We start from the raw sequence: 54,948 nt of genomic DNA on the forward strand, positions 1-54,948 counted from the left end.
GGGCCCGGGCGTCGCGGGCGGCCGTGCGCAGTCCGGCGTCGTCGCCGGGCTCGGCGTCCTGGCCGGCCCGCCGGGCCAGGAGGCGGGCCTCCTGCGCGGAGGGCGTGCACAGCCGTACGCCGGGGACCGGGGGGCCGCCGCGCACGTGCGGGTCCCACACCACGGGTGCGCGCGCGGCCGCCTGCGCCAGGGCCTCGCCGAGGACGTCGGCGGCGCCGCGGCCGTAGTCGGCGACCAGCACGGCGTCCGCCCCGGCGACCGCCGTGCGGGCCCGCGGGGTGGCCTCGCGGGCGCGTCCGTCGCCGTCGTCGAGCCGCAGCAGCGGCCGGTCCCCCGCGAGCACGCGGGTCTTGCTGCTCAGTTCGCCGTCCAGGGGCAGCTCGATCAGGTCGACGCGGCCGGCCAGCAGGTCGCGCAGGGCGCCGCTGGCCTCGTCGTCGCCGAGGGCGGTGACGAGGGTGACCGGGCGGCCGTCGGCGGCGGCCAGGCAGGCGGCGAGGGCCGCGCCGCCCGGGCGTGAGCTGCGCCGGGTGCCGTGCACCACCGGCACGGGCGCGTCGGGCGCCAGCCGGTCGGCGCGGCCGCACAGATCGTGGTCGAGCAGGGCGTCGCCGACGACGAGCAAGGGGGTGCGGGGGGCGGTCATGCGGCTCCTTCCCCGTGGGCGTCCGGGGCGCCGGCCGAGGTTCGGCCGGGCCGGCCCCGGCCGTCGAGGCGTCCCTTCACGCCGCCGCGGCCGTCCACCCGGCCGTTCCCCCCAGCCCGGCCGTCCTCGGCGCGCCCGTCGGCCTCGCCGCGCCCGAGCGCCTCGTCGAAGGCCTCGCAGAGCATGTGCACGGCGACCAGGTGCAGTTCCTGGACGGTGGCCGCCACCGGGGCGTCCACGCACAGGGCCTCGTCGGCGGCGCGGTGCAGCGGGTTGGGGGCCCGGCCGGTCATCGCCCAGACCGTCATGCCGAGGTCGTGCGCGCGGTCGGCCGCGGCCAGCAGGTTGGCGCTGGCGCCGCTGGTGGACAGCAGCATCAGCACGTCGCCCGGGCGGCCGTGGGCGGCGGTCTGGCGGGCGAACACCTCCTGCACGCCGTAGTCGTTGGCGATGGCGGTGGTGGAGGAGGTGTCGGCGTGCAGGGCGAGCGCGGAGAACGGCGCCCGGTCGTCCCGGTAGCGGCCGACGAGTTCGGCGGTGAGGTGCTGCGCCTGCGCGGCGCTGCCGCCGTTGCCGGCGACGAGCAGCCGGGCGCCGGAGCCCAGCCGGCGGGCCAGTCCGGTGCCCCAGCGCTCGATGAGGGCGCCGCAGTCGCGGAACGTCTCCAAAGCCTTCATCAGGTCGTCGCAGTGCGCGGTGTCGGTGGCGGTCTTCATCGGACGACTCCCTGGAGTGAGGGGATCGTGGACACGGCGCCGTACGCCCCGGCCACGCCGTCGGCCACGCGGTCCCAGGTGTAGTGGGCCAGCACGCGGTCCCGTCCGGCGGCCCCGTAGGCGGTGAGCCGGCCGGGGTCGTCGAGGAGCGCGCGGATGACGCCGCTGAGGTCGTGGTGGTCGTCGTCGGCCGGGACCCGTACGCCGGTGACGCCGTCCACGACGGTGTCGAGCTGGCCGCCGACGGCGGTGGCGACGACCGGGGTGGCGCAGGCCATGGCCTCCAGCGGGACGATCCCGAAGGGTTCGTAGCGGGGCAGGGACAGGACGAGGTCGGCGCTGGACATCAGGCGGGGCATCCGGTCCCGGCCGACCCCGCCGAGCAGGGTCACGCGGTCGCCGACGCCGTACTCCCCGGCGATGGTGAGCAGGCGCTCGGCCTCCGGCTCGGTGCCGAGCAGGTCGGCCTCCGGGCCGCCCGCGATGAGGAGTTCGGCGTCCGGCACGCCGGCGAGGGCGCGGATCGCCCGGTCGAAGCCCTTGCGGGGCACGAGCCGGCCGACGGCCAGCAGCCGACGGACGCCGGGTGCCGTCCGGGGCCGGCCGACCGGGCTGAACTGGTCCGGGTCCACCCCGCAGGGGACGACCGTGACGCGGTCCTCGGACAGGCCCATGGCGCGCAGTTCGGCCACCTCGTCGGAGCAGGTGGCGATGATGCGGGCGCACTCGTGGCCGACCGCCTCCTCGATCGCGAGGCGCTCGGGCGGGCTGGTGTCGTCGGCGCCCTGGTAGCGCTTCTTGACGGTGCCGAGGGCGTGGTAGGTGTGCACGACGGGGATGCCGAGGCCACGGGTGCCGGTCAGGGCCGCGAGACCGGACATCCAGAAGTGGGAGTGCACCACGTCGGGCGGATCAGCGGACCACTGCCTGCCGAGAAAGGCCCCGAACTCGGCCATGTGCGGGAGGAGTTCGTCCTTGGGGACGGGGGCGGGCGGCCCGACGGGCACGTGCACCACCTGGACCCCGTCGATGAGGGTCACCCGGTCGGGCAGGCCCAGGGAGTCGCGCCGGGTGTAGACCGTGACCCGGTACCCCTTCCTGGCCAGCTGGCGGGCGACCTGTGCCACGTACACGTTCTGGCCGCCCGCGTCCGGTCCGCCGAGCGCGGCCAGGGGGCTGGCGTGCTCGGAGACCATGGCGACGCGGCCGGCCGTGGGCAGAATGCGGCTCATCGGGTGACCTCCTTGATCAGGCGCTCCCAGTCGTCCAGGAAGCGCCGCTCTCCGTAGCGGGCCCGGGCCGCGGCCCGGGCCGCCGCTCCGGTCCTGCGCGCGTGCTCCGCGTCGGCGAGGAACGTCCGTACGGCGTCCTCCAGGACGTCGAGGCGGTTGGAGACCACCCCGGCGTCCCCGGGCACCGCCTCGCGGACCTCGGTGGTGTCCAGGGCGACCACGGGCATGCCCAGGAACATGGCCTCCAGCAGGGAGAGGCCGAGGGAGGTCCAGCGGACGGGGTGCAGATAGAGCCGGCAGCGGGCCATCGCGCGGTGGAGTTCGCGCTGGGGCAGGTCCCGGGCGCGGCAGCGCTCGGGGGGCAGGTCCAGGTGTCCGGCGAGTCCCTCGGTGCGCATGCCGAAGACGTCGAGGGGCGCGGAGCGGGCGAACCGGGGCAGCAGGTCGGTCCCGGTGGTTCGGCCCCTGCGCACGGGCTCGTTGACGACGACGGCGGCCCGCCGCTCGGTGCCGGTCCACAGCGGGCCCGGGTCGATGATGCCGTGCTCGACGACCTCGGTCGGGGCCCTGCCGTTGTCCCACATCAGCCGGTTGAAGTGGGTGACGTGGACGACGGGGACGCTCGACTGCCCGGCGAGCGGGTGCCGTTGGCGTTCCGGGGACTCGTCGGGGCTGTTGTGCTCGACGTACACGGCGGGTACGTCCACGCCGGGCCGGCGGCCGGTCCAGCGGCGGGCGAGCTCGGGTTCGTGCGGGCGCTGGAGCACCATCAGGTCGATGGCGCAGTCGCGCAGTTCGGCGGGGGTCAGTTCCCGGACCGTGGCGGGCCAGTCCCAGGTCCGTGCCCGGCCGAGGCCGTCGGGGCCGCGGTCCTCGGTGACCGGGACGAGGTAGGTGTGCGGGCCCTGTACGAAGGCGGTGAGCCAGGATCCGTGCACGTGCCAGACGAGGATGTTCATGAGTGCCGCTCCTGGATGAGCTTGTGCACCGCGCGCACCACGTCCTGTCCGGTGACCTCGTCCAGGCAGGGGTGGCCGGGCACCGGGCAGACCAGGGCCCTGGTGTCCGCGCAGGGCGCCGACCGGTCGCCGAGGATGATGGTGGGGACGCCGTACGGTGCCCAGCGGTCGGCCGGGACCACCGGCGCGAACAGCGACACCACGGGGGTGCCGACGGCGGCGGCCAGGTGGGCCGGTCCGGTGTTGGCGCTGACCACGACGTCGGCCATGCGCAGCACGCCGGCGAGGGTGCGGGGGCCGGTGCGGCCGCCGAGGTCCACGGCGACGTCCCCGCTCACCCGGCGGGTGAGCGCGGTCTCGTCCGGGCCGCCGGTGACGACGACGCGGTGTCCGGCGTCGGCGAGCAGTGCGACGGCCTCCTCGCAGCGGTGGGCGCTCCAGGCGCGGGCCGGGGCGGTGGCGCCGGGGTGCAGCACGACGTAGGGGCCGTGGCCGGTCATGCCGCTGGTGTCCGGGGGCGGCAGGACGCGCAGCCGACCGTCGTCGCCCTCGGCCGGCGTGAACCCCATGGCGGCCGCGGTGTCGAGCGCGGCCTCGGCCTCGTGCCGGCCCTCGCGGCGCCGGTGGCGTACGTCCAGCAGCCGGCCGGGGTGGTCGACGCTCTCGGCGCCGATCCGCCCGACTCCGGCGAGCCGCAGCAGCAGCGCGGTCGGCAGCGGGCTCTGGTGGAAGGAAGTGAGAACCAGCGCGGTGTCGAAGGCGGCCGCGCGCAGGCGGTACAGCAGCCGGTCGACGTCGGCCACGTCGACCGCGGGCGGGTCGAAGCCCTCCCAGGGCGCCTCCCACTCCAGCACCTCGTCCACGCCGGGCAGCAGCCGGGCGGCGTCGGCTCCCCGCGGCCCGCACAGCATGGTCACGTGCGAGCAGTGACCGGCGACCGCCCGCACGGCGGGCCCGGCGAGCAGCACGTCCCCGAAACTGTCGAGCCTGACGACCAGGGCTCTCACGACGACCGCCTCCCGGACCGGGTCCGCTCAGCGGCGGGGCTCTCGCCCGCCGCTCGGGCCGCGTTCTTCACACCCGGCGCCTCGCGCAGGGCTCGGCGCACCGCCGTCAGCACATCGGGGGCACTCTCGGAGGCGAAGAGCCGGGCCTCGTCGGGGGCCGTGGCCGTGTTCGGTACGAGTACGCCGTGGGCGCCGGCCGCGCGGGCGGCGAGGACGTCCGCCGCTATGTCGCCGATCACCAGGCACCGGGCGGGCGGGACGCCGAGTTGGGCGGCGGCCTCCAGGATCAGGCCCGGGCGTGGTTTGCGGCAGGGGCAGCCGGCGTCCGGGGCGTGCGGGCAGAAGAGCCAGCTGCCGAGGCCGCCGAGCAGGTGGTCCGCCCGCTCGTTGACGACCCGCACCTGCTCGGTGGTGAGCAGGCCGCGGCCGATGCCCGACTGGTTGCTGACCACGGCGGTGCCCAGGCCGGCCCGGCGGGCCAGCCGGACCGCCGCCGCGGCGCCGGGCAGCAGCCGTACGCGGGCGGGATCGCCGTTGTAGGGCACGTCCGCGAGGAGGGTGCCGTCGCGGTCGAACAGCACGGCCGCGACGGGCGGCCGGTCGGTGTTCACCGGGCACCTCCGAGAGGTTCGGCGTTGCGGTGGCGCAGGACCCCGCGCGTCCAGTGCCGGACGGCGAGCGGCGGGATGAGCACGCTGGTGCCGAGCATCCCGGCGATCTCGCGGGCAGTACGGGGGCCGGGCAGGATGCGCGCCAGGGCGAACTCCGCCGTGCCCAGGGTCCACAGGGCGGCGCAGACGGTTGCGGCGCGGCGACGGCCCGCCAGGGCGCACCCGGCCGCCGCGAGGGCGGCGCCGGTCACCACCAGGTGCCGGGGCAGCCGGCCGCGGGGCGCCTGGGCGCGGCGCCACCAGTCGCGCCCGTGCAGCCGGCTCATCAGGGCGTCGTCGGCGTTGCCGCGCTGGGCCGGCAGCGAGGCCCACCAGTGGGCCGCGCGCACGGGGTGCCGGGTGACCCGCGTGCCCCGGCACAGGGTCCAGCCGGCGCGCTCGATGCGCAGGGCCAGGTCGGCGTCCTCGCGGAAGGCGCGCGGGAAGCGTTCGTCGAAGCCGTCGACCAGGGTGAGCGCGGCGGTCCGGTACGCCATGTCGGCGGTGGCCCAGGCCGCGTTCTCCAGGCCCTTGGTGTTGCGTTCCCAGTCGGTGGGCCGGCGGTCCGGGGGCAGCGGGACGCTGAGCCGCCCCTGGATGCCGCCGACCTCCTCGCCGGCCCCCCGCAGGTCGTCGGCGAGCCTGTGGGACCAGTCGGGGAGCACCTGGACGTCGTCGTCGAGGAACACGGTCCAGGGCGTGCGTACGGTCCGCCACCCGGCGTTGCGGGCCGCGGCCGGGCCCTTGCCGCCGGTGCGCAGGGTCCGGACCCGGTCGAGCAGCGGCCCGGCGGCCTCCAGGGGCAGGTCGCCCTCGGTGCCGGGCCGGTCGTCGACCACGATCACCTCGTGCGGCGGGTGTCCCTGCGCCCCGGCCAGCGCGCGCAGGCACTCGGCGAGGCAGGGGCGGCCGATCGTCGGGACGACGACGGTGTAGGCGGGCGCGGGTGTCATGCGAAGGCCTTTCGTCGCCGGATCGCGAAGGGGCCGAGGACGAGCAGGTCGACGGGGGCGGAGCCGAAGCACTCCAGGGCGTCGCGGGGGTCGTCCACCATGGGCCGCCCGGCTGTGTTCAGGCTGGTGTTGACCACCACCGGCAGCCCGGTGCGCCGTTCGAACCCGTCGATCACCCGGGCCACCAGCGGCTCCTCGGCGCGGTCCACGGTCTGGATGCGGGCGGTGCCGTCGACGTGCACGACGGCCGGGATGCGGGCCCGCCAGTCGGCGGCCACGTCGTGCACGAAGAGCATGTGCGGGCTGGGCAGCGGGCCGTCGAACATCTCGGCCGCGCGTTCCGCGAGGACCATGGGGGCCACGGGCCTGAACTCCTCGCGTCCTTTGACCGCGTTGAGGCGCTCGACGTTCGCCGCGTGGCCCGGGTGGGCCAGCAGCGAGCGGTGGCCGAGGGCGCGCGGTCCGTACTCGGCGCGGCCCTGGAACCAGGCCACGATGCCGTCGGCCGCCAGGGCCTCGGCGGCGGTCTCGGCGATGTCGGCGGGCTCCTCGTAGGGGACGGCCGCCCGTTCCAGCCACGCGCGCAGTTCGCCGTCGCTCCAGCCGCGGCCGAGGGCGGCGGTCGGCATCGGCTCCAGGGTGTCCTTCTGGCCGGCCACGTGGGCGGCCGCGCCCAGGGCGGTGCCGGCGTCCCCGGCGGCGGGCTGCACCCACACGTGCCGGAAGCCGCTCTCCCGCCACAGCCGGGTGTTGGCGACGCAGTTGAGCGCGACGCCGCCGGCCAGGGCCAGGGCGTCCTCGCCGGTGCGTTCGCGCAGTCGGCGGGCGAGGGCGAGCACGGTCTCCTCCAGGCAGAGCTGGGCGCTGGCCGCGAGATCGGCGTGGTCCTGACTCCAGTCGCCGCCCGGCGGGCGGGGCGGGACGAGTTCGGCCCAGGGCACGGGGCGGGCCCGGAAGCCGTGGGGTCCGCCGGTGCGGTCGGTACCGTCAGTGTCGTCGGCGTGCACGTACGCGCGCAGGCGGTCGGCGAACCGCGGGGTGCCGTACGACGCGAGGGCCATCACCTTGAACTCGTCGCTGCTGCGCAGGAATCCGAGGTGCTGGGTGAGGTCCTCGTAGAACAGGCCCAGGGAGTCGGGCAGTTGCTGGGTGCCGAGGACGGTCAGCTCCCGGTTGGTGTAGCGGCCGGCCAGGTGCGAGCCGCACTCGCCGCGCCCGTCGAGGACGAGGACGGCGCAGTCGGGGTACGGCGACATGGGCCCGGCGGAGGCCGCGTGGGCGACATGGTGGGCGACGAAGCGGACCTTGGCCGGGTCGAGGCCCGGCAGCGCCTCGGCGAGGAAGCCGGGGGCCCGGCGGGCGTACTCCTGGCGCAGGTGGTCCCACGGGTCGTCGAGGCCCAGGCGTTCGGCGGGGCGGGCGAGCGCGGGGTCGTAGGAGTAGGCGACGGCGTCCAGGTCGGAAGGGGTGAGCCCGGCGTGCTCAAGGCACCAGCGGGCGGACCGCTCGGGCAGTTCCCAGGCGGAGAAGGGGACGGGCCGCTTGCCGTGCTTACGACGGGAGAAACGTTCTTCCTCCGCGGCCGCCACCACCTTGCCGTCCGAGACCAGGGCCGCGGCGGGGTCGTGGAAGAGGGCGTTGATACCGAGGACGTGCATGCGTCGTCTCCAGGGCTGCGGACGGGCGGGGGGTCAGGACCGGACGGCCGGCTCCCCGTCCGGCGGCAGGCCGGCGAAGTAGGCGATGGTCTGCTTCAGGCCCTCCTCCCAGGGCACCTGCGGCGACCAGCCGAGCAGCTCGCGCGCCAGGCTGGTGTCGGGGCGGCGCCGGCCGGGGTCGTCGACGGGCCGGTCGATGAAGACGATCGGGGAGGGCGAACCGGTCAGGGCCACCACGCGGCGGGCCAGGTCGGCCATGGTGATCTCGTCGGCGCCGCCGATGTTCACGGGCCGCACGGACCGGCTGGCGGCCACCCGCAGCACCCCGTCGACGGTGTCGTCCGCGTAGCACAGCGAACGGGTCTGGCTGCCGTCGCCCGTGACGGTGAGCGGCTCGCCGGCGAGTGCCTGGCTGATGAAGGTGGGCACGGCGCGCCCGTCGTGCGCGCGCATCCGTGGTCCGTAGGTGTTGAACAGCCGGACGATGCCCGCGTTGGTGCCGTGCGCCCCGGCGTGCGCGGTGACGAGCGCCTCGGCGAACCGCTTCGACTCGTCGTACACGCTGCGCGGTCCCACCGGGTTCACGTTGCCCCAGTAGCCCTCGTGCTGGGGGTGCACGAGCGGATCGCCGTACACCTCGGAGGTGGAGGCGAGCAGGAACCGGGCCCCGTCACGCTCCGCGACCGCCAGGGTGTTGCGGGTGCCGAGGCTGCCCGCGTCCAGGGTCTCCAGCGGCAGGCGCAGGTAGTCGGCGGGCGAGGCCGGGCAGGCGAAGTGCAGGACCAGGTCGTACGGTCCCGGCAGCCGCCGCGCGCAGTCCGGGGCGGAGACGTCGCAGTCGACGAAGCGGAAGCCGGTCCTGCCGTCCAGATGAGCCACGTTCTCGCGCCGCCCGCACACCAGGTTGTCCGCGCAGTCGACTTCGGCACCCGAATCCAGCAGCCGCTCACACAGATGGGAACCCAGGAAGCCGGCGCCGCCGGTCACGAGGGCACGCTGCCAGGGAACCGCAGGGGTCTCACCAGTCATGACTCTTCCTCCGTCCGCGCGCTCGCGGTTCTCGCGGCTCTCGCGGTCTTCGCGCGCGGACTCCTGCGGTCTGCGCGGACTTCACGGTGGTCGCGGTCGCGGTCGTCGCGTGCCGCGCGTCCTCGAGGCGCTTCCGCGCGGGTGGCGCGGCGCGTGCGGGGCGGTCCGGCCGACGTCGTCGTCGGCTCCCCGGGGACGGACGATGCTGGGATGACGGCAGGGCCCGGGTCCCCCGCTGGTCGGACGACCGCCCTGGTCGGCCGCCACTGGCTGGACGGCACTGGCACTGTGTTCCCGTGCCAGTCGGCTTCACACGACGATTCCGATTGTGTTCGCGGCCGGGCACTCTCGCGACTCAGACGGTCGCGCCGCGGGGTCGACAATCCGTCCGAGCACACCTCTGACCTGGGCTTTCGTGAGCCATGGACGAGCTGCCGCCGCGCCCGCCCGACCCCCCGGATCCGGCGTCCGCAGCGGCGAGGGCGGGCAGGCGGCTCGCGTGACAGGTTCGGAACCTGTCGGCGACTGGCTGTCGCGCGCGCCGCACCGGCCGTACGAACGGCTCGAGCGCGCGGGGACCGGGCGGGGGCGCGGGACCGGGGCGAGGGCGCGGGACCGGGCCGGGTTGCGAGGCAGGGCCGGGGCACGGACGCGAGGCAGGGCCGGGGCACGGACGCGAGGCAGGGCCGGGGCACGGACGCGAGGCAGGGCCGGGGCGGTAGGCGGGTCACGGGCCAGTGGCGGGTCACAGGCCCGGGGCGCGGGCGGAGCAGGGGCCGGCGGAAGAGCCTGGGGCGCCGCTGAGGGGCCCGCAGCGCGGGGTGGGCCGTACGGCGGGAGACCGTCACCCGAAGCGCTGACGGGCGGAAACGGGCCGTGTAGCGCGCCGGGGACAGGGCACTCGGCGCAGCGACCGGCCGGCCGGCGACGGCCGCCGCGCACATGAGGAGGTAACGACATGGGTCACGGCGGGAACGTCATCCACGAACTGACGACCGATCACCGTGAGGTCGAGGAGATCTTCGGCCGCTTCGAGGCGCTGCCGCCCGGTGCCAAGGACCGCAAGCTGCTCGCCGACCAGGCCACCATCGAACTGGTCCGGCACTCGGTGGCCGAGGAGGCCTACCTGTACCCGGCGGTGCGCGAGCACGTGAAGGGCGGGGACGCGCTGGCCGACAAGGAGCTCGAGGACCACGCCGAGGCCGAGCAGATCATGAAGGACATCGAGGGCCTGGACGCGGACGACCCGCAGTTCGACAACCTCATGACCCGGTTGATGAGCGAGATCCGGTCCCATGTGGAGGACGAGGAGCAGAACCTCTTCCCGATGCTCCAGGCGGCCTGCTCGCCGGAGGCACTGGACGAGCTCGGCGACAAGGTGCGCCGGGCGAAGAAGACCGCGCCGACCCGCCCGCACCCCACGGCACCGGACAAGCCCCCGGCCAACAAGATGCTGGCACCGGGCGCCGGTCTGGTCGACCGGCTGCGGGACGCGATGTCCGGGCGGGGCAAGGAAGGCTGAGTAGCACCCGAAAAAGGCGGAGCACCACCCGAGGAGCCCCGGCGCCGGTCGAGCACATGAGCATGTGCTCGACCGGCGCCGGGGCGTCTTCGTCCACTGAGCACAAACTACGAATGAGCAAGAGCCACGAGCCGGAGGCGTCGGCTCAGAGCCACGGGGTCACCCCGCCGCCGGACGGGGACCGCCGGCGAGTGGCGCGGCAGAGCAGGCGCAAGCCCTGCAACAGGGTCAGGGGCCACAGGAGGGCGAAGCACCACAGCAGCGAGGGGTCCGAGGTGCGGATGCCCACGACGGCGGTGAACACGGACGCGCACACGAGCAGCAGGAAGGCCAGCGGCAGCCACGCGCCCCGGTGGCGGCGGGACCGGCCGGGCGTCGCCCGCATCCGGTGCACGAGCCGCCGGTCCTGCCGCAGCTCGGCCTCGATGATCAGCAGCGCGACGCGCTCGCGCGGCGAGAGCCGTACGTCGTCGGGGGTCTCCCAGTCGTTCACGGAAACGGCACCTCCTCCGGCCGCCCGGCGGCCTCCGTGCTCGCCCCTCCGGGACCCGGGTTCCCCGCCGGGGCCCGGTCCAAGCGGCCGTGCCCGTCCCGGCGCCGGCGTCCGGGCCGGTCAGGACCCCGGCAACTTCCCCCGACCGGGGGGCCGCTCTCCGCCGGACGGGCGGTCCGGCCGCCGCGGCCGTTCCGGATCCGCGGCTGCAGTGCACATGACCTTGACTGCCGCAAGGCCGATACTGAGGAGCAGGACTCCCCTTCCGTCCGTCGCCGAGCGGATGAGGCTTCTTAGGAGGCACAGATGAGGATGCTGATCAACGTCCCGGAGACCGTCGTGGCGGACGCGCTGCGGGGGATCGCGGCAGCGCATCCGGAGTTGACCGTCGACGTGGAGAACCGGGTGATCGTCCGCCGGGACGCGCCCGTCGCCGGGCAGGTCGCGCTCGTCTCGGGCGGCGGGTCCGGGCACGAGCCGCTGCACGGCGGGTTCGTCGGTCCCGGCATGCTCTCGGCCGCCTGTCCGGGAGAGGTGTTCACCTCGCCGGTGCCGGACCAGATGGCCCGCGCCGCCGCCGCGGTCGACAGCGGGGCCGGCGTCCTGTTCATCGTGAAGAACTACACCGGCGACGTGCTCAACTTCGACATGGCGGCCGAACTCGCCGAGGACGAGGGCATCCAGGTCGCCAAGGTGCTGGTCAACGACGACGTGGCGGTCACCGACAGCCTGTACACGGCCGGGCGGCGCGGCACCGGCGCCACCCTGTTCGTGGAGAAGATCGCGGGCGCCGCGGCGGCGGAGGGGCAGCCGCTGGAGCGGGTGGAGTCCGTCGGGCGCCAGGTGAACGAGAACTCCCGCAGCTTCGGCGTCGCGCTGAGCGCCGTCACCACCCCGGCCAAGGGCAGTCCGACCTTCGACCTGCCCTCCGGGGAGCTGGAGTTGGGCATCGGCATCCACGGCGAACCGGGCCGGGAGCGGCGGGCCATGATGACCTCCCGGGAGATCGCCGACTTCGCGGTGCACGCCGTCCTGGACGACATGACCCCGCGCAGCCCCGTGCTGGTCCTGGTCAACGGCATGGGCGCCACCCCGCTGCTGGAGCTGTACGGCTTCAACGCCGAGGTGCAGCGGGTGCTCGGGGAACGCGGTGTGGCCGTGGCCCGCACCCTGGTCGGCAACTACGTCACCTCCCTCGACATGGCGGGCGCCTCGGTCACCCTGTGCCAGGTCGACGAGGAATTGCTGCGGCTGTGGGACGCGCCGGTGAACACCCCGGCACTGCGCTGGGGGATGTGATACGGCGGACGAAGCGGTCAACACCCCTACCACGCAAGGAGATCCAGTGCTCGACGCCGATTTCTTCCGCCGTTGGATGACGGTGGCCGCCGCGTCCATCGACCGGGAGGCGGAACGGCTCACCGCCCTCGACTCGGCCATCGGGGACGCCGATCACGGCAGCAATCTGCAGCGCGGATTCACGGCCGTCAGGGCGACCCTGGAGAAGGAGTCACCGGAGACCCCGGGCCAGGTGCTCACTCTGGCCGGACGCCAGTTGATCTCGACGGTCGGCGGGGCGTCCGGGCCGCTGTACGGCACCCTGCTGCGCCGCGCCGGGAAGGCGCTCGGGGATTCCGCCGAGGTCGACGAGGCCCAACTGGCCGAGGCGCTGCGGGCGGGCGTGGACGGCGTGATGGCGCTCGGCGGCGCGGCACCCGGCGACAAGACCATGATCGACGCCCTGGCGCCGGCCGTGGACGCGCTCCCCGACGGCTTCGCCGCTGCCCGCGCGGCCGCCGAGGAGGGCGCGGTGGCCACCACACCGTTGCAGGCGCGCAAGGGCCGGGCGAGTTATCTGGGCGAGCGCAGCATCGGCCACCAGGATCCGGGCGCCACGTCCTCCGCGCTGCTGATCGCGGCGCTCGAAGAAGCCGCGTCGGGAGCCTGAGGTGAGCGACGACGGCAGCCGTGCGACGAGCGACGGGAAGAACGGGACGGGCGGGCAGCGGGGCGAGAAGGTGGTCGGGATCGTCCTGGTGTCCCACAGCGCGCAGGTCGCCGCCTCCGTCGTGGAGCTCGCGAAGGGCCTGGCGGGCGGGGCGGGCGGTGTCCCCGTCGCCCCGGCGGGCGGCACGGAGGGCGGCGGACTGGGCACCAGCGCCGAGCTGATCTCCGCCGCGGCGGCGTCCGTGGACCGGGGCGCGGGCGTGGCCCTGCTCACCGACCTCGGCAGTGCGGTGCTCACGGTGAAGGCGCTGATCGCCGAGGGCGACGAACTCCCGGACGGCGCCCGCCTGGTGGACGCGCCGTTCGTCGAGGGCGCGGTGGCGGCCGTGGTCACGGCGGCCACGGGCGCGGACCTCGACGCGGTGGAGGCGGCGGCCGCGGAGGCGTACGGCTACCGGAAGGTGTGAGCCGCGGGCGCCGGGCGGCGTGACCCACAGCCACCGGAAGGCGTGAACCTCGGCCACCGGGGTGTGAACCTCGGCGTCGGTAGGCGTGAGCCGTCCGCCGGGAGGCGTCCGAGCCCTCCGGACGGCACCGTCGGGAGGCGTCCGAGCCCTCCGACGGACGCCGCCGGCCGGCGCCGGCACCCACCCGCCGGCCGGCCGGCCGCCCCGCGGCACTGTCTCACTTGGCCCCGACGAACCTCCGGGCCAGCCGCTCCCCCTCCGCCACCGCTGCGCGGTGGTCCTCGATGGGCGAGATCCGGGAGCCTTTGAAGACGATGTAGGTGACGCCGGAGTCGGCACCGCCGCTGCGCGGGTCGGCCTTGATGCCGAGGCCGCGGGCGGTGGCGTAGGAGGCCTCGCCGATGAGTTCGCGCGGGCCGGTGTCGCCGACCACCGCGTACTGCACGCGGCCGCGGTAGACGACGGCCACCACGGAGCCGCCGCGCACGCCCTGCGCCCGGGGGTTCCAGACGCGGCTGGCGGCGGGGATCACGATGTAGGGCAGGGCAGCGGCGTTCAGGTGGCGACCGTCGGACTGCTGGAAGGCGGTGGCGGCGGAGAACAGCGGATCGGTGCGGCGGTTGCAGCGGGCGGTCGGGCGTCCGTCGCAGTCGACGTCCAGGTCCGCCTTCCAGAACACCGCCTTACGGGTGGCGCAGACGGGGACCTTGCGCCGGGTGTCGTCGTCGGTGCGGTACCGGCCCCGGGAGACCTGGGCGCACGTGCGCACCCGGTCCAGCAGGTCGGCCGCCGTCACGGAGCCCTCCCCGCGGCCGACGGGCCCCTGCCGGGGTGGCGCGGCGGCGGCGGCCGGAAGCGTCGTCGGGGCGAGCAGGGCGGCGCCGGCCATGGCCAGCGTCAGCGACTGGACACGCACTCTGAGGGACCTCTCCTCGTGGGACATTCCGGACACCATGCCCAATACCGGCACCAATGGGCGAGCACCTGCCACCCCTATGGGGCCGGATGGAGCAGTCGGCCGACGCCCCCGTGAGAGGTGAACCAGGGGCCGGGGGGCCGGGGGACAACGACCCGAGCCCCCCGGCCGCCCGGGCCGGCGCGGGTCCGGCGACGACAGCGTTTTCCGCGCCTGAGCGTGAACTCCCCTGCGATCACGGGGAGTTCGTCCCGTTGGGAGACCTCAGCATACGTAACTCCCCCGCACGGCGGGCAACACCACCTCTTGCTACGGCCGCCCCGCCCGGGCCATATTGGTCCGGACCTTTGCCGTGATGCCGTCCGCAGGAAGGCGGAGCCGTGCGACACGTCCCCCCGCGGTCCGTGCTGGCCTTCGGCGTCGTGCTGCTGGTCGCGTCCTGCGGCTGGAGCGGTGCGGCCGACGACGAGGGCGGTCGCGCGCCCGGCGCCCCGACCGGTGTCACCGCCACGGCAGGGAGCGCGTCCAGCGTGCACGTCATGTGGAACGCGCTGCCCGACGGTCCGGGGATCCGCTCCTACGAGGTGTACCGGGGCGCGACGAGGGTCGCCGACGTACCGGGTTCCCAGCACATGGTGGACGTCGTCAGGCTCAGGCCGTCCACCGGGTACGCCTTCACCGTGCGGGCGCGCGACACCGGCGGCCGGCTCGGGCCGCCGAGCCGCGCGGTGCGGGCACGGACGCCCGCGGTCACGGTGGCGGACCGCTCGGCTCCCGGCCGCCCGTCGCGGCCGGCCGGGCGGGTGGTCGGCAGCCGGGCGGTCCAGCTCTCCTGGGGTGCCGCCCGGGACGACCGGGGCGTGGTGTCGTACGACGTCCTGCAGGGCGGCGTGAAGATCCACAGTGTCGGCGGCGGCCAGACCGCGACCGTGCTCACCGGACTGCGTCCCGGCACCCGCTACGTCTTCACCGTGCGGGCGCGGGACGCGGCCGGCAACCTGTCGCCCGAGAGCGCCCGGGTGCGGCTCGGCACACCGGGCACCGACGACGGCCGGGCCACCGCGCCGGCCGCCTTCACCGCCACGACCCACCGGTCGGCGGGGGCCTATTACATCGACCTGACGTGGGATCCCCCGCGGGTGGACGGCGTGATCACCGAGTACCAGATCCTGCTCGACGGCACCACGGCCACCTCCCTCGTCTGGGGCGGCGACCCGCCGCGCGGACGCGCGCGCTACAGCTTCTACGCCGGCCGGGACGCGGGGGCCGGGCATCGGGTGCGGCTGCGCGCGCGGCTGCCCGACGGCACCTGGAGCGGCTTCTCGGCGGAGCGGACGGTGACCACCGGCGCGGCCCGCTGAACGGAGGCCCGCACGGGTCCGGAACGGGTTCCGAACGGCCCCGGAGCGGCGCGCCGTCGTCACCCGACCGGGTGCGGTCCGCATGCGGCGGGATCTCGGAGGACGTTTGCTGCCGTTGAGGCAGCACGGACGTTTCCCGACCCTCGGCGGCGCATGGGACGTACCGCCAACCGTGCCGCCGGAGGGCCAGCCAATGCGTAATTCCCGCCTTCTCATCCGCTCCGGCCTGACCCTGGCGGCCGCCGCCGCGCTCCCGGCCACACTGGCCGGGCCGTCGGCCGCGGCCTCGGGAATCTCGGTGAGCACCACCGGGTCCACGGTCTCGGTCGTCACCAGCGCCTGCACGCAGACCAACGGCAGTTGGGGCAACGCCTCGCTCCTCGGCAGCCGCGAGGCGAACTTCGCGCAGGGCCGGCAGGTGGCCCTGTCGGGCACCACCGTCAGCCAGTCCGCGGCCTGGTCCGGGGTGAGCCCGGGGACGTACACCGTCGTCGTGCTCTGCTCCAACGGCCTGAGCGCCGGGACCCAGTCCGTCATCGTCTCCGCCCCGGCCGCCCCGGCCGCCCCCACGATCTCCTCGACGTCCAAGCCCGCGCCCGCGCGCGGTGTCATGGGCGGTCTCGGTGGCGCGGCCCGTGACTACGGCCCGCTCACCGTGGGCGTCGGCGCGGCGCTGGTGGGCTCCGGGGTCATCGCCGCGGCCTGGTTCCTGCGCCGCCGCTCGAAGCCCTACCGGCTCTGAGACGGCGCCGCCCCTCTGAGCCCCGACCCGGTGGGCGCCCCTCCTTCTCCCCCGACCCGATGGGCGCCCCTCCTTCTCCCCCGACCCGGCGGCGCCCCTGGACTCCCGGCCTGGGGGACGCCCGTGAACCCCCGACCCGTCCGGCGCCCCTCGAAACCCCCCGGCCCGATGGGCGACCGGGGACTCCCGGCCCGGCGGCGCCCCTGGGCTCCCGGCCTGGGGGACGCCCCCTCGAAACCCTGCGGCCCGATGGGCGCCCCTCCTTCTCCCCCGACCCGGTGGCGCCCCTAGGCTCCCGGCCTGGGGGACGCCCGTGAACCCCCGACCCGTCCGGCGCCCCTCGAAACCCTGCGTCCCCGGTGGGCGACCGGGGACTCCCGACCCGGCGGCGCCCCCTGAGCCCCCGCCCCGTGGGCGCCCCTCTGCCCCCGGCCCGGCGGCGCCCCCTGAACCCCCGGCCCAGCGGGCGCCCTTCAAGCGAGCGGCCCGGTGAGCCCCGGTCCCGGGGCCCGGGCGGCTGACGGCGGCCCGGGCCGCGGTCAGCCGGGCGTGCCGTCCGCCGTTCGCGGCTCGGGCGCCGGTCCCTCGCCGGGGAGGTCGGCGAGTTCCGTCAGGGCGTGGGTGAGCCACCGGGTCCAGAAGGTCTCCAGATCGATGCCGGCGCGCAGGACCAGGTGGCGCAGGCGGTCCTGCGGGGCGTCCCGGTCCGGCGGGAAGTCGCGCCGCTCGATCTCCTCGTACTCCGCCAACTGCCGCCGGTGCAGCTCCAGATGGCGGCTCAGGTCGGCCTCCAGGCCCCCCGTGCCGACCACCGCGGCGGCCCGCAGCCGCAGCAGGAGGACGTCCCGCTGCGGCTTGGGGTCCTGGGCCGCGGCGGTCCAGCGGGCCAGCTCGGCGCGGCCCGCGGGCAGCACCTCGTACCTCTTCTTCTGCCCACGGGCCGGCTGTTCGGCCGGCAGCGTGCGGATGAAGCCCTCGCCCTCCAGCTTCCCCAGCTCGCGGTAGATCTGCTGGTGCGTGGCCGACCAGAAGTAGCCGATCGACTTGTCGAACCTGCGGGTCAGTTCGAGGCCCGACGACGGCTTCTCCAGCAGGGCGGTGAGGATGGCGTGCGGGAGTGACATGGCCTCATCCTAGGGACGCGCCACGGCCGCTACAGGGCCGCCGCCAGCTCGGTGCCCTGCTTGATGGCCCGCTTGGCGTCCAGTTCGGCCGCGACGTCGGCGCCGCCGATGAGGTGGGCGCTGCGCCCGGCCGCGACCAGTTCCTCGTAGAGGTCCCGGCGCGGCTCCTGGCCGGTGCACAGCACGACGGTGTCGACCTCCAGGACCGTGCTCTCGTCACCGACGGTGATGTGCAGGCCGGCGTCGTCGATCCGGTCGTAGCGCACGCCCGGGACCATGGTCACGCCGCGGTGCTTGAGTTCGGTCCGGTGGATCCAGCCGGTGGTCTTGCCGAGCCCGGCGCCGACCTTGGTGCTCTTGCGCTGGAGCAGGTGGACCGTACGCGGCGGGGCGGGCCGCTCGGGCGCGGCGAGGCCGCCGGGGGCCGTGTAGTCCATGTCGACGCCCCAGTGGCGGAAGTAGGTCGCGGGGTCCTCGTGCGCCTTGTCGCCACCGTCGGTGAGGTACTCGGCGACGTCGAAGCCGATGCCGCCGGCGCCGAGCACGGCGACCCGGTCGCCGACGGGGGCGCCGTCGCGCAGGACGTCGAGGTAGCCGAGGACGCGGGGGTGGTCGGCGCCGGGGATGTCGGGGGTGCGCGGGGTGACGCCGGTGGCGACGACGACCTCGTCGAAGCCGTCGAGGTCCGCGGCGCCGACCCAGGTGTCGAGGCGTACGTCCACGCCGTGCGCGTCGAGCTGGTGGCGGAAGTAGCGCAGCGTCTCGTCGAACTCCTGCTTGCCGGGGACCTTGCGGGCCACGTTCAGCTGGCCGCCGATCTCGCTCGCGGCGTCGAACAGGGTGACGTCGTGACCGCGCTCCGCGGCGCTCACCGCGCAGGCGAGGCCGGCCGGGCCCGCGCCCACGACGGCGACGCGCTTGCGCAGCCGGGTCGGGGAGAGCACGAGTTCGGTCTCGTGACAGGCGCGCGGGTTGACCAGGCAGGAGGTGATCTGCCCGCTGAAGGTGTGGTCGAGGCAGGCCTGGTTGCAGCCGATGCAGGTGTTGATGGCCTCCGGCCGGCCGGCCGCGGCCTTGTTGACGAACTCGGGGTCGGCGAGCATAGGGCGGGCCATGGAGACCATGTCGGCGTGCCCGTCGGCGAGCAACTGCTCGGCGACTTCCGGGGTGTTGATGCGGTTGGTGGTCACCAGCGGGACGTTCACCGCGCCCATGAGCTTCCTGGTGACCCAGGTGTAGGCACCGCGCGGCACGGAGGTGGCGATGGTGGGGATGCGGGCCTCGTGCCACCCGATGCCGGTGTTGATGATGGTCGCCCCGGCGGCCTCGACGGCCTTGGCGAGGCTGACGACCTCCTCCAGCGAGGAGCCGCCCGGGACCAGGTCGAGCATGGACAGCCGGTAGACGATGATGAAGTCCTCGCCGACGGCCTCGCGCACCCGGCGGACGATCTCGACGGGGAAGCGCGTCCGGTTCTCGTACGAGCCGCCCCAGCGGTCCTCGCGCCGGTTGGTCTGCGCGGCGATGAACTCGTTGATGAGGTAGCCCTCGGAGCCCATGATCTCCACGCCGTCGTAGCCGGCCTGCCGGGCGAGGCGGGCGGCGCGGGCGTAGTCGTCGATGGTCCGCTCGACCTCGGCGTCGGTGAGTTCGCGGGGCACGAAGGGGCTGATCGGGGCCTGCAGCGCGCTCGGGGCGACCAGGTCCCGGTGGTAGGCGTACCGGCCGAAGTGCAGGATCTGCATCGCGATCCGGCCGCCCTCGCGGTGCACGGCGTCGGTGACGGCCCGGTGCCGCTCGGCCTCGGCCTCGGTGGTGAGCTTGGCGCCGCCCTCGTAGGGGCGTCCCTCGTCGTTGGGTGCGATGCCGCCGGTGACGATCAGGCCGACTCCCCCGCGGGCGCGGGCGGCGTAGAAGGCCGCCATCCGCTCGAAGCCGCGCTCGGCCTCCTCGAGGCCGACGTGCATGGAGCCCATGAGCACGCGGTTGGGGAGCGTGGTGAATCCCAGGTCGAGCGGGGACATCAGGTGGGGGTAACGGCTCATCGGGCCCTCCGTGCAGGGTGCGGTCGCCTCTTGTTGTAGAGGACGCCCGACCCATTGTGCAACTAGTTGCATAACCGGTGGGGCGTGAGCCCGGCCACTCCGGGACCGCAGGGCCCGTACACGACGACGCCCCGCCCGGCGGGGTGCCGGGCGGGGCGTCGCGAGGGTGGAGGTCCGCTCAGCGGCTTTCCAGGCGCAGGTGCAGGTCGCGCTCCTGGTCCCCGGAGGCCGCGCAGGTCTCCTCGACCTCGAACATCGAGTCCAGGGTGGTGCGGAACCGGTTCACCGCCCAGTAGCCGCCCTGGACGTCCGCCGTGACGGACGCGCCGAGGTGGACCGGCTGACAGCCGGACCCCCGGGCGTCCGCGACGTCATAGGTGCCGAGCCACACCATCGGACGGGTCTCGTGGAGCTGCTGGGGCACCTCTTCGGGGGCCCGGTCCGAGGCGAAGCAGGTGTTCAGCGCGTCGAAGACGAGGCGCGCGTCCTCCTTCGAGCCGCTGATCTCCACCGAGACGGTCTCCTGGTGCGACCGGTCCTCGTTCCTCATGATCGCTCCTTTCGTGGCCGCGCTGCGGTGGAACGGGGGTACCCCGCCGAACCGCGTCCATCCTCAGGAAAGCACCGCGGCCCGATGAGCACACCTCAGCCGCGGGAGAACTTGTACGTCTTGCTGTCCGTGAGGACGCAGAACCCCGGTGACACCACGATCACGCGCAGCACGCCGGTGCGGCGGTCGTAGTCGGTGCCCTCCACCTCGAAGGAGCCCGAGCAGGAGCTGCGCAGCGGGAGCTGCCGCAGGGCCGTGACATGGCCGGTGACGTCCGCCGTGCCGTTCGGGGCGGCCGACAGGTCCACGCGGAGCAGCGGCTTGGTCATGCCGAACAGGGAGCCGTCCGGGTCGTCCGAGGAGCACAGCAGGGTCGTCGGGCCGGAGAAGTCGCAGCCCTGGACGTCGCGCACGGGGTGGTCGAGGTGGACCGTGGAGGCCTGCGGGAGGTTCGCCGAGGGCGAGGTGGCCGGATTGACACCGGGGGTCGGGAAGACCAGCAGGCGGTCCATCGTGCCCCACTCGCCCGAGAGCATCCACTGGCCGTCGGGCGAGATCGCGTCCCACGAGTTGTTCAGGGCCTCGCCGGGGCTCAGCGTGTGCACGTACTCCGACCAGCCGCCGCCCGGCGCCTGCACGCGGTACATCTTCGTGTTCCCGGAGTCCCGCTGGTAGGGCTCGATGTAGTGGCCGTCGTAGGAGGCGTCCGGGTCGCCGACGTGGTTCCAGCCGCGGACGGACAGGCCGATCGGGATGGTGCCGATGCCGGTGTACCGGTTGGGGCTGTTCGCCGGGACCTCGACCGAGGCCAGTCCCTGGCTCTCGGTCAGCGGGTCGGCACGGTCCGAGCCCGTCTCGTTCCAGATCTCGGCGGCGGAGGCCGGCGCGGGTGCGGCGAAGGACACGACGGCGGCGGTGGCCAGGGTGACCAGTCCGGAGAGGACTGCGTGGCAACGTTGCCGGGCGGACGCGGGCATGGCCGACTCCTCGAACGGGGGGTGGGGACACTCGGACGGCGGACAGTCTGGCCGTGTCGCGTGGTCATGTACAGACCAACCGAGCAACATGGGTGTGAACTCTCCCGCCCCGCCGGGACCGCTCCCGCACGGGTCCCGGAGGCGCGGGCCGCGGCGCGCCGTCGGCGGCACCCCCTCGGGGCCGCCGACGGTGTGCGGATTTCGGCGGACGTGCGCCGCCGTGTTGAGAGATGGTGGAGACAGTCGGCGACGGCGTCGGAGAGTCTGGTGTGAGCGCGGTAGAACAAGGGGAGTCGGCACGGGGGACGACGTGCCGTGCGGACGGGCGAAGGCGGTGCGTGGCATGAGTGCAGCCGAGGCTCCGGCGGCCGCGGGCGGCGAGCCCGCCCGCGGGCCGGAGCGGCCGGGCGGGCTGCTCGACGTACTGAGCGTGGCGTCGGTGGTGCTGGACACCGACGGCCGCATCGTGCTGTGGAGCCCGCAGGCCGAGGAGCTGTTCGGCTACAGCGCGCGGGAGGCGCTGGGCCAGTACGCCGCCCGGCTGATGGTGGACGAGCGGCACATCGAACTCGTCGCCAAGCTGTTCGCCGACGTCATGCGCACCGGCCAGAGCTGGGCCGGCGGCTTCCCGATCCGGCACAAGGACGGCACCACCAGGCTGGTGGAGTTCCGCAACATGCGGCTGCTGGACGACCGGGGCGACGTGTACGCGCTGGGGCTCGCCGCCGACCAGTCGACCGTACGGCGCCTCGAGCAGGACGTGGCGCTCTCGGAGCGGATGGTGCGGCAGTCGCCGATGGGCCTCGCCGTCCTGGACACCGAGCTGCGGTTCGTCTCGGTCAACCCGGCCCTGGAGGCGATCAACGGACTGCCCGCCGCCGAGCACGTGGGGCGCCGGCTGCGCGAGGTCGTGCCCCGGCTGGAGTCGGGCACCATGGAGGACGCGGCCCGCCGGGTGCTGGAGACCGGTGTGCCGCTGATCGACCGGCCCGTCGTCGGCCGCACCCCGGCCGACCCGGACGAGGACCACACCTGGGCGCTGTCGCTGTACCGCCTGGAGGACGCGATGGGCAACGTCCTGGGCGTGGCGGCCTCCCTGGTCGACATCACCGAGCAGCACCGGGCCTCCGTCGAGGCCGAGGCCGCGCGCCGCAGGCTCGCGGTGATCGCCGACGCCTCGGCCCGGATCGGCACGACGCTGGAGCTGGAGCGCACCGCCTGCGAGCTGGCCGAGGTGGCCGTACCGGCGCTGGCCGACATCGCCGCCGTGGACCTGCTGGACGCGGTCGTGGAGGGCCGGCCGAGCACGCTGGGCCCGTCGGAGTCCGCGGTGATCCGGGCGCTCGCGGTGCGCCCCGCGGATGCGTCGGACGCCGTGTGCGCCGCCGACCCGCCCGGTCACATCGCCCGCTACGCGCCCGACCGGCTGGTCACCCAGTGCGTCCGCACCGGCGAGGCCGTACTGGTGCCTCAGGTGAAGGACGAGGACCTGCCGCGCATCGCGCGCTCGGCCGAGGCGGCCGAGTCGCTGGGGCGGGCGGGCCTGCACTCCTACCTCGCCGTGCCGCTGATCGCGCGCGGCGAGGTGCTGGGCGCCCTCGACCTCAAGCGCACCCGCACCCCGGAGCCGTTCGGCGAGGACGACCTCCTGCTGGCCCGGGAGCTCGCGTCCCGCGCGGCCGTGCAGATCGACAACGCCCGCTGGTACCAGAACGCCCGCAACACCGCGCTCACCCTGCAGCGCAGCCTGCTGCCCAGCCATCCGCCGGTGACCTGCGGCCTGGAGGTGGCTTCCCGCTACCAGCCGGCGGGAGCCACCAGCGAGGTCGGCGGCGACTGGTTCGACGTCATCCCGCTCGACGGCGGCCGGACGGCGCTGGTGGTCGGCGACGTGATGGGCAGCGGCATCAGCGCCGCCGCCACCATGGGCCGGCTGCGCACCGCGACCACCACGCTCGCCCCGCTCGGCCTCGACCCGGCGCTGCTGCTGGAACACCTGGACAAGACGACCTCGGCCCTCGACCACTCCATCGCGACCTGCGTGTACGCCGTCCACGACCCGCATCTGCGCCAGTGCCGGATCGCCAACGCCGGCCATCTGCCCCCGGCCCGGGTCCGCCCCGGCCGGCCGCCCGAGCTGCTGGACCTGCCCACCGGGGTGCCGCTGGGGGTGGGCGGGGTGGAGTTCTCCACGGTGACCGTCGACTTCGAGCCGGGCGACGAGCTGGTGTTCTACACCGACGGGCTGGTCGAGACCCGCCGCCACTCGCTGGACGAGCGCCTGGACTTCCTGCTGTCCCTGCTCGACGGACCTCCCCGGCCGCTGGAGGAGGCCTGCGACCTGCTGCTGCGCACGCTGCACCACCCCGACAACCACGACGACGTGGCGCTGCTCATCGCCCGCGCGCAGGAACTGCCCGAGCAGTCCCCGCGATAGCCGGCGGCGGGTCTACCCCCGTACGCCGATCACCACATGCGCGTACAGCTCCTCGGACTTGGCGAGACGGGCCGTCAGGCCCGCGTCCCGGAAGGCCGCCAGGGCGGCCGGGGCCTGGCGTTCGCTCGTCTCGGTCAGCAGGCGGCCGCCGGGCGCGAGCCACTCGGACGCCCCGGCGGCCACCCGGCGCAGCACGTCGAGGCCGTCCGCGCCGCCGTCGAGGGCGGTCTTCGGCTCGTGGTCGCGGGCCTCCGGAGGCAGCAGCGCCACCTCGTCGCTGGGCACGTAGGGCACGTTGGCGGTGAGGATGCCGACCCGGCCGCGCAGCCCGGCCGGCAGGGCGTCGAACAGGTCGCCCTCGTGGGCCAGGCCGCCGTACGGGACGAGGTTGCGGCGGGCGCAGCGCACGGCGGCGGGGTCGATGTCGGCGGCGTGCACCTCGACCGCGCCGAGCGCGGCGGCCAGGGCCGCGCCCAGCGCACCGGAACCGCAGCACAGGTCGACGACGACTGGGGTGTGCGGAGCCCGTGCCAGCGCCTGGTCGACCAGGAACTCGGTACGGCGGCGGGGGACGAAGACGCCCGGGTCCACGGCGATGCGCAGCCCGTGGAACTCGGCCCAGCCGAGGACGTGTTCGAGGGGGAGGCCGGCCGCCCGCCGGTCCACCATCGCGGTCAGTTCCTCCGGGGTCCGGGCGGTCGCGAGGAGCAACTCCGCCTCCTCCTCGGCGAAGACGCACCCGGCGGAGCGCAGCGCGGAGACGACGGCGGCGACGACCTCGGGGGTGACGGGGCCGGGGGCGGCGGGCGAGGGGGAGGAAGACGCGGAGGGCGGTGCTGCCATGGAAGCCGGTCCCGTCCCCTCGTGGCGCGCGGCCGCGTACCGTCGGCGACCGGGCGGCCACTTTATCCCAGCGCCACCAGTTGTAGTATGCAACTGAATGGCGAGGGGCGGAGGCGATGCCTCGCAGGTGCCCCGCAGGTGCCCAGGAGGTGATCCCGTGACGGCGGCGCAGACGGCCGTGGAGACGATCCAGCGCGAGATGACGGTCTTCGCCCGCCGGGCCCGGGCCTCGGCGGGGCGCATGCACCCCGAGCTGTCGCTGGTGTCGTACACCCTGCTCGGCCACATGGAGGAGAGCGGCGGCTGCCGGGCGACGGACCTCGCGGCGCACTACGCCCTGGACAAGTCGACGGTGAGCCGCCAGGTGGCCGCGCTGGAGCGGGCCGGGCTGATCGAGCGGCGCCAGGACCCCGCGGACCACCGGGTCCAGGTGCTGCACCTGACCGTGGCGGGACAGGACATCCTCGCCCAGGTGACGCGCAGCCGCCGGGCCGCCTTCCGGGACCGACTGGCCGGCTGGCCGGAGGACGACCTGGTCCGCTTCGCGGCGTATCTGCAGCGGTACAACGCGGGGGCGCCGGGCGCGGGCGCCGGGTGAGCTCGCGGTCCTGCGGGGGGTAGGCCTGCGGCCCGGCGCCGGATGCGCACGCTGGGGTGGCGCCGTGCTCTACGGGACCGGTACGGCGGCTCCCCGCGCGTCGGCCAGCGGCTCGGGCGCCCGCGCGGCCAGGAAGGCGGTGCGGCGGCGCAGCCGGAAGCCCAGGGACTCGTAGAGCCGGATCGCGTTGCCGTTCTCCGCGCTGGTGTGCAGGAACGGGGTCTCGCCACGCTCCTGGATACCGTGCGCGACCGCGAGGATCATCCGGGTCGCGAGGCCCTCGCCGCGGTACGCCGGGTCGGTGCAGACCGCACTGATCTCGGTCCAGCCCGGCGGGTGCAGCCGCTCCCCCGCCATCGCGATCAGCGCGCCCCCGCGGCGGATGCCGAGGTAGGTGCCGAGTTCGATCGTGCGCGGCAGGAACGGCCCGGGCCGGGTGCGCGCCACCAGGTCGAGCATCTCGGGCACGTCCGCGGGACCGAGGCGGACCGCCTCCGGGTCCGGCGCGGCGGCGAGACCGTCGTCCACGAACTGCACGCCCTCCATCCGGAAGGTGACCTCCCAGCCGTCCGGCACCTGCCCGCGGAAGCCGGGCAGCGGCACCTCGGCGCCGGGGCCGGCCAGTGCCGCGAGGTCGGCCCAGTCGTCCGCGTCCGGGTCGGCGGGCAGGGCCAGCCACGGGGAGACGTCGACGGGGTAGCGCAGCACGCGTCCGCGCCGCTCGGCGAAGCGGGCGTGCGGTCCGGTGAGGGAGGCGAGGGCGGGGTTGTCCAGGACGTGCGGTGCGCCGGCCCCCGCCGGGGCCGCGTCGTCCTCGGCACCCCGTGCCGCTTCGGTCAGGGCGATCCGGTTCGCCTCGGGCATCCTCGTTCCTCGCTTCCGTCGGTCCGGGTCCGTCACCGGCACACCGGCCGGCACGTCAGGCTGCAAGGAGGCGCGGGGTGCGGCTATTCCCGGCCCGCCCGCCGTTCATGAGCATGTAACGATCGGGGCGGTGACCTGGGACGGAGCACGCGCGCCGACAGCGTACGGTTGAAGCATGAACGTCACCCGAGGCTTCACGGGTCGCCCGCGCGTCGTCAATCCGGGACTGCCACCGGGGCAGTACGACGCGGGGGACGACTGGCCCGTCCTGTCCGCCGAGGTCACCCCCCGCCTCGCGCCGGCCGACTGGTCCTTCCGCGTCGACGGGCTGGTGGAGCGGCCGCGGACGTGGCACTGGGACGAGGCGCGCGCCCTGCCCGGGTCCTCGTACGCGGGCGACATCCACTGTGTGACCGGCTGGTCGAAGTTCGGGGTGCGCTTCGGCGGTGTCTCGCTGGACACGTTCTTCGAGGCGGTCCGGCCCCGGGCGACGGCCACGCACGCGGTCGCCTACTCCCACACGGGCTACACCGCGAACCTTCCGCTCGCGGACCTCACCGGCGGCCGCGCCTGGATCGCCTGGGAGTTCGACGGTGAACCGCTCGCGCCCGAGCACGGCGGCCCTGCCCGGCTGGTCGTGCCGCACCTGTACTTCTGGAAGAGCACCAAGTGGATCGCCGGCATCACGCTGCTCGACCACGACGAGCCGGGTTTCTGGGAGCAGAACGGCTACCACGAGCGGGGCAACCCGTGGGAGGAGCAGCGGTACTCCGGTGACTGAGACGGTGACGACCTTCACGCCCCCGTCGCGCTTCGCCGTGCCCGGCCGCATCGCGGTCAGCGGCCAGGTGGCGGCGGCGTGGCAGACGGCCACGCTGACGGAGATCCGTCGCGAGACCCCGCGCGCGGCCACCTTCCGGCTCGCGGTGCCGCGTTGGGCGGGGCACCTGCCCGGGCAGCACCTGATGCTGCGGCTGACCGCGCCGGACGGCTACGTGGCCCAGCGCCACTACTCGATCGCGTCCGCGCCCGACGACTCCGGCCACATCGAGCTGACCCTCGACCACGTGCCGGACGGCGAGGTGTCGAGCTGGTTCCACACGCTGGCCAGGCCCGGTGACACGGTCGAGGTGCGCGGCCCGCTGAGCGGCTTCTTCGCCTGGCCGGGCGACCGGCCCGCCCTGCTGCTCGGCGCCGGCTCCGGGATCGTGCCGCTGATGTCGATGGTGCGGCACCACCGGGCCCGGGGGCTCGCCGTGCCGCTGCGGATGCTGGTGTCGGCGCGCGGCCCCGAGGACCTGATCTACGCCCGGGAGCTGGGCGCGGAGACGACGGCCGTGTTCACGCGCAGCGCTCCGCACGGGGTGCCGGTGGGCCGCCTTGCGGCCGCCCAGCTGGCGCCACTGCTGGCCGAGCGGCCCGCCGGCGGCTGGGAGGCCTATGTGTGCGGCTCCAACGGCTTCGCCGAGCACGCCTCCCGCCTGCTGGTCGAGGCCGGCCAGCCGGTCGAACGAATCCGCATCGAACGCTTCGGCTGACGACGAGGCACGGGGCACGGGCCGCGCCTGCCCGTGTCCCTACCGCCCGCAGCACCCGCCCCCGCCCTCCCACGGTGCTTTCCCCGCCCCTGCCCCACAAGGCTTGAAGTCGCGGTGGGCGGTGTGAGCGAGGTGCGCCGTACGGGGTACGTGACGGGTGTGGACGCTCGTGCACGGCGGTGGGGGCGGACGAGCCGGTGACATGGCCCGCCTCTCCCCCGCCTCCGGCGGCGAGGAGGTGGGCATGGGGACCGTGGTGCATGGCTGGCGGTGGCGGCGCAATACGCTGCGGCGGCGGTCGGACGTCGTGGAGGCATGGACGGTCCTCGTCGTCTCCGTGCTGCTGTTCGTCGTCGCGCCCCTGGTCGGGGTGGCGGCCGGGCTGCGTGCCCACGACCGCGCGCAGACCGTCGCGGTCACCGAGCGCTCCGAACGGCATCACGTGCGCGCCGAGGTGATCGCCGACCCGACCCGGCGGCTGCCCGCAGTACAGGGCGACCGTGAACATCCCTACCAGGCCATGGTCCGCTGGACCGAGCCGGGCAAGGGGCCTCGGACCGCGTCGGCCCGGGTGCCGGCGGGCACCCGCCCGGGGGACGAGGTCACCGTGTGGTTCGACACCCGGGGCCGCAGTGTGGCACCTCCCCCGGACGACGTCGCGGTCTGGCAGCACACGGTGACCGTGGGCGTGTGCGCGGCGGGCGGCGCGGCGGCCGTGGTCCTGCTCGGCAGCGCCGTCGAGCGCCGGATCGCGCTGCGGCACCGGCTGGCCGAGTGGGAGCGGGCCTGGGCCCGCACCGGCCCGAAGTGGACCCGGCCGAGGACCTGATCGGCGAGGCGCTGTTCTACGGCTCTCGCCTGATCCTCGAAGGCCGGCCGATGTTCTCAGGCCTCGTCGAAGATCAGATCCTCGGCCGGACGCGTCATTTTCAGTGTCTGCCCGTCGGTGATCTCCACGACGTGCTGCAGGCCCGCGCGCCGCTCACCGGTGGACAGGATGGAGTAGCGGTCCTGGACACCGGCCAGGAAGGCGGGGAAGCAGGCCGGCGAGCCGTTGCCGAGCCCGGACTCCCGTGCCTGCCGGGCCACGGTCGCCAGCTCGGCGCGGAGACTGGTGAACAGGCTCCGGTAGAACGTCGGGTGGGCCAGGCCCGTGGCGACCATGTGGTGGTTCCCCGCCATCCGCAGGACGGACTCGTCGACGTCGATCTCGAGACCGCTGGGTCCGGGGGGAACGCCGCTGCCCGCGAGAGCGATGCAGCGGCCGTGCACGTCGCTGTCCCGGGTGAGGATGAACCCTGGTGCCGCGTCCGGGGTGCCGGCGGTCACGGTCTCGTCCTGGCGCCGGACGTCGGTGAAGCCGAGCCGTGTCGGCGACTCTGACTCCGGAAGAGAGTGGGGAGGTCGAGCGGCTCCGGCGGGGGTCGCCCTGAACGGGTGCGCCGTCGACGGGCGGAGTTCCGAGGCCCCGCCCGGCTTCGGGCTCTAGTTCTTCACGCCGTTGATGCCGCCGGCGAAGGCGACCAGCTCGGCCTTCGAGGTGAAGACGCTCACGTTGGTGTCCAGGGGCTTGTCGGTGTACTGGTGGAACACCCACTTGCTCTGGATGTCGGGTTTGCCGGCGGTCACGCCGTACTCGGCGATCCACAGGAAGTCACCCGCGTTGCCGGTGGTGTCCCGGTGCCGCCAGAAGTCCCGGTTGCAGTACAGCCCGACCTTGTGCTTCGAGCCGCGCAGCCGCTTGACCTCGGCGATGAAGGAGTCCTTCTCCGCACAGGATGCCGCGGTGCCGTCCGGGTTGGTCTCCCAGTCGACGACCAGCATGTCGTACTCGATGCTCGCGGAGCCCTCCACGAAGTGAGCCGCCTGCTCCTTGATGTGACCCGGGTGCAGGAAGTGGTAGAAGCCGACGACGAGTCCCGCGGCGCGGGCGTGCGCGGCCTGCTCCTTCTGCTTGGGGTTGGCGTAGGTACGTCCCTCGGTGCCCTTGATGAACGCGAAACTGATCCCGGCGGTGGGGAAGTTCGCGTCCTGGAAGACGGATACGTCATAGCCTTTGATCATCGCGCTGTTCCTCCCGATGCGTTGATCCGGAGGGAGCGCCGTGGGGCGGCCACGCGGACGACGCCGCCTTGTCCGAGAGGGATACGTCGACGAACTCGGCGGCCGGTGATCTCCACGGTCACCACCGCGTGTGCCTGCCGTGGTGGTCGTGGCTGCTGCCGCTCCAGACACCAGGCGTCCGCGCGCCGGTCCGGCACGGTGCGGTCCTCCACGGTCTCTCTTCCACGATCTGACGAGTTGACGGATCTCGCAACTTGCGGCAGGCGGCCGCGGTGGGATGATGCCGCCGCGCGCCGGGTGTCACGCGCCACGCCACAGGCCGCTCCGGACTTCGGCTCACCAGGGCGACACACCGTCAATTGCTTGACGAGTCAACGTCTGCCCGATGGTTCGAACCGTCCTGCCTGTCCGCGGCGGGAGCACGTATGCCCGAAATGTTCTCAGCCCCTCATGTGCGCCCGCCATGACTTCGCTCCGCCGGCCAGGCGTGATGTCCAGGCGTGGTCTGTGGTGGCTGCGGTGTTGGGGGACGGGCTGCGCCACGAACCGCCGGTCGGCCCACTCATCGTTCGCTAAGGCCGCAACCGCGTTTGCGGTCCGATACGGGCAGTCTCATGCCCTCCGGCCCTCGTGGCCGCAGCCGGGTGCTCGTGGAGGGACGGTTACCCGGGCAGGTCACTCGAGCGGGGGTCGGACCAGAGGAAGTCGTACTCGTCGCCCGGTTCGGCGAGTTGCTCGGCCAGAGGCAGCTCGTGCCCGAACCGCTGTGGATTCGGAAGACCAGCTGGCGCGGCGTCAGCTCGCCGGCCGGCATCCGGGCGGCAAGTGCTCGCACGGCGGCTTCCTGCCCGGCGACACCGCCCACCGAGCGAAAGGTGAGGCCCAGTTCGTCGAGTGCCGGGGGAAGGAGGTCGGGGACGTCGTGATCCGCGTCGCACGGATTCAGATGCGCGAGTTGCGCAGCGACTGCCACGCAGCGCCGGCCAGCGCCCGCGCCGCCCGCGGGACCGACAGGTGCTCGTGTTCGCGGTACAGCGACCAGTTGTACCGCACGAGCGACAGCTTGTTGGAGGACAGGGATCCCGCCTGGTGGGCCCGGTACACCGCGAGCGGCTCGGCCAGGCCCCGGGCGTCAGCGCCGTCCCGCATGATCGACAGCCAGAGGGCGTAGTCCTGCCGCTTGCGCATCTCCGGCATCAGCCTTGTGCCCAGGACATTGCGGTCGTACATGGCGGTGAGGGCACCGATGTGGTCCCGGACCAGCATCGCGCGGTAGTCCACGTGCTCCCGCGCAGGGACCACCCGCCCGTTCGGGACCCAGTCGGTGCTGTCGCCGTCGTGGTCGGCGTCCATCTTGAAGTACGAGGTGAACGTCAGCGGCGCATCACCTTCCACGGCGAAGGCGAGCTGCTTCTCGGTCTTCTCCGGAAGCCACATGTCGTCGCTGTCGAGAAAGGCGATGTAGTCCCCGCGGGCCCGCTGAATCGCCAGGTTGCGGGCCCGGCCCGCACCGCCCCGTTCGGGTGCCGACTCCGGCAGAACGCGCTCGTCCTGCTCGGCGAACTCGCGGAGCAGGTTCATGGAGCCATCGGAGGACTGGTCGTCGGTGACGAGCAGCTCCAGGTCGGTGTGGGTCTGCGTGAGCACCGATCGGACGGCTGCGCCGAGGGTGGTTGCCGAGTTGTACACGGGCATGACGACAGACACCAGGGGCACAGCGCTTCTCCTTGCCAGACCAGGAACGGCGGTCCATTCAAGCACCGCGATCGAGGAGGAGCTCATGCGGATGGTTGTCGCAGGTCATGGCTGCCTGTGGCTGCCACTGGCCGCGTGCGACGCAGAGGCACTGCGCGACACGCCGTGGGACCACTCACGGTCCCTTCTCACGGCCGCCAAGTTTTTCGCGGATTTCCGTCGATGATGTCGAAAACGCCGAGCGTGCTTCTACCTACCCGTGACGGCCCCCGCCCGGGGCGGGTACGACGAACGAGGAGCAGAACCGTGAAGTACATGCTGCTGATGCAGTTCAGCGAGAAGAACGTCGACTTCCCCAAGCTCGAGGAGTGGGGGCCCGAGGAGATCCAGGCCCACATCCAGTTCATGAAGCAGACCAATGCCGGCCTCGCCGCCGCCGGGGAGCTGGTCGACGCCCAGGGCCTGGCCATGCCGGAGACCGCCCGGATCGTGCGCTCCCACAGTGGCGGCGCGCCGGTCGTCACCGAGGGCCCGTTCCCGGAGTCCAAGGAGTGGGTGGCCGGCTGGTGGATCGTGGACTGCGACACCGAGCAGCGGGCGATCGAGATCGCCGCCGCCGTCTCCGCCGCCCCCGGCCCGGGCGGGCGGCCGCTCGACATGCCGATCGAGGTGCGCCAGATCATGGCGGCCCCGCCCACCGAGCTGTGAACTCCCCCTGTGACGACTTTCGATCCGAACGTCGAGGACCTGCTGCGCACGCTCGCGCCGCAGGTCGTCGGCGTGCTCACCCGCCGCTACGGGGACTTCGCCACCGCCGAGGACGCTGTCCAGGAGGCCCTGCTGGACGCCGCCACGCAGTGGCCGGCCGAGGGTGTGCCGCGCAACCCGCGCGGCTGGCTGGTTCAGGTCGCCGGCCGCCGGATGACCGAGCAGGTCCGTAGCGAGCAGGCCCGCCGCCGACGAGAGGAGCTGGTGGCCGGTCATGTCCCGGCCGACCGGCGATCCGCGCCCGGGGCCGACGCCGGGGACCAGGGCGCGCACGACGACACCCTCGCGATGCTGTTCCTGTGCTGCCACCCTGTGCTGTCGCCGGCCTCGGCGATCGCGCTCACCCTCCGCTCGGTCGGCGGGCTGACCACGGGGGAGATCGCCGCGGCGTTCCTCGTCCCCGAGGCGACCATGGGCCAGCGGATCAGCCGGGCCAAGCAGCGGATCAAGGACTCCGGAGTGCCGTTCCGGATTCCGGACAGGGCCGAGTGGCCGGCTCGCCTGGACGCGGTGCTGCACGTGCTCTACCTGATCTTCAACGAGGGCTACGCCAGCAGCACCGGCCCCGAACTGCGGCGGGTCGAACTCTCGCAGGAGGCGATCCGCCTCACCAGGGCCGTCCACACACTGCTGCCGGGCAACGCCGAGGTGGCCGGCCTGCTCGCGCTGTTGCTGCTCACCGAGGCGCGCGGGCCCGCCCGTACCGGCCCGCACGGCGAACTCGTCCCGCTCGCCGAGCAGGACCGCGGCCGATGGGACACCGCCGCGATCGCCGAGGGCGTCTCGCTGATCACCGCCGCCCTGCCGCGTGGTCCGGTCGGCCCGTACCAGGTGCAGGCGGCGATCGCGGCCGTCCACGACGAGGCGCAGACCGCCGCCGACACCGACTGGCCGCAGATCCTCGCCCTGTACGGGGTACTAGCCCGCATCTCCGACAACCCGCTGATCGTCCTGAACCGGGCGGTCGCCATCGCCATGGTGGACGGCCCCGCCGCCGGCCTCGCCCTGCTCGCCGACCCGCCGCCCGCGCTCACCGCCCACCACCGGCTGTACGCGGTCCGCGCCCATCTGCACGAGCTCGCCGGAGACCGGGAAGAGGCCGCCGCCGACTACCGCATCGCCGCCCGCCGCACCGCCAGCCTCCCGGAGCGGCACCACCTCAGCCTGCGCGCCGCCCGACTGGCCGCGCAGCCGGGAGGGTAGGCCACCGCTCGACATTCGGTCAGGCCGCTTCGCCGTCGTTGACGACCCGTTTGAGCGATCTACGAGCGGCTATCCGGAGTCCATGACGGATGCGGAGAGACGGACCGGGCGCGACGAGACCGTGGAAGAGAGGGCCGACCGGAAGTGGGGCGAGCTCATCCAGGAGGTCCGCGTCGCGCAGACCGGAGTACAGATCCTGTTCGGGTTCCTGCTCACCGTGGTCTTCACCCCCAAGTACGCACAACTGGGCCACGTCGAGCAGGTCATCTACATCGTCACCGTGGTCCTCGGCGCATGCGCCACGGGGGCCCTCATCGGACCGGTCTCGCTGCACCGACTGGTGTCCGGTCAGCGGGTCAAGCCCCAGGCCGTACGACTCGCGTCACGCCTGACCTTCGTCGGCCTGCTCCTCCTGCTGGCCACCATGGTCTCCTCGCTCCTGCTCGTCCTGAGGGTCGCCACCCACAACGCCCTCGTACCCTGGCTCGTCGGAGCCGTCCTGCTCTGGTACCTGGTCTGCTGGTACGCCCTCCCTCTCTGGGCTCGCTACCGGTACGCCGGCCGCTGACTGCGGCGCCGCCGCCACGTCCGGCGTTGCGGGGTGCGCTGCGAACCGCGATACCACGTCATTGCGAAGGAATGCGGAACTCGAATTCGGGACGGTCCCACGGCACGGCGGGCGGGTTCGCGAGCGCGGTCCCGGTCCGCACTGCGCCGACCCGGTGGTAGAAGTCCTCGGCGGGACGATGCGACACGACCATGACACGGTCGAGCCCGGCGGCACGGGCTTCGGACTGCATGTGCGCGACGAGCAGTCGTCCGATGCCCCGTCCCTGCGCTTCGTCGGCGACGAACAGCAGGTCGAGTTCCGGTGGATCAAGGACGAGCGAGTAGAACCCGAGGACCCGGCCTCCCTGCTCGTCGGCGTCGACGGCTACGAAGGCGCGGTGGGCCTCGATGTAGTCAGGACCGACCCGGTAGCCCGCGACCGCGGATGCGTACTCACCCTCGTACGCGCCTGAGCCACGCACGATCCGCGTGAGCCGTTTGGCATCCCCCGCGACAGCCCTCCGTATCGTGATCTGCCGGCGGACCGGTGAAGTGCGTGAACCCATCCGGAGAGTATTTCGCAGCGGCAGACGCCTTCGTGCGGCGGGTCGGCTGCCGGCAGCAGCCGGCTGCCTCTCGTGCGCCTGCGAAGAGCAGCGGCTGCGACGTGTTCCTTGCCGCCGACGAGAACTTCGCATGCTCGCGGGGTGGAGCCGCCGACGCCCGTCGTCCGAAGGCGCGGGTGCCGGACACCGCTCACGGCGTCATCATGGGAGCGTGACGGAGATCTTCCCCCCGATGCCGCTGGCGGAGTGGCGGGACACCAAGGAGACACTGCACCGCTTCGCGCAGATCGTCGGCAAGATCCGCCTGGCGGCGAGCGCCCGGTGCAATCACTGGTGGAACGTCCCGTTCCATGTCACCGGGCGCGGCATCACCACGCGTCCGATGCGTGTGGCCGACGGGGATCGGATCTTCACGATCGACTTCGACTTCGTCGACCACCGGCTCGTCGTCGCGACGCTGGACGGCGAGGAGCGGTCCTTCCCGCTTCCGGGCCAGTCCGTCGCGTCCTTCCACGGCGCGACCCTGGCCGCTCTGGCCGCGCTGGGTATCCGGGTGGAGATCGCTCTTCCCAGGCCCTTCGACCTGCCCGACGCCGCCCGGCCGTTCGCCGAGGACACCGAGCACGCGACCTACGACCCCGTGGCCGCCAACCGCTACTGGCGGGTCCTGAGCCAGGTGGCGTCCGTACTGGAGGAGTTCGCGGCGGGCTACTCGGGAAAACACAGCCCGGTGCACCACTTCTGGCACACCTTCGACATCGCCCACACCCGGTTCTCCGGGCGACGGATCGACCAGCCCCCTCAGGCCGACCCCGTCACCCGGGAGGCGTACTCCCGCGAAGTGATCAGCTTCGGCTTCTGGTTCGGCGACGACACCTTCCCCGAGCCCGCCTTCTACTCCTACACCGCCCCCGAGCCCGCCGGCCTGGCCGGGGAGCCGCTCAGCCCCGCGTCCGCGCGCTGGGTCGCGCGCGGCGACAGCCACCTGGCCGTGCTGCGCTACGACGCGGCCCGCGCCGGGACCGATCCCCGTGCCGCCGTCCTCGCCTTCTACGAGAGCGCCTACCGGGCCGGGGCCGGACGCGCCGAATGGGACGTCGCGGAGCTCGCCTGCCCCGGAGGGGTCACGGACCCGGTGCTGCGGCTCTGACGCGCGACCGAACCGTAAAGCCCGACGACAGCGCGGCTCGGCGCGGCGGTCGATGGCGCATGGGCGGGTGGTCGGCGGCCGCGGCTCCGTTCACGACTGCTGATCGGCGAGACCGAGTTGACGCAGCATGCCGAGTTCGTCGCTGCTGCCCCAGCGTTCGACGAGCTTGCCGTCGCTGTCGAAGCGGCTGATCTGCATGCCCCGGTAGCTCACCTTCCTGCCGGTCGCCGGCCACCCCATCAGCGGGCCGAGGTGCGTACCCGTGATGACGTAGGCGAAGGCCAGCTCGTCCTCGGTGGCCATCAAGTGCTCCACCTGGACGTTCAAGTCCGGGAAGGCCGCGCGCAACTGGCCGAACATGGCCTTGTACCCGTCGGGTCCCGGCCCCTGTCCCGGGGCGGGATCGTGGTCGATCGCATCGGGTGCGACGATCTCGTCGAGGGCGTCGAGGTCGCCGGTGACGACGGCCTCTCCGAAGGCGGTCTGCGCGGCGATGTTCGTCTGCTGAGCCATGGGCACTCCCGGGCACGTATCCCGCACCGACCCCTCCGTCGGTCGCGAAGTCCACACCTGCGCCGTACGTCGACCGTACATCGGCCCCAGGCCTCCGGCATGTCTGCACGGCGAGCCCCCGGCGCGGCTGCGGTCAGACCCGATCACCCCCGCGGAGGGGGTCCGTGGTGCGGAAGCGTGCCCGGTAGGCCCCCGGTGTGATGCCGAGGTTTCGGGTGAAGGCCCGCCGCAGCGACTCCGGTGAGCCGAAGCCGGTGCGGCGGGCCACCGCGGCCATGGGGTCGTCGCCGCCTTCCAGCATCGCCTGGGCGGCCTCCATACGGATCTCCTCTACGTAGCGGGCCGGGGTCGTGGCCATCTCGTCATGGAACAGACGCGTCACATGACGGGTGCTCACCCCCGCTCGGCGGGCCATGGCCGCGAGGGTGTGGTTGGCGGACGGGTCCTCGGAGACCGCGTCCATGACCCGGCGCAGCATCTCCCGCTTGGCGTGCGGGGTGCGGGTGCGGACGCTGAACTGCGACTGGCCTCCTGGTCGCTGCATGAAGACGACCATGTCCTTGGCCACCGCGCGGGCGGTGTCCGCGCCGAGGTGCTCCTCCACGAGGGCGAGCGACAGGTCGATGCCCGAACTGACTCCCGCGCAGGTCATGATGTGGCCGTCGCGCACGAACAGGGCGTCGGCGTCCACGGTGACTCGGGGGTACCGCAGGGCGAGTTGGTCGGCGAAGCGCCAGTGCGTGGTGGCCTCGCGTCCGTCGAGCAGCCCGGCCGCGGCGAGGAGGAAGGCGCCGGTGCAGATGGACGCGGTGCGGCGGCCGCGGGCGTCGAGTGCCCGTACGGCGTCGAGCAGCGCGTCGTCTTTGCTCAGGGAGGGCCACTCGGGGCCGCCGGGGATGACGACCACGTCGCTCGTGTACTCCGCCTCCGCTGCGGCCAGGTCGACGCGGAGTCCGGTACCCGCCGCGGTGACCACGTCCGCGCCGTCCGGGGACACCATGCGAACGCGATAGCGGCCACCGAAGTCGTTGGCCGACGCGAACACCTCGATGGGACCGGTGACGTCGAGCAGGCGGACCCCCGGGAACACCAGCACGGTCACCAGCAGCGGTTCCCTGCGGGACGGCCTGCCGTTCATGGTGCGCCTCCTGGCCGGGCCGCATGGACGCCGTTCACCCTAGACGTAGCGAGTTTGATTATCAAACTTACCTGGGGGCGCGCAGGCCGTGTCCCGCTGAGCACCTTCGCCGTGTCCGTCGATGTCCTGCTGTGAGGGCGTCATGGCTCGTCCTGCGCTGGGGCGGCCCCGCACCTCGCCATAGCGTCGACCACGCCACGGACCGACGGTCTCGGCCGCCCCCCGTGAGCCGCTGGGCGCGGGCCCGCCGGTCGGCCGATCACCGCCGCAGATCGACGGCGGTGATGACCCGAGACGAGAAGAGAAGGCGCTCCACGCCGTGACATGCCACTCCAGCACCATCCGCACGGTCCCGTCCCAGGACGGTCCGGGTCCGAGACGCTCCGGCCGGGCACGAGCCGGTCGGGTCGAGGCGAGCGACACCGGACCGGCACGATTCGGCCCGAACTGGTTCGCGGCCGTCATGGGCACCGGGATCATCGCCGACGCGGCGGCCACGCTGCCCAGAGGCTTCGCCGGGCTGGGCGGCGCGGCGACGGTGGTGTGGGCGGGTACCGCCCTGTTGCTGGTCGTGCTCACCGTCGGCTACCTGCGGCAGAGGATGTTGCGGGTGCATGCCGGTGATCCCGTACTGGCCCAGTTCCTGGGTGCGCCGCCGATGGCGCTGCTCACCGTCGGGGCCGGGACGTTGTTGCTCGGCCGACGGCTGATCGGGGAGCGGGCGGCGGTGGACGCGGGCTGGGTGTTGTGGTCCATCGGTACGGTGCTCGGCCTGGCCACCGCGTGCGCGGTTCCGTACCTGATGATCACCCGGCACCGATTCACACCGGACGCGGCGTTCGGCGGCTGGCTGATGCCGGTGGTGCCGCCGATGGTCTCCGCGGCGACGGGTGCGCTGCTCGTCCCGTACGCACCGGCCGGGCAGCCGCGGCTGGCCATGCTGCTGGGCTGCTACGCGATGCTCGGCCTCGGTCTGGTCGCGGTCCTGCTGGTCCTGGCGATGGTGTACAGCCGCCTGGTGCACCATGACGCGCCGAGCGGCGCCGTGGTGCCGACGGTGTGGATCGGCGTGGGAGCGCTGGACCAGGCGGTGACCGCGCTCGGGGCGCTGGCCACGGCGGCGCCGGGCGCGCTGCCCGGCCCGTACGCGCGCGGGGCCGCGGTCGCGGCCCTCCTCGGCGGGATCGGTGTCTGGGGTTTCGCCCTGCTGTGGCTGGTGCTCGCCACGGCGCTGACCGTGCGGGAGGTCCGGACGGGACTGCCTTTCTCGCCCACCTGGTGGTCGTTCATCTTCCCCCTCGGCGCCTGCGTCACCGGGACCGGCGCGCTCGCCACCCGTACCGGCTCGCTGCTGTTCGTCTGGGGTGCCGTCGTTCTCTACGTGTTGCTCGTGGCCGCCTGGCTGGTGGTCGTCCGGCACGCACTGCTTCACGGCCTCGGCCGTCTGCGGGCACCCGTCGGCCGATGACATCGCCCGTATGCGGCGGCCCGGCGTACGGCGGGGCTGCGCGGAGAGCCTCGTCCGAGCCGAACCCACCGTGCCGCGTTCCGGGGTCGGTGGGTTCGCTCGGCGCCGGCACCCGCGTCTACGGCAGCGTCCGGGTGGAGGAGGGCGGGACCGTGTTGCCCTCGCGGTCCGCCCGGGCCGGTCGGGAGCCGGGTCTGTGGCCGGCCGTGGGCCGGGTCCGGAGCCCGGCGGCCACCATGGCGGCGAAGACGACGACCCAGAACGCGGCGGCTGTCCAGATTTCCCAGCGGCCCACGGTGGTCATCCACGAGGTCCCGGTCGCGCGGCCCAGTTCGTGCGTGGCGACCGCGTACATGCCGATCGGGAAGACGAGGTTCCACCAGCCCAGGTCGTAGCGCAGTGGAATCCGGCGCACCGCGTGCCGCCACACGCCAAGAGCCAGCAGCAGCGGGATCAGCCAGGAGGAGAACGCCCACAGGACGACGGCCGACCCGACGATGACCGGACGCGCGAGCATCAGGCTGCCCGGCGGGAGGGAGATCAGTCGCACTCCGGCGAGCACGATGAGCGCGGCCGCCCCCATGAAGATCCAGACGGACGTCATGAGGCCTTCCGGCCGCACCGGCCGGGCCAGCAGCCTCGCCAGCACGATCGCGGCGGTCAGCACGTACTGCATCAGGCCGACGGACCAGCACACCACCGCCAGCGTCGGCAGCACGTGCCCCGAGGTCACCGCGGCCAGCGCGGCGGCGGCGAGCGCCACGGACTCCGATCCCACGGCCCACAGGAACCAGGTGCCGTTCACCTGGTCGATCGACGGGCCCCGTTTCAAGGTGGTGACGAGCGCGAGGGGAATGCCGTAGTCCAGCAGGATCCACCCCAGCACCCCGAACGCCAGGAACGCCCCGGCCACCGCGGCGTGGCCGCTCGGCGCAAGGCGGGCGGCCAGCACGTTGGAGGAGATGGCGAGGGTGAGGAAGGCGAAGGCGCGCGGCCCGAGGAGATCCGCGAGGAAGCGCTGCCGGTGGCGCAGCAGCCGCCAGCCGTAGCCGGGTACCAGCACGGCGAAGCCGGCCAGGGCCACCCAGAGCAGTGCGGTGGATGCGGTGCGGGCGCCGTTGATGTACAGGGCCGTGGAGACGATGCCGGTGCCCATGACGAAGGCGAGCGCCCCCGGGTTGAGGCCGGCCACCGCGGCGGTGAGGGCTGCGCGGGTTCCTTGCGGCCGGGGGCCGCAAGCGTCGGGTCCGGGTTCAGGGGCGTCGGCGGGTCCGGGCTCAGGGGCGTCGGCCGGTCCGGGCTCAGGGGCGTCAGCCGGTCCGGGCTCAGGGGCGTCGGCCGGTCCGGGCTCAGGGGCGTCAGCCGGTCCGGGCTCAGGGGCGTCGGCCGGTCCGGGCTCAGGGGCGTCAGCGGGTCCGGGTTCAGGGGCGTCGGCGGGTCCGGGTTCGGGGACGTCGGCTGCCGGCGGCTTTGGACCGCGGTCCTCAGAAGTGGTGAGCCATTCGGCGAGTACGGCGGTGTGGCTGTGGTCCACGTCCCGCGTGGCGGTCAGCAGGGTGAGGCTGCCGTGTTCGGCCAGGTCACGTAGCCGGGCCGCCGCCTGCCGGTGCGCATGATCGCCCAGTTCGGCGAGATAGCGGCGGCGGAACTCATCGAAGCGCCGGGGGTCGCGGCCGTACCAGCGCTGCAGCCCGGCGGACGGGGCGACATCGCGCAGCCACTCGTCGAGAGGCGCGTCCCGCCGGCGCACGCCCTCCGGCCAGACCCGGTCGACGAGGACCCGCTCGCCGACTTGTCCGTCCTCGGAAGGGACCTGCTCGGAGAGCCTGCGGCAGATGATCTGCTTGCTCATGACGCACCCTTCGGCCGCCCTTGCGGTATGTGCATTTTAGTGGGGTATGACCGTCAAGGTGTGGGCGGTGGCTGCTGCCGTACCACGGAACGATGTTCCTCCGCGCCGACGTACAACCCTTCGGCCCCATGACCGGTCTCCTGTTCGCACACCCCACGCGTCACCCGGGACACCTCCCGGTGAACGACGTGGCACCCCCACGCACCACCGGCCATGCCACCACGCTTCGGCTCGGATCGCCGCCGACCGGGCCCACCGCCTCCGCGACTCCCAAGGAGCCCCAACAGCCATGCCCGTCCGCACAACGGCCACGCTCGCCACCTTCCTGGTAGCGGGCCTCGTCCCCCTCACTCTGCCCGCCGCGTCGGCGAGCGCCGCGCCCGCGAAGTACGGCGACGACTTCAACGGCGACGGCTTCCGCGACTACGCGTACTCGAGCTTCAGTGCCAGAGGGGGCGGCGGCGTCAGCGTGGTCTTCGGGACCGCCACCGGGCCCGGCACCTCAAAGCAGCGCATCACCCAGTCGAGCCCCGGCGTGCCCGGCACCGACGAGGCCGATGACATGTTCGGCGAGGTACGGGCCGCCGCGGACTTCGACGGCGACGGATACGGCGACCTCGCGGTGGCGGCGACCGGCGAGAACGGCTTCCAGGGCGCCGTGACGATTCTCTGGGGCTCCCCCTCCGGTCTGTCCACGGGCACGACCCTCCCGAACAAGAACCCGGGCCGCAACAACTACATGGGCAAGGACCTGGCGACCGGCGACTTCAACGGGGACGGCAAGCAGGACCTGGCCGTCATCAACGAATCCATGACGTACGTCTACCGGGGCCCGTTCAAGCGCTCCGGCACCACCGGCGCGGTGACCAAGCTCGACAAGACGTCGTCCTTCTACGCCACCGCCCTGATCTCCGGCAAGGTCGACGGCGACAAGAAGACCGACCTCGCGATCATCGGTGACGTGGTCAGCCCCGAATACATCGCGTCCGACGTCTGGTTCGTCAAGGGTGGCGCGACCTCGCTCACCCCGGGCAAGAGCCTCCGCCTGGAGTCCGAGTCCGGCAACGGCGGCAGCGCCGAACGCGGCGGCGACGGTGTCATCGCCGACTTCGACAAGGACGGCTACGGCGACATCGCCGTCGGCACGTCCCTCTACTCGAAGCACAAGGGCCGCGTCAGCGTCTGGTACGGCTCGTCCGCCGGCCCGTCCCGAAGCACCCGCCTCACCCAGGCGACCAGTGGCGTCGCCGGAACCCCCGAGAACCGGGACGAGTTCGGCTCATCCGTTTCGGCGGGCGACGTCAACGGCGACGGTTACGCGGATCTCGCGGTCGGCGTGCGGGGCGAGGAGATCGACGGCCAGGAGTACGCGGGCGGCGTGCACGTCTTCAAGGGGCGGGCGGGCGGCCTGTCCGGCGCCGGTTCGCAGTGGTTCGCCCGCAACACCCCCGGTGTTCCTGGTCCGTTGACGGCCGACGAGCAGTTCGGTGGCCTGGTACGGCTGCGCGACACGATCGGTGACGGAACGGCCGACCTGTACGTGAGCGGTCTCGGCTCTCTGCGGCTGCCCGGCTCAGCCGCCGGCATCACCACGGCGGGCGCGGCGGAATACAAGGCGGCGCCCCTCGACAGCTTCCTGGAATGACTTCTCTGGACGAGTAGGAGCCTGTCTTTGGACACCCGTCGTCCGCGGGGAGCACGAGCGCAACAGCGGTCACCCGATCGTCCAGGCGCTTACGACGGTCGCCTGCGACGCCCTCGCCGGCCCGGCCGGTTCCCCCCACTCCAAGGAGCAGTGATGTTCGACCTCATCGTCATCGTCCGAGTGCCCGAGTGCGACGAGATCCCGGCGGTGGCCGACGCCCTGGCCCGGATGCGGCCCCTGTGTCTCGCCGAGGACGGCTGCGTCAGCTGGGAGGCGTACCAGTCGCAGGACGACCCCGGCCGTTTCGTCCTCGTCGAGCGCTGGGCGAGCCGCGCCCACTGGGAGGCGCACGACTCCGGCGACGCCATCCGGAAGATCTACATTCCCGAACTCCTTCCGCGCGTCGAACGCGAGGTGCACCCGAGCAGTCCGGTGGGCAGCGCGCAGTAAGCAGACGCCGGGGCGGGCAGCAGGTTCCTGTGCCGGAACGGTGCACGGCCCGCAGGGTGGCGTCGCCCGGGTGGATGCCGCTGCTCGGCGACGTGGGAGGCTGCGTCGGAACTCGGGCGACGGGCACAGGCCGTGCTCGGCAGCCTGCGGGCGCCTTCTGCGGCATGCCTGGGGCCGCGACGCCCGCCGCGGCCCCGTTCGGGTGACGGCACGCATCCGAAAGCACGCTCCTGGGGGAAGCAAGCCGGGGGACGGGCGTTCCCTGGGGAAGACGTGAGCCGCGTGAGCCGCCGAGAGGAGAACGGGATGACCGTCGGGCGGGCGGCCGGGCCGTGGGACGTGGTCGTCGTGGGTGCCGGGCTGGCCGGACTGGCCTGCGCGCGGGATCTGAGCGCGCAGGGGTTGCGGGTACGGGTCCTGGAGGCCGGTGACCAGGTCGGTGGGCGGATGCGCACCGACCGGGTCGAGGGCTTCGTGCTGGACCGTGGCTTCCAGGTGTTCAACACGGCCTACCCGCAGGTGCGCCGCCGGCTGCCGTTGCGTGAGCTGCGCCTGCGGCCGTTCACGCCGGGTTTCCTGATCCATGACGACGGGCGGCGCATGCGCTTCGCCGACCCGACGCGCGCGCCGCGCCAGGCCTTGAGCGGGCTGGCCGCCGGCCTGGCCGGCCCGCGGGAACTGGCCGCTCTGGCCGCGCTGACGGGTTTCGCCGCACTGGCCCCGTCGGCACTGGTGAAGCGGGTGCCTGACATCCCGACCCGCCGGGCGCTCGCGAGGACCGGTTTCGACGACGCCTTCGTGGAGCGGTTCTTCCGCCCGTTCCTGTCAGGGATTTTCCTGGAGGACGAGCTGGCGACCTCCAGCCGGTTCTTCCATCTCGTGTGGCGCACCATGGTGCGCGGGACGCTGTGCCTGCCCGCCGCGGGAATCGGTGCCGTGCCGGCTTTGCTGGGGTCTGCGCTGCCGCCCGGGGTGGTCGCCCTGGAGTCGCCGGTGGCGGCGCTCACCGAGGACGGGGTGCTCGACGACGACGGCCGTACGGTGGCGGCCCGGGCCGTGGTCGTGGCGACGGACGCGCGGACGGCGGCCCGGTTGCTGCCCGGTCTGACCGTGCCGCCGTACCGGACCGTCACCACCTACTACCACGTAGCCGGTCGTTCCCCGTTGAACGAGCCCACTCTGGTGACCGATGTGCGGCGGCGGTTCGTCAACAGCGTCGTGCTGAGCGAGGTGCACGCCTCTCACGCGCCGCGCGGGTACGCGCTGGTGGCGACATCCGTCCTCGGTGGCGACCGTGAGGGGCGCGAGAAGAACGTCCGGGCGGCGCTCGCGGAGGCCTACCGCACCGACACGGCCGCCTGGGAGCGCCTGACCACGCGAACGGTGGCCGCGGCCCTGCCCGCCATGGAGCCGCCGCTGTCCTACAGCAAGCGCAGCCGGGTGGCCGCGGGGCGCTTCGTGTGCGGGGACCACCGGGCCACGGGATCGGTGCAGGGGGCGTTGGCCTCGGGTGCCCGGGCCGCACGGGAAGTGGCCGCGTACCTTCGCTGACTCCACCACGTCTGTGCCGGCAGGTCGCCGCCGCCGGCTCTCCGCTCGCCGCGGACGGCGGACACGGCGGACACGGCGGACACGGCGAATCCGACGCGCGGGCGGTGCTCGACCGTACCGTGGTGAGTCAGTCATGGGCCCAGCTCAGCGAGCCGCAGCGCACCGTTTTGACGCTCCCCTTCTTCGAGGACCTCACGCAGGCGCAGATCACCCAGGTGACGGGCTGGCCCCTGGGAACGGTCCAGAGCCGTGCGCGGCGGGGCCCGCAGCGCCTGGGTCACTGCCTGAAGGGCGCATAGCCCGGTGACCCGCTCCGGCTGAACGAGCTCGATGCAACGCGGTGGGGGCACCGCATCCGCGGACAGGGCGACGTCGGAACCACGTGCATGGTGAACGGTCGGGTCGTACCCACGGTGCAGCACGGTGAGCTCACTTCGCAGGCATGGATGACCACCGGTCAGCTCGCCCGTCTGCTCGGGGTCTCCCCTACGACGTTGCGGTCCTGGGACCGCCGCTACGGACTCGGGCCGGCGGTGAGGCCGGACGGCCGCCATCGGCGCTGGTCGCCCGACGACGTGGCGATGATGCGGAAGATGTGCCGCCTCACCGCCACCGGTGTGTCACCGGCGGAAGCCGCCCGCCTCGCACAGCGACACGCACGTCTCGCGGACCCGGCCGGGGCACCGGGCGGAACCACTCTGGTCGCTGCTCACGATGACGAAGGCGAAGCCGTGGCCTGTCACGCGCGGGCCGGCAGTGGGCTGCCGCTCGGGCGGGTCCGGCTCGAGTGCAGGGGGCTGGCACGAGCCGCGGTGCGCATGGACGGCCTGGAGGTGCAGCAGCGGCTGCGCGAGGCGGTGACCGCCCACGGCCCCGCTCTGGCCTGGGAGGAGGTGATGGCACCCGCGCTGCGGGCGGTCGGCCGCAAGTGGCAGTCGTCCGGCGAGCGGTACGTCGAGATCGAGCACCTGCTGTCCTGGCACATCTCGGCGACGTTGCGCCACCGGTACGTCGAATCCGCGGCTCACGGCGATCGGCGTGCCCTCGCCCCTCCCCTCGTGCTGGCCTGTCCGGCCGGGGAGTACCACACGCTCCCTTTCGAGGCGCTGGCCGCCGTGCTGGCCGACGACGGTCTGACCGTGCTCACGCTGGGGGGCGCGGTACCTCCCGACGCGCTGATGAGCACGGTGCAGCGCGTCGCGCCCGCGGCAGTGGCCCTGTGGTCCCAGACCCGCCCGACGGCTGACCTCCGTCTGGCACGTCGTGTCGCGGCGGCCCGGTGGGGTGTCCGCGGCGCGCGCAGCGGTTCCCCGGTGCTGCTGTGCGGCCCCGGGTGGCGGTGCCGCTCCCCCTCGGACGGTTCGGCCGACCGTTCGGCGGACCTGAGGCAGGTGAAGAGCCTGCGTGAGGCCGTGCGTGTGCTGACCGATGTCCAACGGCGCTCGGCACCGGTGCGGTGAGAGACCGATGCTCCCTGCGCGCGTCCGACGCGGAGTGGTGTTCCGCTCACGACCGTTCGAGGCCGTGTGCAACCGATGGGGGCTCTTGAGCGGAAGTACGAGTGACGGTGATGGTGTGAACGGTCGCCGTCGTTCGATGGGGGGTCTGGGTCTTGGCTCCGAAAGGATCAGACATGAGGCTTTACGACGAGCTCCCGGTGGACCACAGGCTCGCGTCCGTCTACCGGTACGGCGCCGGAGTGTGCGGCGGCCTCCTCCTCGCCTTCGGCTGCCTGGGCTTCGCCGACGAACTGAGTCCTTTCGACACCCAGGGCGCCCACATCGCCGGGATGTCGACCAACGGCCTGCTGAGCCTGGTCTCCGTGGTCTTCGGACTGCTGCTCGTCTGCGGAGCGGTGGTGGGCGGGAGCGTCGCCTCGACCCTCAACATGGTCGTCGGCGCCCTCTTCGTCCTCAGCGGTCTGATCCACCTGTTCATCCTCGACAGGCCCGCCAACGTCCTCGACTTCGGTATGCCGAACGTCGTGTTCTCCTTCGTCATGGGACTGCTCGTCGCGACCTTCGGCATGTACGGACGTGTCTCGAGCAGGCTCCCGCACGACAACCCCTACTGGCGTCGCCGCCACCCTCGGCAGGCGGCGCGCGAGGCTCTGGCCATCCGTCGTCGGCCGGTAGGGACTCCTGTGGGGACCACCCCTCGCCACCCCTCCTGATCGACTGAAAGCGGTCGAAGGGGGCACCTGTCCGGGTGCAGCGCCTCAAGGCCGACCTTGAGGTTTACATTCAGCAACAGTTGACCGCTGCACCGGATAGTCTCGACAGGCGAGTCCGACGTCGTCATCTCCTTGCCTGCGGGGAAGAGGATTCGCTGTGTGTGAGTGCAGGCCGCAAGCGATCGTGGGTCGAGGGGGAGACGCGGTGGACGGCGGAACGGTCAGACGTGACGGGAGCCGGCGGCATGCCGTGGTGGCGTAGCCGTCAACGGGGTGCGCCCCGCGAGACCGCCGCTCCCGCGAACCACCACCGGTCGCCCGGTGACTTCCTGGCGGTCGAGTTGATGCCGGCGGACTTACAGGTCCTGGTGCGGGTGATCGAGCACTCCAAGCTCTGCCTGGAGGCACACAGTGGCAGCGACGCGGCCACGATCCGCAACGCGAGTGGCGCCGAGTTACCACCGCTCCTTTATCCGCGTGCGGGCCTGGCCCTTGCGTGGGGCTCCGCGGGCGTCCCCATGCTGGTCTCCGAGATCCAGCATGTGGAGGCTGCGGTGATCAACCTCGAGTCCTACGGCGGTCACGAGACCGTGCTCTGTGAGGGGTACGGCCTCCTCGAGCGGCTCGCGGAACTCAAGGGGCGGGCCCAGGAGGCGCAGACGGTGGACGGCGTCCTCGTACTGGGTGCGGGGCCGCCTCGTACCGCTTGTCCCGGTCACCCGTAGCGGAGTTCCGTCAGTGCCCGGAGGAAAGCGCGTGGGCAACCCTGTGAGCAGGTTGTGAGTCTCCTGATCGCGATCACTCCGTGATCGGGACCTATGAGGAGACCGTCATCAACGCCATACGCAAGACCCTGACCGCCACCGCCGTCATCGGTGCCGTCCTCGCAGGCTCCGCCGCCTGTTCGACGGTGGAGCAGCTTTCCGCCGGCAAGAAGCTCGACCATGCCTTCGAGGAGCTCGGCAAGAAGAAGACACTCTCCTTCGAGGTCGACCTGGACACCGACGTCAGGTCCCTGAAGGCGCTGGACGCCCAGTCCGATCCCGCACCCGGTGAGGAGATGCCGGATGAGGCCGCCAAGTTGATCAGTGGCGCGCGGATCAGGGTCACCGTGCAGTCGAGGAAGCCCATCGACGAGTCCGGTGAGAAGGACCTGGTCGGCATAGCCATGAAAATCAGCAATTCGGACGGCGGCCTCGTCGAGTACCGGGTGATCGGCGACTACGCCTACATGCGGGCCGACATGACCGCCTTCGGCAAGATGACGGGCGCTCCCGTGCCCGCCGCCTCGGACCTGCCCCCGGAGGCCGGGGCGTTCAAGAGCCTCATCGCCGGCAAGTGGGTGAAGTTCGGTACGAAGGAGATGGAGAAGGCCGGCGCCGGCGGCCGGAAGGGCAGCCCTGCGCCCGCCCCGTCCCTCGACGCCAAGACGCAGCAGAAGCTCGTAGCGGCCCTGCGCGAGGTCGTCGCCCGTGAGGTGCACTTCAAGACAGCGGACGGCTCGGACGGCACCGAACACGTCACCGCCACAGCGCCCTTCCGCACGCTGATCACCAGGTTGTTCGGCAAGATCCGACCGCTGGTGAAGGACCTGCCGCCGGGCATGGAGCTGCCGACGGACAAAGACCTGAAGGACGCCCCCGCCACCGACGTGAAGGCGGACTTCACGCTCAAGGACGGCCAGTTGAACAAGGTGCGCATGGACCTCGCCGAGCTGGCCGAGGACACCAAGGTCAGAAAGCTGGGTCTGACCCTGCGGGTGGGACATGGCACCAGGCCCACCGTCCCGGTCGGTGCCACAGAGCTGGACCTGGGCGAACTCATGCAGGGCTTCTTCGGCGGCCCGGCGGCAAGCGATGCCGACGCTCTCGATTACCAGGACCTTCCGCAGGATTAGCGCTCATCGCGCGCCCGGCGCGGAGGAAGCGGGCGGCGCATCGGCACGGCGAGCAACCGTGCCGATGATCCCCTGCGTGCGGATCAGCGGGCGATCGAGATGGCGAAAGGCGCGAATCCGCTGGACCGGATCACGTGCGGTACGAACAGGATCGCGGCCTCCGTGGCGCGGGCTGTCTGGATCCCGCCGAGATCGGTGATCCACTCCGTGTGCCAGCCGAGGCTGACGAGCAGTTCGCGGACGGTCTGCTTGGCCTGGGGGTCCTCGCCGGAGAGGAAGGCGTCGGGCGCCTGGGTGAGCGTGTCCGGCGCGGTCATCACCGGGTAGAGCATGGTGTTGAGGGTCTTGACGACGCGTGTTTCGGGGAGCGCGTCCTGGAGGTGTTCGGCGAGGCTCGAGCCGGGGTGGATCAGGTCGGCGGGCAGTCCGTCCGGTCCGTCGAGGGTGGCGTTGGAGACGTCGACGAGGATCTTGCCGCGCAGTTCCTCGCGCAGGGCGACGAGCCGGTCCAGCGAGCCCGCGCCCGGCGTGGCGTTGATGACGATCCGGGCCGTGCGGGCCGCGTCGGCGGCGGCGCCCGGCGCGCGGCCGGCCACTCTCACCGCATGTCCGGCCCGGGTGAGGGCTGCGGCCAGGTTGCCGCCGACGCGGCCGTTTCCGAGAACTGCGATCTCAGGCATGGTGATCTGGTTCCTCCGTGTGTGCGGGGTGTGGTGCGCGGTCAGCGGGAGAGGGTGGCGACGGCCTCGGCGTGGACGCCGGGCGCGGCGGCCAGGAAGCTCTCGCTCCGCGGGGTCCAGGGGCGGCCCTCGGCGTCGGAGATCCGGCCGCCGGCCTCGGTGACGAGCAGCGCCCCGGGCAGCAGGTCCGCGCGGGCGCCCGCGAACTGCCAGAAGGCGTCCGTCCGGCCGGCGGCCACGTGCACCAGGTGCAGGGTCGCGGGCACGGCGGTGCGCACGACGAGTGCGTCGAAGAGCATCGCGGTGATGGACGAGCCCACGCGCCGCACGACGTCGTCGTCCTCGTCCGGCCGGGCCTGGCTGGTGGCCACGATGCTCAGGCCGAGGTCCGCGGTCGGGGAGACGCGCAGCGGCCGGCCGTCCAGGTGGGCGCCCGCGCCGGCGAGCGCGGTGTAGGTATCGCCGGTCAACGGCAGGTGGACCACGGTGAGCACCGGCTGGTTCTCGCGTACGAGGGTGGCGGTCACCGCCCATTCCGGCAGGGCGTGCAGGTGGTTGACGTTGCCTTCGGCCGGATCCACGACCCACCACTCGCCGGGCGGCAGCGCCCCGCCGTCCAGCTCGTCCTCCACCCACCCCGCCTCCGGACGCAGGTGGGTCAGGCGGGGGCGCAGGATGTCCAGTGCCGTGTCGTCGTTGACGGCGAGGGCGCGCATCAGCTCTTCGCGGGTCTCGTAGCGGACCACCTCGCCGAAGCGCTCGCGCAGCGCGGAGCCGGCCGCGCGTACGGCGGCCGCCGTCCGGTCGAGCAGGTCGGCGTCCGAGGTGGCGGTGTCGGCGGCGGCAGCCGTGGTCCGCAGGGTTTCGGGCATGGTCAACTCCCTTGTGGGTGGGGGGTGGTGAGGCCGTTCGGGCCGAGCTGTGTGCTCTGTGCGGCGCTCTGGTGTCGACGGTATACAGCCCCTCGATTAACCTCAAATGCATGTAAAGCACGGCTAGGATTACTCGCATGCAATTGGACCTGAACCTGCTGGCCGCGCTCGACGCGCTGCTGGAGGAGGGCAGTGTGGCCGGGGCGGCCGCACGCCTGCATGTCACCGCCCCCGCGATGAGCCGGAGTCTGGGCCGGATCCGGCGCACGACCGGGGATCAGATCCTGGTGCGCACCGGCCGCACCATGACCCCTACGCCGTACGCGATCGCCGTCCGGGAACAGGTGCATGAGCTGCTTCACCAGGTCCAAGGGGTGCTGGCACCGAGCCGTGAACTCGATCTGGCGACCCTGGAGCGCACGTTCACCCTCCGCTGGCACGACTCCCTGGTCGCCCTGAGCGGCCCCGCGCTGCTCGCGGCCGTACGGGAAGAGGCGCCGGGCGTGCGCTTGCGCTTCGTCGCGGAATCGAGCACCGACACACCGGAGTTGCGGCGCGGCGAGGTGGACCTGGAGGCGAACGCCAACCACCCGGGCGCACCGGACGTCCGCGCCGAGAAGGTGGGCGAGTCCCGCCTCGTCATCGTCGTCAGGCAGGGGCACCCCCTCACGGGCGGCGGGAGAGTCACGGCAGATCAATACGCCGCCGCCGAGCACGTCACCGTCTCGCGAAGGGGAAACCTCGGCAACGCCCTCGACGACGCCCTCGCGCGGCTCGGCCTGGCCCGCCGCGTGGTGGCGACCGCACCCACGGAGGCCGCCGCGCTGGAGTTCGCGCGCGGTTCCGATCTCCTGATCAGCGTCCCCGAAGCCACCACGCGGTCCGCGGTCGCCGACCTCGGCCTGGTCGTGCTCCCCCTTCCGCTCGAACTACCGCTCGCACCGGTCTACCTGTCGTGGCACCAGCGCTACGACACCGACCACGCCCACACCTGGTTGCGCGGACTGGCGCGAACCGCGCTGACCCTGCGCGGGGCGTCATAGCCGTCCCGGACGCGTGTGGGCGGGCATGAAGTAGGGTCGCCGTATCGGAGTAGAAACGTGCTCCGGCCGGGCGGACAGCCGGACGGGGAGTACGCGCACACGCGGTATCGGACGATCCGCCACTCCTTCCACGGAAGGAGTGCGTCATGAAGGCCGTACGGTTCAGCCGGTTCGGCAGCCCGGAGGTCCTGGAGATCGTCGATCTCCCCGATCCCCGTCCCGGTGCCGGAGAGATACGGATCAAGGTGCGCGCCGCGGGCGTCAACGCCGGCGACTGGAAGAAGCGCCAGGGCCTGATGGACCAGGAACTGCCACAGACCCTGGGCTACGAGGCCGCGGGGCTCGTCGACGAGATCGGTGCCGGTGTCTCGGGTGTCACGGTCGGCGACCGGGTCTTCGGAGCCTCGCCGTACGGAGCCGCCCAGGCGGAGTCGGCCGTGCTGTCGCACTGGGCCCCGATCCCGGACTCGCTGGACTACGCGAGGGCTTCGGCGATCCCCGCCGCCGCCGAGACCGCGGCGCGTTCGCTCGACCGGCTCGGCGTCACAGCGGGCAGCCGCGTGCTCGTCAACGGGGCATCCGGCAGCGTCGGGAGTGCCGCCGTCCAACTGGCCGTGGAGCGCGGCGCGCGCGTCATCGGCACGGGCAGTCCAGGCACGCATGAGGCCCTGCGCTCGCTCGGGGCCGAGCCGGTGGCATACGGCGAGGGGATGCCGGAACGAGTCCACGCGATCGCGCCGTCGGGGGTGGACTTCGCCCTGGACGTCGCCGGCAGCGGTGTCCTTCCCGAACTCGTGGGACTTGTGGGCGCTCCCGAGCATGTGATCACGGTCGCCGACTTCCGTGGCGCGCAGCAGACGGGCGTCCGCTTCAGCCGCGGCGACGACGGCCGCGCCACCTACGCGCTCGCCCAGGTCGCCCGCATGGCCGACACAGGACGCTTCTCCATCCAGGTCGGCCGGACCTTCCCCCTGACCGAGGTCTCCCACGCGCATCGCGTCGGCGAAGCGGGGAGTGTGCGCGGCAAACTCGTGCTCCTCGTGGGCTGACCGGCCGCTGCACTGTGGCCGTGCCTCCGGCCTCGGACCTCGCCGATCAGCGCCGCACGCGGCTGGGAGCTTCACTCGACCGCGCCCCCACCAGCACCGGCTCCACGGGCACGACACGGTCCCATCACCGCCGTACGGTGAGAGGACGCTTTCTCCCACTCCCCCCTGCTCCCACCCGTGCTCCCTTCCCGAAGGCGGTCGCCGATGGCCCTGTTCGACCTTCCGATCGACGAACTGCGCGCATATCGCGGCCAGTCCGGTGCGCCCGAGGACTTCGACGCCTTCTGGGGCAAGACGCTCCAGGAGGCGCGGGAGCACGAACTGGACGTGCGTTTCGAGTCGGTGGAGACCGGGCTGTCCACCGTGCGGGTCCTCGACGTGACGTTCGCCGGGTTCGGCGGCCACCCGGTCAGAGGCTGGCTGCGGCTGCCCGCGGGAGCCACCGAACCGCTGCCCCTGGTCGTGGAGTTCATCGGCTACGGCGGCGGGCGCGGGCTCGCGCACGAGAAGCTGCTGTGGGCGTCGGCGGGCCGGGCGCACTTCGTGATGGACACCCGCGGACAGGGCAGCGCCTGGGGCGGCGGTGGCGGCACGACGGACCCGGTGGGCGCCGCGCCCGCCTACCCCGGGTTCATGACGCGGGGTGTCGACGCGCCCGAGAACTACTACTACCGGCGCGTGTTCACGGACGCCGTGCGCGCCGTCGAGGCGGCCCGTTCGCACCCGCTGGCCGACGCGGCGCGCACGGCGGTGATCGGTGAGAGCCAGGGCGGCGGGATCGCCCTCGCGGTCGGCGGGCTCGTCCCGGACCTCGTCGCGGTCGCCCCGGACGTGCCGTTCCTGTGCGACTTCCCGCGCGCCGTGACGGTCACGGACCGGCATCCGTACCGGGAGATCGGCCTCTTCCTCAAGACGCACCGGGGCCGGGCGGCCGACGTGCTGCGCGTTCTCTCCTATTTCGACGGCGTGCACTTCGCGGCGCGCGGCCGGGCCCCGGCCCTCTTCTCGGCGGCCCTGGAGGACCAGACCTGCCCGCCGTCCACGGTGTTCGCCGCGTTCAACGCCTGGGCCCACGCGGACAAGGCGATCGAGGTGTACGAGTTCAACGACCACGAGGGCGGCGGCCCGTTCCAGGAGGAGCGCAAACTGCGCTGGCTGCGGTCGTACGCCTGAGGGGGCGGACGGGCCGGGCGGCTCGCGCGAGCCGTACATCCGAGGGGCGGGGACCGGCCGCTCGCTCCGGTCCGCCGGCGGGCTTTCGGACACAACCGGTCCGGTGCCGACGACGGGTTCGCCGACCCCGGACGGGGTCCGGCGGGCCGCACGAGGGGCCGGCGGGCCCCTGACTGACGGGCGGCCGCAGGGGGGCGGCGCGGATGACCTCGGCCCCGCGACCCGCTGTGACGGTTGGATCGCGCAGGGTGTGTTTCGGCCGAACCGGCGGACCGCTCTTCCCTTGTGGTTTAGACCAATGCTAGATCTGGTCGCGCAATGAGCCTGTACGGCTACGTCTTGTCACCGACAGGAGGCGCGGCATGGCCCGCACCACCCCGCACGACCCCCCGCAGACCGACGGCCGGCCCCTGTACTGGAGGGTCGCGTCCCTGCTGCTGGACGAACTGCACGACGGCACCATCCCACCCGGGGAGCGGCTGCCGGGCGAGCGCCATCTGGCCCGGCACTTCGAGGTCAGCCGGGAGACCGTCCGGCAGGCGCTGGAGGTGCTGCGCCGCGGCGGCGTGGTCGCCACCGACCGGCGCGGCAGCCACGCCACGCTGCCGGGCGCCCCGGTCGAGGACCCCGCCTCGCTCACCTTCCCGGTGGGTGCCCGGCCGGCCGACCCCTGGGCGGTGGACCGGGCCACGGTGGCCTGGGAGGCACCGCCGCCGGAGCACGCGACGGCGCTGCGCCTGGCGCCGCGCCGGCCGACGCTGGTGCACCGCTACCGGTCGGCCACGCCGGACGGCCGGTCGCTGCGCACCGCGGTGACCTCGTTCTCCGCCGTGGCGCTGGCCGAGGTCGCGGAGCTGGGCCGGTACCGGGAGCGGGCCGACGGCGCCACCCCCGCGCAGTTGCGCCGGGCCTACGACTGGATGCGCAGGGCCGGTCTGACGCTGCACCACCGGGACTCCATCACCCAGCTCGGCGACACCTCGGCGGTCCGGGTGACCCGCCGGGTGCACGACCAGTACGCGCGCCCGCTGGAGATAACCGAGCTGGTGGTCGACGCCGAACAGGACGCGCTGGTCTACGAGTTCACGCTGCCGGCGGCGGGCTGACCCGGGCCGTCCCCGGCCGCCTACCCGGCCGTCCGCCGCGCCAGCACCACCCGGGCGCGCGGGCTGCCGTCGGCGCGCCGCCCGAACTCGGGCAGTGCCCGCAGCTCGACCGCGAAACCGGCGCTCCCCAGCTCCGCCAGGACGTCACCGAGCCGGAAGGCCCGGTAGTACATGACGAACGGCGGCCGCCACAGGGCGTTGCGCACCCGCATCACCGTGTCGAAGCCGAGCAGCGTCCAGTAGCCGAGGCCGGTGGGCCGGGGCGGGGCGAGGACCGGGAAGGCGAACCGGCCGCCGGGCCGCAGCACCGAGTGCACCTGGCCGAATAGTCCGGGCAGTTCGCGGGGCAGGAAGTGCCCGAACGCGCCGAAGCTCACCACCAGGTCGAAGGCGGCGGTGAACGGCAGGGCCCGGGCGTCGCCGCGCACCCAGGCGACGTCCGGGCCCGCGGCCGGTGGGTACCGCCGGGCGACGTCGAGCATGCCCGCGCTGAAGTCGAGGCCGGTGACGCTGCGGTGGCACAGCCGGGCCAGGACGTCCGTCCCGGCGCCGGTACCGCAGCACAGGTCGAGTCCGTCGTGGAACGGGCCGAGCGGGCGCAGCGCCTCGGCGACGGAGCCGAGCAGGCGCCCGGAGGTACGGAAGGGGGTGTGGTCGAACTTCGGGGCCAGCAGGTCGTAGCCGTGCTCGACGGACGACATGGCCTGGACGGCGAGTTCGCGCAGCGTGGGGCCCTCAGGGGTGAACATCACGCCGCTCCGGGGGTGGTCCGCTGTTCCAGGATCCCGAGAACGCGCTCGCACCAGCGCAGGATGTCCTCCTCGAACGCGATCCCGGCCATGAGGGTCAGGTAGGGACCGATCCGGTCCGCCGTGCGCAGGTACTCCTCCTCGGTCCGCCCGTCCAGGAGGCGCCGGCGCACCCGTTCGTAGCGGTCGCGCTTGCCGCGCGCCCAGCCCCTGCGCTCCTCGACCAGGGCCCGGGTCGCCGCCGGGTCGCCGCCGTCCATGGCCTGGATCTTGACGAGGAGTTCGTCGCGCACGGCGGTGGGCCGCTTGGGCGGTGCGGC

Annotated in this window: 55 protein-coding genes and 3 pseudogenes (1 of these 58 only partly in view); 29 read left to right on the forward strand and 29 right to left on the reverse strand. The window is 73.3% G+C overall.

The window, feature by feature from the left end:
• The 9 genes and pseudogenes from PV343_RS00005 to PV343_RS00045 all read right to left on the reverse strand — a co-directional run.
• Nucleotides 1–646, reverse strand: a pseudogene (locus PV343_RS00005) (D-beta-D-heptose 1-phosphate adenosyltransferase); the annotation flags it as partial.
• Entirely contained in the window at nucleotides 643–1,362 is a 720-nt protein-coding gene (locus PV343_RS00010) for an SIS domain-containing protein (RefSeq protein WP_319144618.1), read from the reverse strand. The gene PV343_RS00010 and the pseudogene PV343_RS00005, both read right to left, overlap by 4 nt.
• Nucleotides 1,359–2,594 carry a glycosyltransferase gene (locus tag PV343_RS00015; RefSeq protein ID WP_319144619.1) on the reverse strand — a complete coding sequence of 412 codons (1,236 nt, stop codon included), beginning with the start codon at nucleotides 2,592–2,594 and terminating at the stop codon, nucleotides 1,359–1,361. The genes PV343_RS00010 and PV343_RS00015 overlap by 4 nt, the downstream gene beginning before the upstream one ends.
• The gene (locus PV343_RS00020; protein WP_319144620.1) at nucleotides 2,591–3,553 is read right to left on the reverse strand and encodes a glycosyltransferase family 4 protein; all 963 of its coding nucleotides are present in this window, start codon (nucleotides 3,551–3,553) and stop codon (nucleotides 2,591–2,593) included. The genes PV343_RS00015 and PV343_RS00020 overlap by 4 nt, the downstream gene beginning before the upstream one ends.
• On the reverse strand, nucleotides 3,550–4,560 hold the full coding sequence (locus tag PV343_RS00025) for a glycosyltransferase family 9 protein (RefSeq protein ID WP_319144621.1): 1,011 nt from the start codon (nucleotides 4,558–4,560) through the stop codon (nucleotides 3,550–3,552). Before PV343_RS00025 ends, PV343_RS00020 begins: the two co-directional genes overlap by 4 nt.
• Nucleotides 4,557–5,171: an HAD-IIIA family hydrolase gene (locus PV343_RS00030; RefSeq protein ID WP_319144622.1), complete on the reverse strand. Its 615-nt coding sequence runs from the start codon at nucleotides 5,169–5,171 to the stop codon at nucleotides 4,557–4,559. The genes PV343_RS00025 and PV343_RS00030 overlap by 4 nt, the downstream gene beginning before the upstream one ends.
• Nucleotides 5,168–6,163 carry a glycosyltransferase family 2 protein gene (locus PV343_RS00035; protein ID WP_319144623.1) on the reverse strand — a complete coding sequence of 332 codons (996 nt, stop codon included), beginning with the start codon at nucleotides 6,161–6,163 and terminating at the stop codon, nucleotides 5,168–5,170. Before PV343_RS00035 ends, PV343_RS00030 begins: the two co-directional genes overlap by 4 nt.
• Entirely contained in the window at nucleotides 6,160–7,821 is a 1,662-nt protein-coding gene (locus tag PV343_RS00040) for a carbamoyltransferase (protein WP_319144624.1), read from the reverse strand. Before PV343_RS00040 ends, PV343_RS00035 begins: the two co-directional genes overlap by 4 nt.
• A gap of 33 nt (nucleotides 7,822–7,854) precedes the next feature.
• Nucleotides 7,855–8,850, reverse strand: coding sequence for an NAD-dependent epimerase/dehydratase family protein (locus PV343_RS00045; RefSeq protein WP_319144625.1), 996 nt, complete (start codon nucleotides 8,848–8,850; stop codon nucleotides 7,855–7,857).
• Between the two features lie 958 nt (nucleotides 8,851–9,808).
• Between PV343_RS00045 and PV343_RS00050 the strand changes: the two genes are divergently transcribed.
• Complete coding sequence (locus tag PV343_RS00050; protein WP_319144626.1) at nucleotides 9,809–10,372, forward strand: hemerythrin domain-containing protein; 564 nt, start codon at nucleotides 9,809–9,811, stop codon at nucleotides 10,370–10,372.
• Between the two features lie 145 nt (nucleotides 10,373–10,517).
• On the opposite strand, the gene PV343_RS00055 is transcribed toward PV343_RS00050, so the two are convergent.
• Entirely contained in the window at nucleotides 10,518–10,865 is a 348-nt protein-coding gene (locus tag PV343_RS00055) for a DUF3040 domain-containing protein (protein ID WP_319144627.1), read from the reverse strand.
• 306 nt (nucleotides 10,866–11,171) lie between these two features.
• Here PV343_RS00055 and dhaK point away from each other — a divergent pair, with 306 nt between their 5' ends.
• From dhaK to PV343_RS00070, 3 genes are all read left to right on the forward strand, one after another.
• On the forward strand, nucleotides 11,172–12,164 hold the full coding sequence (gene dhaK, locus PV343_RS00060; RefSeq protein WP_319144628.1) for a dihydroxyacetone kinase subunit DhaK: 993 nt from the start codon (nucleotides 11,172–11,174) through the stop codon (nucleotides 12,162–12,164).
• A gap of 46 nt (nucleotides 12,165–12,210) precedes the next feature.
• Nucleotides 12,211–12,813 (forward strand): dihydroxyacetone kinase subunit DhaL, encoded by a 603-nt coding sequence (gene dhaL / locus PV343_RS00065; RefSeq protein ID WP_319144629.1) that lies wholly within the window; start codon nucleotides 12,211–12,213, stop codon nucleotides 12,811–12,813.
• Between the two features lie 70 nt (nucleotides 12,814–12,883).
• Nucleotides 12,884–13,279 carry a PTS fructose transporter subunit IIA gene (locus PV343_RS00070; RefSeq protein ID WP_319145148.1) on the forward strand — a complete coding sequence of 132 codons (396 nt, stop codon included), beginning with the start codon at nucleotides 12,884–12,886 and terminating at the stop codon, nucleotides 13,277–13,279.
• Nucleotides 13,280–13,496: 217 nt separating this feature from the next.
• Here PV343_RS00070 and PV343_RS00075 read toward each other — a convergent pair whose 3' ends face one another.
• Nucleotides 13,497–14,195 carry a glycoside hydrolase family 75 protein gene (locus PV343_RS00075; protein ID WP_319144630.1) on the reverse strand — a complete coding sequence of 233 codons (699 nt, stop codon included), beginning with the start codon at nucleotides 14,193–14,195 and terminating at the stop codon, nucleotides 13,497–13,499.
• A gap of 380 nt (nucleotides 14,196–14,575) precedes the next feature.
• Here PV343_RS00075 and PV343_RS00080 point away from each other — a divergent pair, with 380 nt between their 5' ends.
• Nucleotides 14,576–15,556 carry a fibronectin type III domain-containing protein gene (locus tag PV343_RS00080; RefSeq protein ID WP_319144631.1) on the forward strand — a complete coding sequence of 327 codons (981 nt, stop codon included), beginning with the start codon at nucleotides 14,576–14,578 and terminating at the stop codon, nucleotides 15,554–15,556.
• Between the two features lie 193 nt (nucleotides 15,557–15,749).
• Nucleotides 15,750–16,298 (forward strand): hypothetical protein, encoded by a 549-nt coding sequence (locus PV343_RS00085; protein ID WP_319144632.1) that lies wholly within the window; start codon nucleotides 15,750–15,752, stop codon nucleotides 16,296–16,298.
• A gap of 539 nt (nucleotides 16,299–16,837) precedes the next feature.
• On the opposite strand, the gene PV343_RS00090 is transcribed toward PV343_RS00085, so the two are convergent.
• The 4 genes from PV343_RS00090 to PV343_RS00105 form a co-directional block, all read right to left on the reverse strand.
• The gene (locus PV343_RS00090; RefSeq protein WP_319144633.1) at nucleotides 16,838–17,422 is read right to left on the reverse strand and encodes a PadR family transcriptional regulator; all 585 of its coding nucleotides are present in this window, start codon (nucleotides 17,420–17,422) and stop codon (nucleotides 16,838–16,840) included.
• A gap of 29 nt (nucleotides 17,423–17,451) precedes the next feature.
• A complete protein-coding gene (locus PV343_RS00095; protein ID WP_319144634.1) occupies nucleotides 17,452–19,467 on the reverse strand; it encodes an NADPH-dependent 2,4-dienoyl-CoA reductase in 2,016 nt (671 codons plus the stop codon).
• 178 nt (nucleotides 19,468–19,645) lie between these two features.
• The gene (locus PV343_RS00100) at nucleotides 19,646–20,017 is read right to left on the reverse strand and encodes a hypothetical protein (protein ID WP_319144635.1); all 372 of its coding nucleotides are present in this window, start codon (nucleotides 20,015–20,017) and stop codon (nucleotides 19,646–19,648) included.
• 95 nt (nucleotides 20,018–20,112) lie between these two features.
• Nucleotides 20,113–20,994, reverse strand: coding sequence for a hypothetical protein (locus PV343_RS00105; RefSeq protein WP_319144636.1), 882 nt, complete (start codon nucleotides 20,992–20,994; stop codon nucleotides 20,113–20,115).
• Nucleotides 20,995–21,337: 343 nt separating this feature from the next.
• On the opposite strand from PV343_RS00105, the gene PV343_RS00110 reads away from it, so the two are divergent.
• Complete coding sequence (locus PV343_RS00110) at nucleotides 21,338–23,431, forward strand: SpoIIE family protein phosphatase (protein ID WP_319144637.1); 2,094 nt, start codon at nucleotides 21,338–21,340, stop codon at nucleotides 23,429–23,431.
• Between the two features lie 12 nt (nucleotides 23,432–23,443).
• Here the strand turns inward: PV343_RS00110 and PV343_RS00115 are convergent, their stop codons facing one another.
• On the reverse strand, nucleotides 23,444–24,274 hold the full coding sequence (locus PV343_RS00115; protein ID WP_319144638.1) for a putative protein N(5)-glutamine methyltransferase: 831 nt from the start codon (nucleotides 24,272–24,274) through the stop codon (nucleotides 23,444–23,446).
• Nucleotides 24,275–24,473: 199 nt separating this feature from the next.
• On the opposite strand from PV343_RS00115, the gene PV343_RS00120 reads away from it, so the two are divergent.
• Nucleotides 24,474–24,872 (forward strand): MarR family winged helix-turn-helix transcriptional regulator, encoded by a 399-nt coding sequence (locus PV343_RS00120; RefSeq protein WP_319145149.1) that lies wholly within the window; start codon nucleotides 24,474–24,476, stop codon nucleotides 24,870–24,872.
• Between the two features lie 69 nt (nucleotides 24,873–24,941).
• On the opposite strand, the gene PV343_RS00125 is transcribed toward PV343_RS00120, so the two are convergent.
• Nucleotides 24,942–25,736 carry a GNAT family N-acetyltransferase gene (locus PV343_RS00125; RefSeq protein WP_319144639.1) on the reverse strand — a complete coding sequence of 265 codons (795 nt, stop codon included), beginning with the start codon at nucleotides 25,734–25,736 and terminating at the stop codon, nucleotides 24,942–24,944.
• A 175-nt stretch (nucleotides 25,737–25,911) separates the two neighbouring features.
• Between PV343_RS00125 and PV343_RS00130 the strand changes: the two genes are divergently transcribed.
• The 3 genes from PV343_RS00130 to PV343_RS00140 all read left to right on the forward strand — a co-directional run bounded on the left by PV343_RS00130 (nucleotide 25,912) and on the right by PV343_RS00140 (nucleotide 28,103).
• Nucleotides 25,912–26,517, forward strand: a complete 606-nt coding sequence (locus PV343_RS00130; protein ID WP_319144640.1) for a sulfite oxidase-like oxidoreductase — start codon at nucleotides 25,912–25,914, stop codon at nucleotides 26,515–26,517.
• Nucleotides 26,510–27,274 (forward strand): ferredoxin reductase, encoded by a 765-nt coding sequence (locus PV343_RS00135; protein WP_319144641.1) that lies wholly within the window; start codon nucleotides 26,510–26,512, stop codon nucleotides 27,272–27,274. The genes PV343_RS00130 and PV343_RS00135 overlap by 8 nt, the downstream gene beginning before the upstream one ends.
• Before the next feature lie 202 nt (nucleotides 27,275–27,476).
• On the forward strand, nucleotides 27,477–28,103 hold the full coding sequence (locus PV343_RS00140) for a hypothetical protein (protein ID WP_388235199.1): 627 nt from the start codon (nucleotides 27,477–27,479) through the stop codon (nucleotides 28,101–28,103).
• 56 nt (nucleotides 28,104–28,159) lie between these two features.
• On the opposite strand, the gene PV343_RS00145 is transcribed toward PV343_RS00140, so the two are convergent.
• The 3 genes from PV343_RS00145 to PV343_RS00155 all read right to left on the reverse strand — a co-directional run bounded on the left by PV343_RS00145 (nucleotide 28,160) and on the right by PV343_RS00155 (nucleotide 31,054).
• Nucleotides 28,160–28,603 (reverse strand): hypothetical protein, encoded by a 444-nt coding sequence (locus PV343_RS00145; RefSeq protein WP_319144642.1) that lies wholly within the window; start codon nucleotides 28,601–28,603, stop codon nucleotides 28,160–28,162.
• 156 nt (nucleotides 28,604–28,759) lie between these two features.
• Nucleotides 28,760–29,338: a glycoside hydrolase family 25 protein gene (locus PV343_RS00150; RefSeq protein WP_319144643.1), complete on the reverse strand. Its 579-nt coding sequence runs from the start codon at nucleotides 29,336–29,338 to the stop codon at nucleotides 28,760–28,762.
• 942 nt (nucleotides 29,339–30,280) lie between these two features.
• Nucleotides 30,281–31,054 carry a glycosyltransferase family 2 protein gene (locus PV343_RS00155; protein WP_319144644.1) on the reverse strand — a complete coding sequence of 258 codons (774 nt, stop codon included), beginning with the start codon at nucleotides 31,052–31,054 and terminating at the stop codon, nucleotides 30,281–30,283.
• Nucleotides 31,055–31,348: 294 nt separating this feature from the next.
• Here PV343_RS00155 and PV343_RS00160 point away from each other — a divergent pair, with 294 nt between their 5' ends.
• From PV343_RS00160 to PV343_RS00170, 3 genes are all read left to right on the forward strand, one after another.
• Nucleotides 31,349–31,741 carry a YciI family protein gene (locus PV343_RS00160; protein WP_319145151.1) on the forward strand — a complete coding sequence of 131 codons (393 nt, stop codon included), beginning with the start codon at nucleotides 31,349–31,351 and terminating at the stop codon, nucleotides 31,739–31,741.
• Between the two features lie 9 nt (nucleotides 31,742–31,750).
• Entirely contained in the window at nucleotides 31,751–33,004 is a 1,254-nt protein-coding gene (locus PV343_RS00165; protein ID WP_319144645.1) for an RNA polymerase sigma factor, read from the forward strand.
• Nucleotides 33,005–33,086: 82 nt separating this feature from the next.
• Entirely contained in the window at nucleotides 33,087–33,572 is a 486-nt protein-coding gene (locus PV343_RS00170) for a DUF6328 family protein (protein ID WP_319144646.1), read from the forward strand.
• Nucleotides 33,573–33,630: 58 nt separating this feature from the next.
• Here the strand turns inward: PV343_RS00170 and PV343_RS00175 are convergent, their stop codons facing one another.
• Nucleotides 33,631–34,119, reverse strand: a complete 489-nt coding sequence (locus tag PV343_RS00175) for a GNAT family N-acetyltransferase (RefSeq protein WP_319144647.1) — start codon at nucleotides 34,117–34,119, stop codon at nucleotides 33,631–33,633.
• Nucleotides 34,120–34,351: 232 nt separating this feature from the next.
• Between PV343_RS00175 and PV343_RS00180 the strand changes: the two genes are divergently transcribed.
• On the forward strand, nucleotides 34,352–35,269 hold the full coding sequence (locus tag PV343_RS00180; RefSeq protein WP_319145152.1) for a DUF5996 family protein: 918 nt from the start codon (nucleotides 34,352–34,354) through the stop codon (nucleotides 35,267–35,269).
• A 90-nt stretch (nucleotides 35,270–35,359) separates the two neighbouring features.
• Here the strand turns inward: PV343_RS00180 and PV343_RS00185 are convergent, their stop codons facing one another.
• Nucleotides 35,360–35,782, reverse strand: a complete 423-nt coding sequence (locus PV343_RS00185) for an ester cyclase (protein ID WP_319144648.1) — start codon at nucleotides 35,780–35,782, stop codon at nucleotides 35,360–35,362.
• A 133-nt stretch (nucleotides 35,783–35,915) separates the two neighbouring features.
• Nucleotides 35,916–36,920, reverse strand: coding sequence for a GlxA family transcriptional regulator (locus tag PV343_RS00190; protein WP_319144649.1), 1,005 nt, complete (start codon nucleotides 36,918–36,920; stop codon nucleotides 35,916–35,918).
• A 463-nt stretch (nucleotides 36,921–37,383) separates the two neighbouring features.
• Here PV343_RS00190 and PV343_RS00195 point away from each other — a divergent pair, with 463 nt between their 5' ends.
• The gene (locus tag PV343_RS00195) at nucleotides 37,384–38,388 is read left to right on the forward strand and encodes a TDT family transporter (protein WP_415923433.1); all 1,005 of its coding nucleotides are present in this window, start codon (nucleotides 37,384–37,386) and stop codon (nucleotides 38,386–38,388) included.
• A 118-nt stretch (nucleotides 38,389–38,506) separates the two neighbouring features.
• Here PV343_RS00195 and PV343_RS00200 read toward each other — a convergent pair whose 3' ends face one another.
• Nucleotides 38,507–39,580 (reverse strand): tellurite resistance/C4-dicarboxylate transporter family protein, encoded by a 1,074-nt coding sequence (locus PV343_RS00200; RefSeq protein ID WP_319145153.1) that lies wholly within the window; start codon nucleotides 39,578–39,580, stop codon nucleotides 38,507–38,509.
• Between the two features lie 303 nt (nucleotides 39,581–39,883).
• Nucleotides 39,884–40,240, reverse strand: a pseudogene (locus PV343_RS00205) (DUF488 domain-containing protein); the annotation flags it as partial.
• A 289-nt stretch (nucleotides 40,241–40,529) separates the two neighbouring features.
• Between PV343_RS00205 and PV343_RS00210 the strand changes: the two are divergent.
• From PV343_RS00210 to PV343_RS00250, 9 genes and pseudogenes are all read left to right on the forward strand, one after another.
• Complete coding sequence (locus PV343_RS00210; protein ID WP_319144651.1) at nucleotides 40,530–41,885, forward strand: FG-GAP and VCBS repeat-containing protein; 1,356 nt, start codon at nucleotides 40,530–40,532, stop codon at nucleotides 41,883–41,885.
• Between the two features lie 153 nt (nucleotides 41,886–42,038).
• A complete protein-coding gene (locus PV343_RS00215) occupies nucleotides 42,039–42,335 on the forward strand; it encodes a putative quinol monooxygenase (RefSeq protein ID WP_319144652.1) in 297 nt (98 codons plus the stop codon).
• A 306-nt stretch (nucleotides 42,336–42,641) separates the two neighbouring features.
• On the forward strand, nucleotides 42,642–43,886 hold the full coding sequence (locus PV343_RS00220; protein WP_319144653.1) for an FAD-dependent oxidoreductase: 1,245 nt from the start codon (nucleotides 42,642–42,644) through the stop codon (nucleotides 43,884–43,886).
• 122 nt (nucleotides 43,887–44,008) lie between these two features.
• Complete coding sequence (locus PV343_RS00225; protein ID WP_319144654.1) at nucleotides 44,009–44,185, forward strand: sigma factor-like helix-turn-helix DNA-binding protein; 177 nt, start codon at nucleotides 44,009–44,011, stop codon at nucleotides 44,183–44,185.
• Between the two features lie 147 nt (nucleotides 44,186–44,332).
• Nucleotides 44,333–44,524: pseudogene (locus PV343_RS00230) on the forward strand (MerR family transcriptional regulator); the annotation flags it as partial.
• Between the two features lie 93 nt (nucleotides 44,525–44,617).
• Nucleotides 44,618–45,346, forward strand: coding sequence for a B12-binding domain-containing protein (locus PV343_RS00235; RefSeq protein WP_319145154.1), 729 nt, complete (start codon nucleotides 44,618–44,620; stop codon nucleotides 45,344–45,346).
• Nucleotides 45,347–45,519: 173 nt separating this feature from the next.
• Nucleotides 45,520–46,059, forward strand: a complete 540-nt coding sequence (locus PV343_RS00240; RefSeq protein ID WP_319144655.1) for a DUF4383 domain-containing protein — start codon at nucleotides 45,520–45,522, stop codon at nucleotides 46,057–46,059.
• A gap of 245 nt (nucleotides 46,060–46,304) precedes the next feature.
• Nucleotides 46,305–46,784, forward strand: a complete 480-nt coding sequence (locus PV343_RS00245) for a hypothetical protein (RefSeq protein WP_319144656.1) — start codon at nucleotides 46,305–46,307, stop codon at nucleotides 46,782–46,784.
• Between the two features lie 185 nt (nucleotides 46,785–46,969).
• Nucleotides 46,970–47,956, forward strand: a complete 987-nt coding sequence (locus PV343_RS00250) for a hypothetical protein (RefSeq protein ID WP_415923441.1) — start codon at nucleotides 46,970–46,972, stop codon at nucleotides 47,954–47,956.
• A gap of 83 nt (nucleotides 47,957–48,039) precedes the next feature.
• Here the strand turns inward: PV343_RS00250 and PV343_RS00255 are convergent, their stop codons facing one another.
• Entirely contained in the window at nucleotides 48,040–48,636 is a 597-nt protein-coding gene (locus PV343_RS00255; protein WP_319144659.1) for an NADPH-dependent F420 reductase, read from the reverse strand.
• Between the two features lie 41 nt (nucleotides 48,637–48,677).
• On the reverse strand, nucleotides 48,678–49,508 hold the full coding sequence (locus PV343_RS00260; protein ID WP_319144660.1) for an inositol monophosphatase family protein: 831 nt from the start codon (nucleotides 49,506–49,508) through the stop codon (nucleotides 48,678–48,680).
• 137 nt (nucleotides 49,509–49,645) lie between these two features.
• On the opposite strand from PV343_RS00260, the gene PV343_RS00265 reads away from it, so the two are divergent.
• From PV343_RS00265 to PV343_RS00280, 4 genes are all read left to right on the forward strand, one after another.
• Complete coding sequence (locus tag PV343_RS00265) at nucleotides 49,646–50,551, forward strand: LysR family transcriptional regulator (RefSeq protein ID WP_319144661.1); 906 nt, start codon at nucleotides 49,646–49,648, stop codon at nucleotides 50,549–50,551.
• A gap of 146 nt (nucleotides 50,552–50,697) precedes the next feature.
• Nucleotides 50,698–51,600, forward strand: coding sequence for an NADP-dependent oxidoreductase (locus PV343_RS00270; RefSeq protein WP_319144662.1), 903 nt, complete (start codon nucleotides 50,698–50,700; stop codon nucleotides 51,598–51,600).
• Nucleotides 51,601–51,804: 204 nt separating this feature from the next.
• Nucleotides 51,805–52,773 (forward strand): acetylxylan esterase, encoded by a 969-nt coding sequence (locus PV343_RS00275; RefSeq protein WP_319144663.1) that lies wholly within the window; start codon nucleotides 51,805–51,807, stop codon nucleotides 52,771–52,773.
• A 362-nt stretch (nucleotides 52,774–53,135) separates the two neighbouring features.
• Nucleotides 53,136–53,879, forward strand: a complete 744-nt coding sequence (locus PV343_RS00280) for a GntR family transcriptional regulator (RefSeq protein WP_319144664.1) — start codon at nucleotides 53,136–53,138, stop codon at nucleotides 53,877–53,879.
• Between the two features lie 20 nt (nucleotides 53,880–53,899).
• Here PV343_RS00280 and PV343_RS00285 read toward each other — a convergent pair whose 3' ends face one another.
• On the reverse strand, nucleotides 53,900–54,628 hold the full coding sequence (locus PV343_RS00285; protein WP_319144665.1) for a class I SAM-dependent methyltransferase: 729 nt from the start codon (nucleotides 54,626–54,628) through the stop codon (nucleotides 53,900–53,902).
• Nucleotides 54,628–54,948, reverse strand: the 3' portion of a protein-coding gene (locus tag PV343_RS00290) for a PadR family transcriptional regulator (protein ID WP_319144666.1). The gene runs 249 nt beyond the window's last position; 321 of the gene's 570 nt are visible here — the last part of the coding sequence; its start codon lies off the right edge, out of view — the gene reads right to left on this strand; it ends in the stop codon at nucleotides 54,628–54,630. The genes PV343_RS00285 and PV343_RS00290 overlap by 1 nt, the downstream gene beginning before the upstream one ends.

Origin of the sequence: Streptomyces sp. WI03-4A (assembly GCF_033792105.1) — a bacterium.
Classification (GTDB): Bacteria; Actinomycetota; Actinomycetes; order Streptomycetales; family Streptomycetaceae; genus Streptomyces; species Streptomyces collinus_A.

Coding starts and splice junctions, on each gene's coding strand:
- PV343_RS00010 (WP_319144618.1), bottom strand. CDS start 1,362: ATGAAGACCGCCACCGACACCGCGCACTGCGACGACCTGATGAAGGCT.
- PV343_RS00015 (WP_319144619.1), bottom strand. CDS start 2,594: ATGAGCCGCATTCTGCCCACGGCCGGCCGCGTCGCCATGGTCTCCGAG.
- PV343_RS00020 (WP_319144620.1), bottom strand. CDS start 3,553: ATGAACATCCTCGTCTGGCACGTGCACGGATCCTGGCTCACCGCCTTC.
- PV343_RS00035 (WP_319144623.1), bottom strand. CDS start 6,163: ATGACACCCGCGCCCGCCTACACCGTCGTCGTCCCGACGATCGGCCGC.
- PV343_RS00040 (WP_319144624.1), bottom strand. CDS start 7,821: ATGCACGTCCTCGGTATCAACGCCCTCTTCCACGACCCCGCCGCGGCC.
- PV343_RS00045 (WP_319144625.1), bottom strand. CDS start 8,850: ATGACTGGTGAGACCCCTGCGGTTCCCTGGCAGCGTGCCCTCGTGACC.
- PV343_RS00050 (WP_319144626.1), top strand. CDS start 9,809: ATGGGTCACGGCGGGAACGTCATCCACGAACTGACGACCGATCACCGT.
- dhaK (WP_319144628.1), top strand. CDS start 11,172: ATGAGGATGCTGATCAACGTCCCGGAGACCGTCGTGGCGGACGCGCTG.
- PV343_RS00085 (WP_319144632.1), top strand. CDS start 15,750: ATGCGTAATTCCCGCCTTCTCATCCGCTCCGGCCTGACCCTGGCGGCC.
- PV343_RS00090 (WP_319144633.1), bottom strand. CDS start 17,422: ATGTCACTCCCGCACGCCATCCTCACCGCCCTGCTGGAGAAGCCGTCG.
- PV343_RS00095 (WP_319144634.1), bottom strand. CDS start 19,467: ATGAGCCGTTACCCCCACCTGATGTCCCCGCTCGACCTGGGATTCACC.
- PV343_RS00100 (WP_319144635.1), bottom strand. CDS start 20,017: ATGAGGAACGAGGACCGGTCGCACCAGGAGACCGTCTCGGTGGAGATC.
- PV343_RS00105 (WP_319144636.1), bottom strand. CDS start 20,994: ATGCCCGCGTCCGCCCGGCAACGTTGCCACGCAGTCCTCTCCGGACTG.
- PV343_RS00110 (WP_319144637.1), top strand. CDS start 21,338: ATGAGTGCAGCCGAGGCTCCGGCGGCCGCGGGCGGCGAGCCCGCCCGC.
- PV343_RS00115 (WP_319144638.1), bottom strand. CDS start 24,274: ATGGCAGCACCGCCCTCCGCGTCTTCCTCCCCCTCGCCCGCCGCCCCC.
- PV343_RS00120 (WP_319145149.1), top strand. CDS start 24,474: ATGACGGTCTTCGCCCGCCGGGCCCGGGCCTCGGCGGGGCGCATGCAC.
- PV343_RS00125 (WP_319144639.1), bottom strand. CDS start 25,736: ATGCCCGAGGCGAACCGGATCGCCCTGACCGAAGCGGCACGGGGTGCC.
- PV343_RS00130 (WP_319144640.1), top strand. CDS start 25,912: ATGAACGTCACCCGAGGCTTCACGGGTCGCCCGCGCGTCGTCAATCCG.
- PV343_RS00140 (WP_388235199.1), top strand. CDS start 27,477: ATGGCCCGCCTCTCCCCCGCCTCCGGCGGCGAGGAGGTGGGCATGGGG.
- PV343_RS00150 (WP_319144643.1), bottom strand. CDS start 29,338: ATGATCAAAGGCTATGACGTATCCGTCTTCCAGGACGCGAACTTCCCC.
- PV343_RS00160 (WP_319145151.1), top strand. CDS start 31,349: ATGCTGCTGATGCAGTTCAGCGAGAAGAACGTCGACTTCCCCAAGCTC.
- PV343_RS00170 (WP_319144646.1), top strand. CDS start 33,087: ATGACGGATGCGGAGAGACGGACCGGGCGCGACGAGACCGTGGAAGAG.
- PV343_RS00175 (WP_319144647.1), bottom strand. CDS start 34,119: ATGGGTTCACGCACTTCACCGGTCCGCCGGCAGATCACGATACGGAGG.
- PV343_RS00180 (WP_319145152.1), top strand. CDS start 34,352: ATGCCGCTGGCGGAGTGGCGGGACACCAAGGAGACACTGCACCGCTTC.
- PV343_RS00185 (WP_319144648.1), bottom strand. CDS start 35,782: ATGGCTCAGCAGACGAACATCGCCGCGCAGACCGCCTTCGGAGAGGCC.
- PV343_RS00190 (WP_319144649.1), bottom strand. CDS start 36,920: ATGAACGGCAGGCCGTCCCGCAGGGAACCGCTGCTGGTGACCGTGCTG.
- PV343_RS00195 (WP_415923433.1), top strand. CDS start 37,384: ATGGGCACCGGGATCATCGCCGACGCGGCGGCCACGCTGCCCAGAGGC.
- PV343_RS00210 (WP_319144651.1), top strand. CDS start 40,530: ATGCCCGTCCGCACAACGGCCACGCTCGCCACCTTCCTGGTAGCGGGC.
- PV343_RS00215 (WP_319144652.1), top strand. CDS start 42,039: ATGTTCGACCTCATCGTCATCGTCCGAGTGCCCGAGTGCGACGAGATC.
- PV343_RS00220 (WP_319144653.1), top strand. CDS start 42,642: ATGACCGTCGGGCGGGCGGCCGGGCCGTGGGACGTGGTCGTCGTGGGT.
- PV343_RS00240 (WP_319144655.1), top strand. CDS start 45,520: ATGAGGCTTTACGACGAGCTCCCGGTGGACCACAGGCTCGCGTCCGTC.
- PV343_RS00245 (WP_319144656.1), top strand. CDS start 46,305: ATGCCGTGGTGGCGTAGCCGTCAACGGGGTGCGCCCCGCGAGACCGCC.
- PV343_RS00255 (WP_319144659.1), bottom strand. CDS start 48,636: ATGCCTGAGATCGCAGTTCTCGGAAACGGCCGCGTCGGCGGCAACCTG.
- PV343_RS00260 (WP_319144660.1), bottom strand. CDS start 49,508: ATGCCCGAAACCCTGCGGACCACGGCTGCCGCCGCCGACACCGCCACC.
- PV343_RS00265 (WP_319144661.1), top strand. CDS start 49,646: ATGCAATTGGACCTGAACCTGCTGGCCGCGCTCGACGCGCTGCTGGAG.
- PV343_RS00270 (WP_319144662.1), top strand. CDS start 50,698: ATGAAGGCCGTACGGTTCAGCCGGTTCGGCAGCCCGGAGGTCCTGGAG.
- PV343_RS00275 (WP_319144663.1), top strand. CDS start 51,805: ATGGCCCTGTTCGACCTTCCGATCGACGAACTGCGCGCATATCGCGGC.
- PV343_RS00280 (WP_319144664.1), top strand. CDS start 53,136: ATGGCCCGCACCACCCCGCACGACCCCCCGCAGACCGACGGCCGGCCC.
- PV343_RS00285 (WP_319144665.1), bottom strand. CDS start 54,628: ATGTTCACCCCTGAGGGCCCCACGCTGCGCGAACTCGCCGTCCAGGCC.